This is a genomic window from Micromonospora sp. ABR4_055, assembly GCF_056160425.1.
Genome location: NZ_JBSWXD010000045.1, coordinates 1 through 40,917 on the forward strand (window position 1 = coordinate 1; position 40,917 = coordinate 40,917).

At 70.5% G+C, this 40,917-nt stretch carries 24 protein-coding genes and 2 pseudogenes; 20 read left to right on the plus strand and 6 right to left on the minus strand.

From position 1 onward, the window contains the following. Positions 1–131: 131 nt before the first annotated feature. On the minus strand, positions 132–554 hold the full coding sequence (locus ACXAHD_RS13050; protein ID WP_289212987.1) for a hypothetical protein: 423 nt from the start codon (positions 552–554) through the stop codon (positions 132–134). Between ACXAHD_RS13050 and ACXAHD_RS13055 the strand changes: the two genes are divergently transcribed. From ACXAHD_RS13055 to ACXAHD_RS13080, 6 genes are all read left to right on the plus strand, one after another. Beyond that, on the plus strand, positions 547–669 hold the full coding sequence (locus ACXAHD_RS13055) for a hypothetical protein (RefSeq protein ID WP_289212988.1): 123 nt from the start codon (positions 547–549) through the stop codon (positions 667–669). The genes ACXAHD_RS13050 and ACXAHD_RS13055 overlap by 8 nt on opposite strands. Before the next feature lie 459 nt (positions 670–1,128). Then, on the plus strand, positions 1,129–1,761 hold the full coding sequence (locus ACXAHD_RS13060) for a TetR/AcrR family transcriptional regulator (RefSeq protein WP_475050811.1): 633 nt from the start codon (positions 1,129–1,131) through the stop codon (positions 1,759–1,761). A 194-nt stretch (positions 1,762–1,955) separates the two neighbouring features. Beyond that, positions 1,956–3,764 (plus strand): ABC transporter ATP-binding protein, encoded by a 1,809-nt coding sequence (locus tag ACXAHD_RS13065; protein WP_475050813.1) that lies wholly within the window; start codon positions 1,956–1,958, stop codon positions 3,762–3,764. After that, complete coding sequence (locus tag ACXAHD_RS13070) at positions 3,761–5,503, plus strand: ABC transporter ATP-binding protein (RefSeq protein ID WP_289212991.1); 1,743 nt, start codon at positions 3,761–3,763, stop codon at positions 5,501–5,503. The genes ACXAHD_RS13065 and ACXAHD_RS13070 overlap by 4 nt, the downstream gene beginning before the upstream one ends. Positions 5,504–5,518: 15 nt before the next feature. Next, positions 5,519–5,854: a hypothetical protein gene (locus ACXAHD_RS13075; protein ID WP_289212992.1), complete on the plus strand. Its 336-nt coding sequence runs from the start codon at positions 5,519–5,521 to the stop codon at positions 5,852–5,854. 19 nt (positions 5,855–5,873) lie between these two features. After that, positions 5,874–7,103, plus strand: coding sequence for an MFS transporter (locus ACXAHD_RS13080; RefSeq protein ID WP_289212993.1), 1,230 nt, complete (start codon positions 5,874–5,876; stop codon positions 7,101–7,103). A gap of 141 nt (positions 7,104–7,244) precedes the next feature. Here the strand turns inward: ACXAHD_RS13080 and ACXAHD_RS13085 are convergent, their stop codons facing one another. Continuing rightward, positions 7,245–7,442 carry a hypothetical protein gene (locus ACXAHD_RS13085; RefSeq protein WP_289213723.1) on the minus strand — a complete coding sequence of 66 codons (198 nt, stop codon included), beginning with the start codon at positions 7,440–7,442 and terminating at the stop codon, positions 7,245–7,247. Between the two features lie 427 nt (positions 7,443–7,869). Between ACXAHD_RS13085 and ACXAHD_RS13090 the strand changes: the two are divergent. Continuing rightward, a pseudogene (locus tag ACXAHD_RS13090) lies at positions 7,870–8,847 on the plus strand (AMP-binding protein); the annotation flags it as partial. 54 nt (positions 8,848–8,901) lie between these two features. On the opposite strand, the pseudogene ACXAHD_RS13095 reads toward ACXAHD_RS13090, so the two are convergent. The 4 genes and pseudogenes from ACXAHD_RS13095 to ACXAHD_RS13110 all read right to left on the minus strand — a co-directional run. After that, positions 8,902–9,411, minus strand: a pseudogene (locus ACXAHD_RS13095) (biliverdin-producing heme oxygenase); the annotation flags it as partial. Between the two features lie 563 nt (positions 9,412–9,974). Then, the gene (locus tag ACXAHD_RS13100; protein ID WP_289212995.1) at positions 9,975–10,709 is read right to left on the minus strand and encodes a DUF981 family protein; all 735 of its coding nucleotides are present in this window, start codon (positions 10,707–10,709) and stop codon (positions 9,975–9,977) included. A gap of 497 nt (positions 10,710–11,206) precedes the next feature. Further along, positions 11,207–11,917, minus strand: a complete 711-nt coding sequence (locus ACXAHD_RS13105) for a hypothetical protein (RefSeq protein ID WP_475050817.1) — start codon at positions 11,915–11,917, stop codon at positions 11,207–11,209. Positions 11,918–11,962: 45 nt separating this feature from the next. After that, positions 11,963–12,805, minus strand: coding sequence for a Gfo/Idh/MocA family protein (locus ACXAHD_RS13110; protein ID WP_281555160.1), 843 nt, complete (start codon positions 12,803–12,805; stop codon positions 11,963–11,965). Positions 12,806–13,449: 644 nt separating this feature from the next. Here ACXAHD_RS13110 and ACXAHD_RS13115 point away from each other — a divergent pair. From ACXAHD_RS13115 to ACXAHD_RS13175, 13 genes are all read left to right on the plus strand, one after another. Further along, positions 13,450–15,930: an ATP-binding protein gene (locus ACXAHD_RS13115; RefSeq protein WP_281555161.1), complete on the plus strand. Its 2,481-nt coding sequence runs from the start codon at positions 13,450–13,452 to the stop codon at positions 15,928–15,930. Positions 15,931–16,538: 608 nt separating this feature from the next. Continuing rightward, positions 16,539–18,530 (plus strand): AfsR/SARP family transcriptional regulator, encoded by a 1,992-nt coding sequence (locus ACXAHD_RS13120; protein WP_475050819.1) that lies wholly within the window; start codon positions 16,539–16,541, stop codon positions 18,528–18,530. A gap of 135 nt (positions 18,531–18,665) precedes the next feature. After that, entirely contained in the window at positions 18,666–20,513 is a 1,848-nt protein-coding gene (locus ACXAHD_RS13125; RefSeq protein WP_289213001.1) for a glycosyltransferase, read from the plus strand. 76 nt (positions 20,514–20,589) lie between these two features. Then, positions 20,590–21,900: an aspartate aminotransferase family protein gene (locus tag ACXAHD_RS13130; RefSeq protein WP_281555599.1), complete on the plus strand. Its 1,311-nt coding sequence runs from the start codon at positions 20,590–20,592 to the stop codon at positions 21,898–21,900. After that, on the plus strand, positions 21,894–22,928 hold the full coding sequence (locus tag ACXAHD_RS13135) for an NAD-dependent epimerase/dehydratase family protein (RefSeq protein WP_281555165.1): 1,035 nt from the start codon (positions 21,894–21,896) through the stop codon (positions 22,926–22,928). The genes ACXAHD_RS13130 and ACXAHD_RS13135 overlap by 7 nt, the downstream gene beginning before the upstream one ends. After that, positions 22,897–23,799 carry a UbiA prenyltransferase family protein gene (locus tag ACXAHD_RS13140; RefSeq protein ID WP_475050821.1) on the plus strand — a complete coding sequence of 301 codons (903 nt, stop codon included), beginning with the start codon at positions 22,897–22,899 and terminating at the stop codon, positions 23,797–23,799. The genes ACXAHD_RS13135 and ACXAHD_RS13140 overlap by 32 nt, the downstream gene beginning before the upstream one ends. Then, a complete protein-coding gene (locus ACXAHD_RS13145; protein WP_475050823.1) occupies positions 23,792–24,793 on the plus strand; it encodes a glycosyltransferase family 2 protein in 1,002 nt (333 codons plus the stop codon). Before ACXAHD_RS13140 ends, ACXAHD_RS13145 begins: the two co-directional genes overlap by 8 nt. Beyond that, positions 24,790–25,989 (plus strand): endonuclease/exonuclease/phosphatase family protein, encoded by a 1,200-nt coding sequence (locus tag ACXAHD_RS13150; protein WP_281555168.1) that lies wholly within the window; start codon positions 24,790–24,792, stop codon positions 25,987–25,989. The genes ACXAHD_RS13145 and ACXAHD_RS13150 overlap by 4 nt, the downstream gene beginning before the upstream one ends. A 201-nt stretch (positions 25,990–26,190) precedes the next feature. Then, on the plus strand, positions 26,191–27,498 hold the full coding sequence (locus ACXAHD_RS13155; RefSeq protein WP_475050825.1) for an MFS transporter: 1,308 nt from the start codon (positions 26,191–26,193) through the stop codon (positions 27,496–27,498). After that, positions 27,495–36,677 carry a MupA/Atu3671 family FMN-dependent luciferase-like monooxygenase gene (locus ACXAHD_RS13160; RefSeq protein ID WP_475050827.1) on the plus strand — a complete coding sequence of 3,061 codons (9,183 nt, stop codon included), beginning with the start codon at positions 27,495–27,497 and terminating at the stop codon, positions 36,675–36,677. The genes ACXAHD_RS13155 and ACXAHD_RS13160 overlap by 4 nt, the downstream gene beginning before the upstream one ends. Beyond that, positions 36,674–38,161, plus strand: coding sequence for a condensation domain-containing protein (locus ACXAHD_RS13165; RefSeq protein ID WP_289213004.1), 1,488 nt, complete (start codon positions 36,674–36,676; stop codon positions 38,159–38,161). Before ACXAHD_RS13160 ends, ACXAHD_RS13165 begins: the two co-directional genes overlap by 4 nt. Before the next feature lie 366 nt (positions 38,162–38,527). Beyond that, complete coding sequence (locus ACXAHD_RS13170) at positions 38,528–39,988, plus strand: RICIN domain-containing protein (protein ID WP_289213005.1); 1,461 nt, start codon at positions 38,528–38,530, stop codon at positions 39,986–39,988. 20 nt (positions 39,989–40,008) lie between these two features. Beyond that, entirely contained in the window at positions 40,009–40,794 is a 786-nt protein-coding gene (locus ACXAHD_RS13175) for a spermidine synthase (protein ID WP_289213006.1), read from the plus strand. Positions 40,795–40,917: the final 123 nt, after the last annotated feature.

Genomic DNA, 40,917 nt, shown 5'->3' on the forward strand with positions numbered 1-40,917 from the left:
CCTGTTGGTTGTGGTTTTGGTTTGGTGCGGTTTGGGTTGGGGGGTTTTGGTTTTTTCTTTTTGGGGTGTGTTTTTTTTTCCCTTTTGGGGGGTTTTGTTCGCCCCCCCCCCCCCCCCCCCGGCCAGGATGATCAGGGAACGATCACGAACTTCGCAGCCAGCCAGTTCTGGGTGGACAGCGGTGCCGAGGCGGAGAATCCGAAGTACAGGTTGTAGGTCTGCGGCGTGGTCGCCTTCGACGGCGCGTAGAAACGCCACTCGAAGTGGGCGTGCGTCCCCGAGGCGAGGGGGTACGTCCCCGACCCGGTGCCCAGCACCTGCGAACCCGTCGAGTTGAACAGACGGACGTCACCCGGGTTCGCGCCAGCGGCACTCATCCACGCCGCGCCACTTCCAGGGCAGGAGCCTTCGAAGTTGAACCCGACCCAGGGGGCTGACGACTGTGTGGCCGAGCCGATGTCGACCGTCCAGCAGCCGGCGGTCCCGGTCGTCGGCACCCAGGTCACGGCGGTGCTCACGTCGTCATAGACGAACGCGTAGTTGTGCATGTCCACCGGGTTGATCGGCGTACCCGAACCGATCTTCGTCGTCAGGGCGAGTGTCGGGCTGGATGGGCACTCGATGTTGACGATGTCGATGTGGCCGGCGGCGACGTCGTTCGTCGCGTAGACACCCGCGTACGCGGGCGAACCACCGACCAGGGCCAGCAGGAATCCGCAGACGCTGGTAGCGATGGCGGCGATGGGTGTCGCCTCGTACCGCGCTGGACGCCTGCCCTTCTTGTTGTCCGGACAGCAGTCACGTCAGTCACGTCTCAGTCGCCCTTCACTCGCTCGGCTGGAGATCCCCGCTCGGCCCACGGTGGGCACCGGAATCCCCGCCAGGTGGATTCATGAGACTGACTCCCATCTTCACCTAACCCATCGACTACCGGCCTGTCTAGACGATCTAGTCAGAACCCGAAGCGGGACCAGCGTCCCACCGCAACGCTGCCCGGACGGCCACCACGACCCCTCGCAGCCCAGATGGCCGTCCGGCCCGGTGCACATGGAACGCAGGCTCAGGCGGAACCAGCGATGCGGATCCTCGCGGCGGCGCACGGGTCAGGGCATGGCATCGTCGGCGGCTATGGGCGACAGGGAACTGAATCGGTCGACAATCGTCGCCGCAGGAAGACGGCTCGCGCAGAGCGAGGGCGTCGGTGCGGTGTCGATGCGCAGAGTGGCGGCAGAACTGGGGTGCTCGGCGATGGCGTTGTACCGGCACGTGTCGGACAAGCGCGAGCTGTTGATCCTGGTTCTCGACGATGTGGCGTCCGGATTGCCGCTGCCGGTCGTCGACGGCCCGCCAGGCCGGCGGTTGTTCACGTTGTTCGACTCCTTGCACGGGTATCTCGGTGGGTTCCCATGGGTGGTCGATGTGCTCCGGGAGGGTGAGCTCTTCGCGCCGCAGGCGTTGCGATTCACCGAGGCGGTACTGGAGGCTCTGGTCGCTGCGGGGATTCATGGCCGTGACGCATTAGCTGTGTACGCGGCGTTGTGGCAGTACACGCTGGGGCATCTGGCGTCGGCCCATCCGCCGAAGGACCCGGCCACCCGGGCCCGCCGGGACGAGTTGGTCCGCCGGGCGCCACTGGACGAGCTTCCACGGATGCGGTCGATCATGCCGCTGCTCGTCGAGTTCGACGCGGAAGCGGCCTACGCGGCGGGCCTCACCGCGCTGATCCGGGGCGCACTGCCCGCTGGCCATCCGAACGGATGATTGACCGGTCGGTCGTCCGGTCACTGTTGCGCCAGACATGGGCGCGACCTTGACGTCGGCAGTTCTTTAGGTAAGCCTATCCTCTGTTTACACCGTACGCAGCACGTGGTGATCCGGAGTGAGACCATGGCCTTTCCGAGCTTTCCCACCGACCCGTTTCCGACGCGGGGCGTCGGCATGCCCGAGTTGTCAGCATGAGTGACGGCACGGACACCGCCGAACGGGCAAGGACGTCCGATCCGAAGGCACTCGCGGCGCTGCTGGCCCCAATCCGGGTCCAACTGGTCCTGGCGGTGCTGCTACAGGTCGTCTCGGCGGTGGCGTCGCTGGTGCCGTTCATCGCGGTCGCCGAGATCGGCCGCACTCTGCTGGCGGCCGGGCCCATCGACGAGGGTCGGGTGTGGGCAGTCGTGGTCTGGGCGGCCGGTGGGCTGATGGTGCGGTTCGTGACGCTCACCGCCGCAGGTGGGATCACCCATTTCGCCGATGTGCAGTTGCAGTTGCAGATACGCCGGCGGATGGCCGCCCACCTCGCGACCGTGCCGCTGGGCTGGTTCACCGACCGGTCGGCCGGGCAGGTGAAAAAGGCAGTGCAGGACGACGTGGGCGCGATGCACCACCTGGTCGGGCACGCACTGACAGATCTGGCCGCGGCAGTGGTGACCCCACTGGTGGCCCTCGGCTACCTGCTGTGGGTCGACTGGCGGCTGGCGCTGCTGACACTGGTCACGGTGCCACTGTTCGTGGCGGTGTACGCGGTGATGATGCGCGGCTATCCGGAGAAGATGGCCCAGTACACCGCCGCGCTGGCCCGGATCAACACAGCGGTGGTGGAGTTCGTACAGGGCATCGCGGTGATCAAGACGTTCGGGCAGGCCCGCCGGGCACACCGCAGGTTCCGGCAGGCCACCGACGACTTCGCGGACTTCTTCGGCGCCTGGGCCACCGGGATGGTCCGGGCGGAGGCGGTCGCCAGCGCGTTGGTCGCACCGCCGGTGATGCTGCTGGTGGTGCTCGGCTGGGGCACCTGGTTCACCGCGAACGGCTGGGTGCGGCCCGCCGAGGTGCTGCCGTTCGTACTGCTCGGTCTCGGCCTGACCGCGCCCGTGCTGACCCTGGGTTACGGTGCGAACGAGTTGCGACTGGCCCGGCAGGCCGCCGGCCGGGTGATCGCGCTGCTCGACACGCCGTCTATACCGGAGCCGACGGCGACCCGATCGCCCGATGGCAACCGGGTCGTCTTCGACCGGGTCGTCTTCAGTTACGACGGTCGCACCGAGGTACTCGCCGATGTCGATCTGGTGCTGGAGCCCGGTACCGTGACCGCGCTGGTCGGATCCTCCGGCTCGGGCAAGTCGACGCTGGCGTCGCTGCTGCCGCGGTTCCATGATGTCGACTCCGGGGTGATCACGCTCGGCGGCGTCGACCTGCGGCAGATCGCTGGCGCTGAGCTGTACCGGCGGGTCGGGTTCGTCTTCCAGCAGGTCCAGCTCGTCCGCGCAAGCGTGCGGGACAACATCGCGCTGGCCCGGCCGGACGCCACCGACGAGCAGATTCACGCCGCCGCGCGGGCCGCGCAGATCCACGACCGGATCCTCGCCCTGCCGGCCGGATACGACACGGTCCTCGGCGCCGACGGGCACCTCTCCGGTGGCGAGGCACAGCGCGTGTCGATCGCCCGGGCGCTCCTGGCCGACGCGCCGATCCTGGTGCTCGACGAGGCCACCGCGTTCGCCGACCCGGAATCCGAGGCCGCGATCCAGGACGCGCTGTCCACGCTGATCGCCGGGCGGACGCTGCTGGTCATCGCGCACCGGCTGTCCACTGTCGTCGACGCCGACCAGATCGTCGTGCTCGACACCGGCCGCGTCGTCGAACGCGGCCGGCACGCCGACCTGGTGGCCATCGGCGGCCGGTACAGCCAGCTGTGGCAGGCCCACGAACGCACCGGCCGGTGGGCACCGCACACCGCCACCGTCGAATCGCTGGAGGTCACGCGATGATCGGCCTGCTCAGCCGGGTCCTCGGCCCCGACTATGCCCGTCCACTCCGCCGACACCTGGCCGCGATGATCGTCTACAGCCTGCTGCAGGCAGTGGTGTTCACGCTGCTCGTTCCGGTACTGCGGGCCCTGCTGTCCGGTGACACCACGGCTGCCTGGCGGTGGCTCGGTGTCCTGGCGGTGACGGTGGCCGCCACCGCGGCCGCCTACTACGTGCAGGCGCAACTCGGCTACCGCGTCGGCATGGCGTTGTCCCGGGCCGTGCACCACCGCACCGGCGACCACCTCGCCGCGCTGCCGCTGGGTTGGTTCACCGGGGAGAAGGTGGGCCGGGTCGCCCGGCTGGCCAGCCAGGGCGTCGTCGACATCATGGGGGTTCCGGCGCACCTGCTGCAGCCGGTCGTCTCCGCCGTGGTCACCCCGGCCGCCGTGGTCGCCGTACTCGCCGTGTTCGACTGGCGGTTGGCGGCAGCCACCCTGCTCACCGTCCCCGTTCTGGTTCTCGTCTACCGGTGGACCGGCAACCTGGTCGCCGCCAGCGACCATGCCGTCGACGCGGCCGGGGCAGAGGCCGCCGCCCGGGTCGTCGAGTACGCCCAGACCCAGGCGGTGCTGCGGGCCCACGGCCGCGCCCGCGACGGCTTCGCCCAACTCGACGCGTCCCTGGCGGAACAGGCGCGCGCTGGACGGGCGCAACTCGTCCGTGCCGTTCCGGGGCTGGCGGCGTTCGTACTCACCGTGCAGGTCGCGGTCACCGCCGTCCTCGTCGTCGGTGCCGCGCTCGCCGTCGGCGGTGATGTCGACGCGGCCGAACTGATCGCACTGCTCGTCCTGGTGATCCGGTTCGCTGAGCCACTGGTGACGGCAGCCGACCTGGGCGGAGCGTTGCGGATCGCCCGGAACTCCCTCACCCGCGTCGACGAACTGCTCCGTACCGCGACCCTGCCGGAACCGGCCGGCCCCGCCGCCGGTCATCCTGACGACGGCAGCATCGAACTGGCCGGGGTCAGCTTCGGATACACCGCCGGACGGCAGGTGCTGACGGACGTGAGCCTGCGGGTGCCGCCCCGCAGCATGACCGCGCTGGTCGGTGCGTCCGGCTCCGGCAAGACCACCATCACCCGGCTCGTCGCCCGGTTCTTCGACGTCGATGCCGGCGTCGTACGGGTCGGCGGGACCGACGTACGCGAGCAGACCACCGAGCAGCTCATGGCCCAGTTGTCGCTGGTGTTCCAGGACGTCTACCTGTTCGACGCCACGATCGCCGACAACATCCGCACCGGTCGCCCCGACGCCACCGACGATGATGTCGAACGCGCCGGGCGGCTGGCCCGTGTCAACGAGATCGTCGAACGGCTGCCCGACGGGTACCGGACCCGGGTAGGTGAGGGCGGGGCCCGGCTGTCCGGCGGGGAACGTCAGCGCATCGCCATCGCCCGTGCCATCGTCAAGGACGCCCCGATCGTGCTGCTCGACGAGGCGACGGCCGCGCTCGACCCGGCCAACGAGGCCGCGGTCCAGGAAGCGCTGACCGCACTGACCGCGAACAAGACGCTCCTGGTCATCGCGCACCGCCTGCAGACGGTCCGCAACGCCGACCAGATCCTCGTGCTGGACAGCGGCATCGTCGCCGAGCAGGGCAGTCACGACGAACTGCTGGCCGCCGACGGCCGGTATGCCGCGTTCTGGCGCGAGCGCGAACGCGCCGGTGGCTGGCGGCTCGCCCCCGCCGTCTCCTGAGAGGACGCATCCACGATGCCGACCCTGCCCGTCGCGCTCGCGGTGAAAGCCACCCGCTGGTTCGGCCGTCCAGCGACCGTCACCGCCGTCGACATGCAACCCGACGATCGTGACGCCGTCACACGCCTGGTGCCCGGCCTGGACGTCCTGGACACCGGCGACGGGGCGGGCACCGCCCTCACCGCCTGGACCGACCGCATCGAGGCGGCCGCCTCCGTACGAGTCCGCGTCCTGCCGGCCGGGCACCCGCAGACCGCCCAGCGGGCCAGCGCGCTGCTGCGCACCAAGGGCCCGCGCCGCCGTGACGTCCCGGTCGATGCCTACTGGGCCACCGGGAAGATCGGCCTGTGACCACCGAAGGAGTACGGCGATGACGAGTCACACCTCAACCGGCCAGCCGACCGGCACCGGCAAGGCCGGTACCGGGGTGCTGCTGCTGGCCGTCCTGGTCGCGTTCTGTGCCCAGCAGGTGCTGCTGCCGGCACTGGCACCGTTCGCCCGCGAGACCGGGCTCACCGAGACCCAGCTCGGCCTGACCATCGGCGCCGCCGCCGCGGTGCTGGTGCTGGCCGCACCCTGGTGGGCACGCCGCTGCAGCACGTTCGGGCCACGTGCCGTCCTGGTGACGGGGTTGACCGTCGCCCTGGCCGGTCTGACCGCCTTCGGTGCCGTCGCCACCCTGGCCCTGACTGGTGACCTCGACCCGAGCCTCACCTTCATGCTCATGCTGGTGACCCGCGGGCTGCTGTTCGGGGCAGGGCTGGCCGCGGTGCCGGTCGCCGCGCTCGCCATCGTCGTCGCCGGCTCCACCGCGCAGGAGCGCACCGGCGCGGTCGGCAAGCTGGGTGCCGCCCAGGGGCTGGCGATCGTACTCGGGCCGGCGATCGGGGCTGTGGTCGCGTTCGCCGGACTGCTCGGCCCGGTGTGGGCCGCGCCTGCCGCAGTGCTGACCGCCCTGCTGCTCATGTTCGTGTTGGTGCCGCCATCAGTCACGACCGGGCCGCCGCCCGCCAGCGGCCCGGCCCGGCTGCGGCCATGGGACCCACGGATACGCTGGGTACTGCTCGTCGGGTTCCTGCTCTACACCGGACTGGGCCTGGTCCTGCTGACCATCGGCTTCGCCGTGCAGGACCGTGGTGGCCTCGACACCGACGTGGCCGCCCGGGCAACCGGCGCTGTCATCTTCGCCTGCGGCCTCGTACTCGCCGGCACGCAGGGCGTCCTCGTACCGAGACTCCGGTGGCAGCCGCGCCGGTTGATGCTGGTCGGCGCCCCGATCGCCGCAGCGGGCCTGCTGGCCATCGCGGTCGTGCCCGGCGTCTGGGGCATCGGTGCCGCCATGCTGGTCGTCGCCGCCGGCATGGGAATCGCGACGCCGGGCTACACCGCCGCCCCGTCGATGGTGGTCGAGGAACACGAACAGGCACCCGCCGCAGGACTGCTGACCGCAACCAACGGACTCGCCTTCGTCGCCGGACCGGCACTGGGCGGCGCACTGTACGCGGCCGCGTACCCGCTGCCGTTCGTCACCGCCGCGATCATGGTGCTGTTCGGGCTCGCACTGCTGCTCGTCGACCAGTCCGGCCTGGCGAGGCGCTGACTTCCAGGCTCGGGCAGCGCCCCTCAGACGGCGAAGCCGGACGGTCGGGACCACCCAGCCGAGCAGATCCACGATCAGCAGTCCCACGCCAACGCGGTCGGGCGACCAGCTGGGAACCGCGCCTGCGGCCAAGGGCTGCGCTCAGGCCCGGACCGCGCGTACGACGCCGAGTTGGCCGACTTCGGCGGTGAGACCGGCAGCTGACAGTTCGTCGAGCAGCTGGCCCTGCGACATCACGGCCTCGGCCAGGATCCGAACGCCGCGCCCGATCTCCTTGATCGGAACACCCTCGGCCCGATGCAGCCGACGGATCTCAGCCCAGTCTTCCAATGCGATCACCCCTCCAGCCTCGGAGGGGGTCAGCCCCAGTCCGCCGCTAGAGGGTCAGTCTCAGCGCGTCGTCGACACCGCCGCGTTGGTCGACTCCCAGTCGACGCGGGGCGCGGAGACCACCGACCGCGCCACCTGCGGTTACGACGACGGCAAGCGGGCCAAGGGTCGGATCCGATAGTCAGACCAAGACATGCGCACGGGAGGCCCCGGATCTGTCGACGCAGGATGGCGACCTCGTGCCGCAGTGCGAACGCCTCGGCCAGCGCGATGCTGCCGCCGCAGGACCGCTAGTCCCAGCACGGGCAGGCAGGCACCGCTGGAGACGCCGATCGGCGTCCGCTCGCGGACCCGGACACACGTGCGCAGCACCAGGCACATGCGCATCAACTGCCTACCATCACGACGGTGGTGGTCAGCCGGGATTGCTGCGACCATGGCATCGCCTGCGCAGCTGTCCAGGGGCACCGCGCCTGTGGCCATCGCTCGTCTTCCAACCTATGAGGAGTTTGACGTGACACCGTCCCAACTTCCTGCCGGCGCGCTACTCGACCGGTTCACCGAGCTGGCTGGTGAGCACCCGGAGCACCCCGCGTTCGTGGTGGCAGATCCGGACGGTGGCGAGGTCGTCTTCAGCTTCGCCGAGCTCGTCGCGTCGGCACACCGGTTCTCGGCCCACTTCAAGGATGCCGGTATCGGTCCGGGTGATGTGGTCGTCCTCGCTCCACAGAATCACCCCTGCTACCTGAGCCTGGTCCTCGGCACCTGGTGGGCTGGGGCTGCGGTCCTGCCGATCAGCCCATCATTCACTAGTGACGACAGCGCCCTGTTGCTCGATGTCGTAGCCACGCGGCTCGGCAGACCGGTGCTGGTGGACGTCAAACCGCATCCGCAGTACGGCACGCTGGTGCTCGACGCCGGACCGACTGCTGCCTTCACCCTGCACGGTGAGCTGACACCGTCCCGACGCCCCACGGTAGACGAGGGCGACTCGTACCTCTTCATGACTTCTGGTGGCACTACTGGACTACCGAAGATCATGCCTTACCCGCTCCGCTGGGTCGGAAACGAACGAACGCCTTATGCTAATGCTGGACTCGGCAACCGCACTGGAGCAGCGACGGGTTTCCGGACCCGATTGATCTGCGGCAGCCTCCACCACACCGGCAACTTCACCGTCGCGATACATGTGCTTCTCACCGGCTCCAGTGTCATCATTATGACCAGGTTCGACGCAACCCTCGCCTGTGAACTGCTACGTCGACATGAAGTCTATTCACTCGGCCTCACCCCGTACTACATGATGCTGATTCTCGGTCTTCCGGACCTGGATCGCAGCGTCTTCGACGGAGTAGCCAGGATCACTCATGGCGCCGCGCCCTGTCCGCACTGGATCAAACAGGCGTGGATTGAAAGCATGTGCCGCCTCGGCTGCAATCCGGCGCTGCTCGTCGGCGTCCCACAGCGCGTCATCCAGCATCTCGAAATACCGCTTTCGGAACTCGTCGGCATCCGGAATCGCCGCGAAATCGTACAGCTCGACGCCTGGACCGACGAGACCCTGATGCTCCGCCATCTTGTTCCGGAATACCTGGCCGCCGGCAAGGTCACCGACATACCGCACGTGGTGCTGCGCGATGTACCCCCCGGGCCATTCGGCCGCCAGCCTCCGAATCCAGGCGCAGTGCTCCTCCGTCGCCTCGTACGGCGCGATCCTGTGCATCCAATCCGGACCATGGTAGAAGGCAAGGTCGCGTTGGATCGGCCCAAGCCGCTCGAGCTCAGGAAAGAGGAACGGTGCCGCGATCGGGTCGGCGCGGACCTGCTCGGCAGTCTCCTCGAAGGCGCGGAAGATGAAGTAGCGCTGGGTAACGAACTCCCCGAAGGCCTCCACCGGCAGGTCGCCGGCGAGCAGTGCGCTGAGGAACCGCCAGCGCCCTGACCGCCGATGCACGGCAATCAGGGCGTCATGGATCATCGCTGAGAGCGGAGGGCTCGTCGTCGTCACTGGGGCAGCCGATCCTCTCGTCGACACGATACGGCCACAATCATAGGTCCGTCCACGACGGCCGGACCAGAGTCGACACCCTCACCTCGGTTGACCGAAGGTCATGTTGTCCTGAACGGTCGGCGGAGCCTACCCTGGGCCCATTCTAATCAGGTGCCGGTCCACGGCGTCGGGCCAGTCACCAGCGCCCTGGCGTGTACCACCGTCTGTATATCGTTGTCGACCATCGACTCGCTCAGGTACGGCCAGCCGGCACTACGGGCACGGGCCGCCGATCGGCTGCTACCCAACAGCCCTGCCCCGGACACGCGTAGTAGTGACATTGCCGGACCACGATTCGGCCGAACCGGTACGACAGTACCTGATCGGTCTGGGTCAGCCTCCTCATCGCAGTTGGGGAGGCTTCTCCCTGGCCGGCACGCTGAACGCAGCGGCTGTTGGTTGCCATCTGCTCGTGGTGAGACGCCGGGCTGATGCCGGCGTCTCACGGGTCGCGGCGGATTCGTTTCGTGGTCAGGCCGGATGCAGGCTGATCAGATTCGGTACTCCGTACCGAGACGGAGGTTGATATCCAGGCCGGCGTGGGTGTAGTAGTTCAAAATGCTGAACAGGGCGAAGACCAGTCCGCTGCCAAACCAGAGCCACCGCGCGGCGGTGAGCAGCCAGCCCGGACGCAGGCGGCTCAGCGGCGCCAGGATGGCACCGAGGCCGGCAGCCAGGTAGAGCAGCACGAAGAAGGTGTTCTCCACAAGTGGATAGCCGTTGAGCAGCCCGGTGACGGGTTCGGCGGCCGGCGCGCCGCCCACGATCTCGAACCGTGCGATGGCGGCGGCACAGGCAATCAGGACGCCGCCGAGTCCGATGACGACCACGGCGACCGGGGTGAGGTCCACCTGTTGCAGACCGGCGAGGTCGCCACGCAGGTGCCAGAGGTAGACCGCAGCGGCGAGCAGCAAGACGCCCAGGATCAGGCACGGCTCGCCGAAGATGAAGTTGAGCGGCGGGTTGACGGTCAACGGCCAGGTGGTCGCCATCAGCGCGCCCAGCGGCGCGAGGACCAGGCCGAGCGCGCCGAGCACCACCGCCCACAGCCGCGGGTCGAAGGTGCCACCGGCCGGTGCCACCGCCACCGGCCGGTCCTGCGCTGGATCGGGATCCGGGTTGCGGAAAGCCGGCAGGGCGGCTGCGGCCGCCCGCCGAAGCAGAAGCGACACCAGGATCAATGCCAGCCCGGCGACCACTCCCATGGACGTGTTGTAGAGAATCACGTGCCCTCCCTCATGTGGTGTCGACCCTTGCCTGGGATCGGTGCCTCGTCGGCATCCGCCCGTCACCATGACCGCGGCCGCCGCCGCCTGGGCAGCGGCACTGCACGGTCGGATCCGCCCGGTCTTGCGCAACCGCGACGGCGAGCGATTCCCTGCTGCCCGCGCGGCGGTCGCCGGCTGTCGGCGTGTCGCGGTCCGGGAGTCGCTCATCGAGTTCGGGAATCTGGCCCAGGTGGCACCGGCTGGAGCGGATCCGCGTGGCGATCCATCCGTGACCACAGTGGTCGCGGGTCCGCGTCGCATCCAACCAATGGTCAGCCGGGCTGTAACCACATAGCCACTTTACGTAGCATCACCCTGCTTACGCCAGGGCTTTGGCGAGGCCGACTTGATCATCCACAGTGACACTTGGTGGAACGCCAGGTGACCTGCCGGCGACTCGACTTCGAGACGGGCGACGGCGACGACCTTGGACGCATCGCCGCGCCGTGGTCCACCTACCGACCGACCACCGGTCCGCCCGGGCCGGGGCCGAGGCATGCTGTCCTGTCAGCACAGCCCATACCAGACGGCAAGGAGACCGCCATGCGACATCGAGCGACGGTCACTACCGACTCCGCGCTTCTGGCCGCTACTGCGACGGCCGCGACCGCGACGGCCTGAGTCAGTCCCCGGTTTCCTGGGAACTGATCGGCCACCGTTGGTCCACCCGATGCCAGCCGCCGCTTCCGTGCCTTACCGGTCCCCTCGGAGAGCACCGGGACCGCCGTGACCGCCAGCGAGACAGCCAGCATCAGTGTCAATGCCGTGGGCGACGCCTCGCCCCGCAGGTCGGCGCCGCCCACCGTCAGCACCCACGCCGCGAGCAGTACGCCGGACAGCATGGCCGGCAGGGAGGACCCCGCCGACAACCAGGCCACGGCTCGACCAGAGAGCCGTTCGCCACCCTGCCGAATGCCATGGGCGGCACTCACCAGGAACAGGGCGAGGCCGAAGTGCCCCGGGAACTCGAGCGCCTCCCGCCCTACGGTCTCCGGCGCGCCCCAGCCCACCTGTGACACCAGCACTGCGCCCAGCAGCAGGCAGCAGGTGATCTCAAGGACAATCTCCGGCTGCTTGAGCCTCCCCGCCAGCCAGCGCCCCACCGCAGCCGTAGCCAGCACGCCGGCGAGCACGAGCGCCAGCGTGCCAGCTGTGCGCGCGTCCAACCGCGTCTCCCTGTCGGAGTGTCGACTGAGGTCGACATCTTCGGTTCAGCGCCCGGGTGCGAGAGCTGACAGCCACTTCTCGGCCGGGGTCAACGGGACGGGTGTGGGGCGTTCGACCACCGTCGTCAGCTCAACCCGCCGGCCCTCTGCCGTCGACCGGAGCAGAGCGGTCATGATGTCGAGTACGTGCAGCGCCATCTCACCGCTGGCCCGTGGCGGACGCGTCTCGTCGGACCGGACCAGGTCGATCAGGCCGCCCCCGGGAGGCGGCGACATAGCCGGCCCGCGGATCAAGGGAACGCCAGCCGGGGCCGTCGAGCGCGAAAGGCGAACCTCGCCGTCGAAGGTGTTCGGGTCGGGTACGGCGAGGGTGCCCTTCTCCCCCTGCACCTCGATCGGCGCGGCTGTCGTCGCGACACCGTCGAAGCTGGTCGTGAGAGTCGTCAGGGCACCGCCCGCATGTTCCAGCACACCGGTCACGTGGGTCGGCACCTCGACCGGGATCCGCTGCCCGACGCGGGGGCCCGCACCGATGACCCGGACGTCACGCAGCTGGCTGGCCGACCCGATCACCGCACGGACCGGCCCGAGCAGGTGGACCAGCGCCGCAAGGTAGTACGGCCCCAAGTCCAGCAGCGGGCCGCCACCCGGGGCGTAGCAGAAGTCGGGGTCAGGGTGCCAGCGCCCGTGTCCTGGGGTGACCATGATGGCCGACGCACAGAGCGGGCGCCCGATCAGTCCACCGTCGATCGCCGCTCGGGCGGTCTGCGTACCGGTGCCCAGGACGGTGTCCGGCGCGCAACCGACGCGGACGCCGGCCGACGCCGCCCGCTCGATGATCGACCGTCCCTGCGGGAACGTGACGGTGAGCGGCTTCTCGACGTACATTCCGGCCGGCGTCGATCGCCGCGCCGGAGATCTCGGCGTGCGCCGCCGGGACCGTGAGGTTGAGTACCGTCGTCACGTGGGGGTGATGGAGTAGCCGCTCGACGCTCACCGCCTCGGCACCGGAATCGCGGCGGCGGCAGCGACGGCGCGGGCCGCGTCCAGGTCGGCTGCACGATGAGGTCGGTGCCGGCCAGTTCGGCGGCGTCGGCGTAGATCTGCGTCGACTCCTCGACCCGTACCGCGTATCCGCTGCGTTCGAGGAGCGGGATGAACAATCCCGTCGCCTCGACCGGCCGGTGCCCTTCCCAACCGCCTGGGACGACAAGGGCTCTCCACAGCGCCACGCCCGCTCTCTCCCCCGGTCCGTCGCCTGCGGGCCTCCGCTGCCGCCAGCAGACGCCCACAGCTTCCGATCATCGACAACCGTACCCGGCCACCGTCTGTCAGCCCTCGCCCGCGATGACCTGATCCGCTGGCGGTCGGCGAGCAGGAACCAGTAAAACCGACGATCATCACCAATGATGCTGGAAGATTCACGACACCTGCCCCATGTCGCGACGCCGACCTACGCTGTTTATCCCTGCGACATCAATCTGAATGACTCGCCAGACGCAGATGACTACATCAGTCGATACCATTGGTCAATGAAGTGGCGACTGCTGATCGTCGCAGTTCTGATCCTGGTGGTCGGTGTCGAGGGCGTCCTGGCATGGCTGTTCCTGCGCATCGGTCTCGGGCAGAGTGATCAGGTAGCGTCCGTGCTGAGCCTGCTGTTGGCGGTCATCACCGCCACGGCGACCGTGACCGGGGCACTGCGCCAACGGGACCGGGGCACGAACCTGGCCACCACCCCGGTCCCCGCGCAACTCGAGGCGGCCACGCGGTACTTCACCGGCCGGGCCGCCGAGGTCGCGCGGCTCGCCGGGCAGCTACGTCGATCCACCACGGCGCCCACCGTGGTACTGATCTCCGGGACCGCAGGAGTGGGTAAGACCGCGCTGGCCATGCACTGGGCTCATCGGAGCCGCGTGCATTTCCCCCACGGACAACTGCACGTGAACCTGCAGGGTTACCACCCCGATCAGGCCGTACCGCCACGCGACGCCCTGGCAGTCTTCCTCTCCGGTCTCGGTGTCGCCGGCCCGTCGATTCCGGAGGGTCTCGACGAACGCACCGCGCTGTACCGCAGTCTGGTCGCCGGCCGTCGGATACTCGTCGTGCTCGACAACGCGGCCTCGGCGGACCAGGTCCGTCCGCTGCTTCCCGGCACCGGGCCGTCCATGGTCCTGATCACCAGCCGGGACACTCTCGCCGGCCTGTCGGCCACCACCGACGTCACCCGGATCAGTCTGTCCCGGATGCCGGACACGGACTCACTGGCCCTGCTGAGCAAACTGGTCGGCACGCGAGCCGAGGCCGAGCCGGCTGCTCTTCGCGCGGTGGCCGACGGCTGCTCCGGGCTCCCGCTCGCCCTGCGCATCGCCGCGCAGCGGCTGGCGGAGAATCCAGCCGAGCCCTTGGCACAGCTTGCGCAGGAACTCGTCGAGACTACGGCGATGACCGCACTGAGCCCTACCGGGGACTCGTACGGGGCGATCCGAACGGTCTTCTCCTGGTCGTACCGCAGGCTCCCGGGCGAGGCCGAGCGACGCGCGTTGCGGATGATCGGTGTGCATCCCGGGCCCGACTTCGACGCGTACGCGGTGGCGGCGCTGACGTCCACCACGCTGGGCGAGTCGCGGCGCCTGTTGACCGAGCTCGCACGGGCGAATCTGGTCGAGCCACGGGGCGACGGGCGCTTCGCCCTGCACGACCTGCTCCGCCAGTACGCACTGGACCTCGCCGGCCAGGAGAATTCGGTGGACGAGGCACGCCGCCGGCTGTTCGACCACTACCTCGCGAGCACCTCGGTCGCCATCGGCGTGTCATACCCGTCACTACGCACCGCGCTGCCTGCGGTTGCCTCGTCCGCCGCCGAGATCCCTGAACTGCTCGGACCCGAGACCGCCCGGGCCTGGCTTCAACGAGAGATACCGGTGCTGGTGCGCGTGGTCACCACCGCTGAACGCCACCTACCCCGGCACGCTGTCGACCTGGCCAGGACTCTCAGCCGACACCTGGACACCATCGGCATGCTGCCAACATCGACCGCCGTTCACGAGGCCGCGGTACGGGCCGCGACACGCCTCGACGATCCGGCGGCGTTCGGTGCCGCGTTGCACGACCTGGCGGCCGTCGAGCTTCGACGAAGTCGGTACGGCCCGACGCGTGAGTACGGGCAACGGGCGTTGGCCGCCGCGCGCAGGGCGAACGACAGCCGCGGCCAGGCGAGTGTGCTGCTGCTGCTCGGCCTGGCCGCCTTCTGGCAGGGCGAGCGGGCGCGGGCCATGGCGGGCTACCGTGAGGCACTCGACCTGGCAGTGGCGGCAGGTGACGAGCCGCTGCAGGGAAGGATCTGGTACGGCATCGGCACTGTCCTGCACGATCAGCAGAAGCGCGCTGCGGCAGCCGACGCCTACCGGAAGGCCCTCGATCTGGCCGTTCGACACCGCGACGAGCAGGCCGAGGCGGCAGCACACTCAGGGCTGGGCCGGGTCGCCGCGGTGGAGCGACAGGCCGATGAGGCGACCGGGCACCACACGCGTGCGATCGACATGCTGAGCTGGCTGGGAGACCGGACCATGCTTGTCGGTGCGTTCTGGGAGCATGCGGACTCCTTGCGGGACCTGGACCAGCTCGGGTCGGCTCGGGACCGGTACGAGCAGGCGCTCGATCTCGCTCAGGAGTTGGGGGATCCAGGCAGTTGCGCGTTGATTCTCAACGCCCTGGCGGAGACGCTCCTGCGACAGGGTCGGCGTCTGGCCGCGCGGCGGGCATACGAGCGGGCGGCAGTGGCGGCGGCCGGCTGCCCTGACGACATCGCGCTCGCCGAGGCCTACCACGGCCTGGCGGGAATCTGCGTGACGTGCCACCGTCGGACGGCAGCGTGGCGCTACGCCACCGAGGCTCGGAGACTCTACGCTCTGCACAATCACCCTGCGGCATCGACGCTCGACGACTTCATCCAGCAGCGCCTGCGACGAACTCGCGTCACGGGTCGGGCGTCCAGGGCCGAGTCGTCCTGACCGACTCGCCGCGCTCGGTCGACCCTGCTGAGACTCACCAGCCGGGTGCTGCGGCGGTCACCGCCGCCCCCGGCCCACCCCCGACTACCCCCGGCCCAGGTCGAGGAACGGGCGGCACCACCGGCCGAGCGTGCTGCCGGAGATGAATCAGGATGCACCTGCGGCCCGACGCCATCGGACACACCAGGATGACCGCCGCTGGTAACCGGCACCACACCGTGACGACCGTCAGTCAGAAAAGATCATTTATCGATGATTGGCTGTGGATATCTCCAGAACTAATGCCACAGCACCATTCGGCACAGTACCCGGTGCCGCCTCTTCGAACACAGTCGCGCTATGGAAGCATGCGGTTACTAATGATAGACTTTCGTGAATCTTCGGGATCTTGGATTATTGCTGCAATTTCCGCTCGACGACGGTTTTGACGACCACAAGAAGAGGCGGTAACCACGATTCAGCCTCAGGAAACGACGGGTCGACGACACCGCAGACGAACCGGAGTGACTACCGGAGGTAACAGCGTGCGTGTAGAGATACTGGGGCCCCTTCGCGTCGGCCACCAGGGGCAGCGGTTTCGCGTACCGGGACGCCGCAGTCAGGTGATCATGGCGATACTGGCGCTGGAGGCCAACCGTGTCGTAACGGTGGAACGGCTCATCGACGCGGTGTGGGAGGAGAGCCCACCGTCGACCGCACGCGGCCAGGTGCAGATCTGTCTGTCGACCCTGCGCCGGACCTTCGCCGGCCGCGACCTGGCCAGCCCTTTCGAGACCCACCGCTGCGGATATCTTCTCCGGGTCGGCGACGGTCAACTCGACGTCGACGTGTTCAACCGGCTCATCGCCGAGGCACGCTCCATCATGGCCCTCGGCAATCTGGCCGCAGCCGCCGAACGGCTGCGCGCGGCTCTGGCGCTGTGGAGCGGTCCCGCCCTGGCCGGCCTGCCGGGACGGGTCATCGCAGCAGGCCGTAAACGGCTCGAGGAGTCGCGAACCGCCGCGATCGAGGAGCGGATCCGACTCGATCTGGCCCTGGGCCGCCACGAGGAGGTGATCGGTGAGCTGATCTGGCTCATCGAACGCGGCCGGCTACGCGAGCGGCTGTACGCACTTCTGATGCTGGCGTTGTACCGCTCGGGCCGGCAGGCAGAGGCGCTGGACACTTACCACGCCGCGCGGACCGCGTTCATCGACATGCTCGGCATCGAACCGGGCGACGAGCTACGCCGGCTCGAACAGGGAATTCTCCGCGGCGATACCCAACTGGAGCTGTCCACACACCACGCCACTGGCTGGCGGGGGTACCGGCCGGCCGCACCGCGCCCCACGCCGTGCCAGTTGCCGTCCGACACGGCCGACTTCATCGGCCGCGAAGCCGAGATCGCCGCCGCCTGCAACGCCCTGGCCCCGGGCCGGGCCGACGGAAGGGCAGTGCCGGTGGTCTCCGTCACCGGCCGCGCCGGCATCGGCAAATCCGCCCTGGCCCTGCACGTGGCACACCGGATGCTCCCCGACTACCCGGACGGACAGCTCTACGCGTCGCTCGACGCGACGCAGGGCAGCACGGAGCAGGTGCTGCGCCGCTTCCTTCGGGCGCTCGGCGTCGACCGGGCCGACATACCAGTGGAGATCGACGAGCAGACCCACCTGTACCGGAGCCGACTCGCGGGTCAGCGGATCCTCGTCGTGCTCGACGGCGTCACCGACGAGTCGCAGGTCCAGCCACTGCTGCCCGGGAGCGGCACCTGTGGTGTGCTCGTCACCAGCCGGTCCGCCCTGGTTGGCCTGCCCGGCGCGCACCGTGTCCGGCCCCGGCCGCTCAGTCCCGCCGACGGGCTGCGGCTGCTCGGCAGGATCATCGGTCACCAGCGGGTGGACACCGAGGCGGACGCGGCGGACGCTCTCGTCACCTTCTGTGGCGGGCTGCCTCTCGCCCTGCGGATCGCCGGTGCCCGGCTGACCGCGCGGGAGCACTGGGGCATCGGCCAGCTCGTGGCGCGGATGCGCGACGACACGCGGTGGCTCGACGAGCTGGAGCACGGGCCGCTCAGTGTGCGGGCGAGCCTGGCGGGTAGCTACCGGGCCCTGCCCGACGGCACCCGACGGCTGCTGCGCCGGCTCGCGCTGCTGGACTGCGCCCAGCTCCCGGCCTGGGTCGCGGCGGCTCTGCTGGACGCCGAACCGACCATCGCCGAGGACCTGCTCGAACAGTTGACCGACGCGCAGCTGGTGGACGCGGAGCGCGTGCCGGGTGGTGGCCAACCGCTGTACCGGTTGCCGGCGCTGGTCCGCGTGTTCGCCGCGGAACGCGCCGAGGTCGAGGACACCGCGGTGGTACGGGAGCAGTCGCTGCGCCGGGTCTGGGCCACCTGCCTGTACCTGACCGGTACGGCGAGCCGACCGACGGACGGCGCCGGCGTGGTGCCCTCGCCGATGATGACCGACGCGGCGGTGGACCGGCTGCGTGCCGATCCGGTCAGCTGGCTGACCGCCGAACTGCCCACCCTGATGGCCGCGGTGCACCAGGCGGCCCGGCTCGGCTGGCAGGGTCCGGCCGGTGACGACGCCTCCGGTTCGCCGCGTACCGCCACCAGGTAGCCGCCGGACCCGGTATCCGGCGACTATCGATCGGACATCGACCGCTTTCGCTGAGATATCGGCCAGCCACCGGGTCCGCCGGGCGGGACAGCGAAGCGATATTCCATCGAAGTCGGCGACTGTTTCGCTGATCGCATGGCCCTCACCGTCTCCGTAGTCATCCCCAACTACAACTACGCCAGGACCCTCGACGCCTGCCTGCGCTCGGTGTACGGGCAGACGTACCCGCCGCACGAGGTCATCGTCGTCGACGACCACAGCACGGACGGCTCGCGGGATATCGCCGCGCGGTTCCCGTGCCGGACCGTCGTCCACCCCGACAACCGGGGCGTCTCCGCCGCCCGCAACACCGGAGCCGCCCTCGCCTCCGGCGACGTGCTGTTCTTCCTCGACTCCGACGAGGCGCTGGAGCCCGACGCCATCGCCAACGCGGTGGCGATCCTGCGCGACGATCCGGACGTCGGCTGCGTGCACGGGGTGATCGCACCGGAGCCGCTCGTCGACGACGGACCGGTCGAGTGGTACCGCACGCTGCACGCGTACTGGTGGCTACGGCGGCACGCCGGCCCGGTCCGGACCGCCTTCTTCGCCCAGGCGGCGATCCGCCGCTCGATATTCGACGAGGTCGGGCCGTTCGACGAGCAACTACGTGACTCCGAGGACCTGGAGTACAGCGACCGACTCGCCCCGCGTACCCGGATCGTGCTCAGCGAGCGCGTCGTCGCCCGGCACGACGAGGTCGCCCGGCTCGGTCCGCTGCTGGCCGAGCAGTTCCGCCGGTCCCAACTGCTCGCCCGGACCGTACTGGCCGCCCGCCGCAAGGGCCGCGCCAGCGTGACCGCGAACCGCCCCACCGGAATCCTCGCCGTGGCGGGGGCGCTGGGCATGCTCCCGATGGCCGTGATCCATTCGGCCTTCGCCCTCGGTTCGGCGCTGCTGGTCGCCGTCTTCGCGGTCTGCGACCTCGGGCTGCTGCGGTTCGTCGCCCACCACCGTGGTCGCCGTTTCCTGCCGTTCTTCCTCGGGGTGCACCTGCTGCTGCACGTCGCGCTGGTCGCCGGGGCGGCGCTGGGCTGCGTACGGCTGCTGCTCGGCACCCGGCCGACGCGCTGGCTCACCCCGGTGGTGCTGGTCGCCGCCGTGGTCGCGCTCGGCTTCACGGTACGCGCCGCTGGCACCGCACCACTGGTTGCGCTGAGTCGCCCGGCCGGCCTGCCGCTGCTGCTGGCGGCGACCGCCGCGAACCTGGCCGGGTTGCTGATCGGCATGGTGGCGTGGCGGGTCCTGGTCCCAGTCCGCGGCCTCCCGGCGGCCCGGATCTTCTTCCTCGGCCAACTCGGCAAGTACTTGCCCGGACGGGTCTGGGGCGTGGTCACCCACGTGGACCTGGGCCGGCAGGCCGGGGCACCTGCCGAACGCATGATCACCGCCTACCTGGTCAGTATCGGGCTCACCATCCTCGCCGGGGCCGGGGTGGGACTGCTCGCCGCGCCGGGGCCCTGGATCCTGCTGCCCCTCGTCGGATTCGTCGCCCTGCTGGTCCGCCCGGCGCTGCTCGACCGGCCCGTCGCCCTGGTCGCCCGGCTCGTCCGACGCCCGGTCACCCCGCTTCGGCCGGCGGCGGTCCGCGCCGCGCTGGCGCTGGCACTGCTGTCCTGGCTGGTCTCCGGCCTGCACCTGTGGGCGCTGGCGGTGGCGCTCGGCGCGCCGGCCGACCGTTCGGCAGCGGTCGCTGTCGGCGCGTTCGCACTGGCCACCGTGGCCGGCAGCCTGTCAATCGTCGCACCTGACGGCTGGGGGGTACGCGAGTTCGCGCTCGCCGCCGCTCTGGCCACCGTCCTGCCCTGGGGGGTGGCCGGCACGGTCGCCCTCGCCAGCCGGCTGATCTGCGTCGTCGTCGAGATCGGTACCTCCCTCGCCGTACTCGGCCTGGCCCGTTTCCTGCACCGAGGAGAGTCGCATGTCCACGCTGTTCACCCTTGACGACGCCGAACGGCTCGACGCCGGCGAGGTCCACGACCTGTACCGACGGCACGTGAACAAGTCCCAGGTGTCGCTGATGACCTCGTTCGGGTTCGGCCGAGAACTGGTCGACCGCGCCGAGGGCGCCTACCTCTACCAACGGGACGGCCGCCGAATCCTCGACGTCACCGGCGGGGTCGGCGTGCTCAACCACGGCCACAACCACCCGCGGATCCTGGCCGCCCGACGACGGTACACCGACCGGCACCGGATGGAGGTGCACAAGACCTACTTCTCCCCGTACCTGGCGGCGCTGTCCCACAACCTCGCCCAGGTGCTCCCCGGCGACCTGAACATGTCGTTCCTGCCGAACTCCGGCGCCGAGGCGGTGGAGGGTGCGGTCAAGCTCGCGTACAAGTACCACGACGGGCGCCGCGCGACGGTGCTGCGCGCCGACATCAGCTTCCACGGCAAGCTGCTGGGCTCGGGTGGCCTGACCGGGCAGAGCCAGTACGCCTTCCCCACCATCCCCGGTATCGACACCTTCACCTACGGCGATCTGGAGTCGGTGCGCGCCGCCGTCACCCGCCACCGGGGCGACGTCTACGCCATCCTCATCGAACCGTTCAGCGCGTCGACGATCCGCTGGTGCTCGGCCGAGTTCCTCTACGGCCTACGCGAACTCTGCACCGAGCAGGACATCGTCCTGGTCTTCGACGAGATCTACACCGGCTGGGGCAAGACCGGCAGCCTCTTCTACTTCATGCGCCACGAGGGGCTGATCCCCGACGTGCTGACCACGTCGAAGTCGTTCGGTGGCGGCAAGTCGTCGATCTCCGCGTTCGTGGCCCGGGAACCGCTGTACCGCAGGGCCTACGACAACCTCGGCGACGCGTTGCTGCAGAGCACCAGCACCACCTACTACGGCTTCGGCGAGGAATGCGCCACCGCGTTGGAAGCGGTCAACGTCGCGGTCGCCGACGACTACCCGGCCCTGGCCCGCGACCTGGAACGGGTCCTGCGTCCCGGCCTGGCGCGGATCGCCAAGCAGTACCCGGACATCGTCAGCCAGGTGGCCGGCGCCGGTGCGCTGTGGGGGGTCTTCATCGACGGCGGCCCACGGATCCTCGACCTCGTGGCCAAGCTGGCACCCGGCGGCATGGCCAAGGACCCACGATTCAGGACGAAGCTGGTCACCTGCGCCGTGATCAACGCGCTCTATCACGACCACGACGTGTTCGCCTACTACACCCTCAACGGGCGCAACCCGTTGATCATCGCGCCGAGTCTGGTGACCGTGCCCGCGGACGTCGAACGCGCCGTGGACAGCCTGGACCGCACTCTCGCCCATGGGCTCGGGCGGCTGGTCACCCGGTTCGTCCGGGAGAAGGTGAGCACGCTGTGGTGAGCCGGACGGTCGTCGTCACCGGAGCCGCCGGCATGCTCGGCTCCCACCTCGCCGCCCGGCTGCGCGCCGACGGCCACCACGTCCGCGGCATCGATCTGCGCCCCGGCGTCGACGTCGCGGTGACCGGCGACGTAAGGGATCCGGCCGCGATGTCCCGGGCGGTGGCGGGCGCCGACGCCGTCGTGCACTGCGCGTCGGCGCTGCCCAGCTACCCGGTCGCCGAGATCCGGTCGATCATCGTCGACGGCGCGCGGACCGTGCTGACGGCTGCGGTCCGGGCCGGGGTGGCCCGGGTGGTGCACATCTCGTCCACCGCCGTCTACGGCCTGCCCCGGACCGTACCCACGACGGAGGAACACCCCCGGGAGCCGGTCGACCCGTACAGCGCCGCGAAGTCCGCCGCGGAGGAGTACGCCGAACGGCTGCGCGCCGACGGCGCCTGCCTGCCGATCGTGCGGCCCAAGACGTTCCTCGGCCCCGGCCGGATGGGGCTGTTCTCCATGCTGTTCGAGTGGGCCGAGGAAGGCCGCAACTTCCCGGTGATCGGCCGTGGCGACGTGCGCATCCAGATGCTCGCCCTGTCCGACCTCGTCGACGCGGTGACCACCGTGCTGGACGCACCCGACCCGGTGGCCAACGACACGTACAACCTCGGCGCGGCCTCCTTCGGCACCCTGCGCGAGGACTTCCAGGCCGTGCTGGACGCCGCCGGGCACGGCGGACGGGTGGTGTCGGTGCCGAGCCGCCCGGCGCTCGCGCTGCTCGGCACGCTCGAACGGCTGCGGCTGTCCCCGGTGTACGGGCGCCTGCTGCACAAGCTCACCGCCGACTCGTTCGTCTGCATCGACAAGGCCCGGGACCGGCTCGGATTCACCCCCCGTATGTCCAACCAGGACGCCATCCTCGACACCTACGCCTGGTGGCGTGACCAGCGCAAGGAGCCCCGTGATGCTGCCCAGAACACCGGACGTACCAGCCGCGATCCCTGGAGACAGGGTGCTCTCGCCGCCGCCAAGGTCTTCTTCTGACCGAAGGTCTTCTTCCGACCGTCCGCGCCCCGGCCTCGCCCGCGACCTGATCGTCCTGCTGCGACCCGGACAGTGGCCGAAGAACCTGGTGGTGCTGTTCGCGCTGCTGGACCCCGCGTTGATGGACTGGCGGTCCGCCGGCCGGCTCGCCGTCGCGGTCGGCGCGTTCGTCCTCGCCGCCTCGACCGTCTACGTGCTCAACGACATCGCCGACCGCGAGCAGGACCGGGCCAGCCTGACCAAACGCCACCGCCCGATCGCGGCTGGACGGGTCACCCCCCGGACGGCGGCGCTGCTCGGGGTACTGCTGCTGGCCGCCCTCGCGGTGATCGTCGGCGACGCGCTGACCGCCTGGTGGCCGCTGCTGGTTTACCTGCCACTGAACCTCGCGTACAGCTTCGGCCTCAAGCACGTACCGCTGGTGGACCTGTTCGTCGTCGCCACCGGGTTCGTGCTGCGGCTGGTGCAGGGCTACACGACCGTCGGAGCGCGTCCGCCCGGCTGGCTCGTGCTGTGCGTGCTGTCGGTATGTCTGCTGCTCGTCCTCGGCAAACGCCGCCACGAACTGCTCGCCGACGAATCGGCCCACCGGCCGGCGCTGGCCGGCTACAACCAGCACCTGGTCGACGCGCTGCTGGTGCTGACCGCCGCCGCCACCCTCGTCACCTACCTGGCGTACGCCGCCACGGTCAGCGCCACCGGGCTGCTGACCGTCCCGTGCGCGCTGTTCGCCCTCTTCCGCTACCTGCAGGTCGTGTTCGTCGACTCGGGTGGCGGCAACCCCGTCTCGGTGCTGCTGCGCGACCGGGTGCTGCTGGTCAACGCCGCGCTGTGGCTGCTGCTGCTGGAAGGGAGTCAGTTGCATGGATGAGCCGAAGGTGTCGGTCGTCGTACCGATGTACAACGACAGCCGGACCATCGACCTGTGCCTGGCGTCGGTGTCGACCCAGACCTACCCGGCGCACGAGGTCATCGTGGTCGACGACGCCAGCACCGACGACAGCGCCGTACGTGCCGCCCGGCACGCCTGCACCCTCGTGCGGGCCGAGCGCAACGGTGGACCCGGCGCCACCCGCAACCTCGGTGTCCGGCACGCCAAGGGCGACATCGTCTTCTTCATCGACGCGGACATGGTCATGTGCCCGGACGCGATCGAGAACGCGGTCGCGCTGCTGTGCGGCCCACGAGGGTACGGCGCGGTCTTCGGCGTACCGGACAAGGTGCCGCTGTTCCCCGAGGGACCGGTCGGGCAGTACCGCATCCTCCAGTACCACTACTGGCGGGTCAGCGCGCAGGGCGAGGTCAGCGGCGGCTTCTACGCGCTCGGCGCGGTAACCCGCGCGGCGTTCGACGCCGCCGGCGGGTTCAACCCGGCGCTGCGGCAGACCGAGGAGATCGACCACGCGGAGCGGCTGTCCCAGCGGTACCCGATGCTGCTCACCGCCCGCGTCAGCGGTCGGCTCTCCGACGAGAGCCACCTGATACCCCTGCTGCGCAAGGCGATTCGCCGCGCCCGGCTGCGGGTGCCGTTCTATCTGCATCGCGGCCGGGCGATGCAGGGGATGGAGACCGGTGGCCGGGCCGCCGCCTCGGTGCTGGCACTGCTCACCATGCTCAGCCTGCCGGCGGCGGTGGTCCACCCGCCGGTGCTGGTCGGCACCGCGCTGCTGCTGGCCGCGTTCGTCGCCGTCGACGCCGGCCAGTACGCGTTCGTCCGCCACGAGCGGGGCTGGCCCTTCCTGGTCTTCTTCACCGCGGTGCACCTGCTGGTCAACGCCACCGTCGCCGGTGGACTCGCCGTCGGCGTCCTCACCTGGCTCACCAGCCGACAGTTCCGTCACATGTACGAAAGGACCACGCCGTGACGATCGATGACATCGCCGGGTCCCCCGCACCGGTGCCGCCGCTCACCGACCGGACCGCGCCTCGGTGGCAGCGCGTGGCCCGGGCCCTGCGGTGCTGGTACGGCTGGCTGCTGATCGCGGCGGCGGTGCTGTGGCTGGGCTACAACGTCGTGCGCCGGGCCGCCACCGGCAGATGGCACTGGTCGATCCTGCTCGACGCGGTGCCGCCGGTGTTCCTCATCGCCGTGCCACTGCTGCTGCTCGGACTCAGCGCCGCCGCGTGCGGTCCGCGTCGGCGGTGGGCCGCCGCCCTGGCCCTGGCCGGCCTGCTGCCCGGCATCGACCAGACCGGCGTCAACCTGCACGCGCTGCGGCCCGGCGACCGGCCCGTCCCGGCCAGCGCGGTGCACGTGGTGAGCTGGAACACCAACTACTGGGGCATGAGCAACGAGGATCCGCAGGCGCAGCTCAGATTCCTGAAACGGCTCGACGCCGACGTGTACCTGCTACAGGAGCATGTGATCTGGGTGCCGGGCACCGGCGAGGTCGGCTACCACCCGATCCGGGACGACGCCAGATTGCAGGCGGAGTTCCCCGGCTACCACATCGTGCACCGCAGCGAACTCGTCACCATCTCCCGGTTCCCGGTCGTGGCCACGCCGGTCTTCGGCCCGGCCACGCAGCTGTCTCCGGACGCACCGTTCAACCAGGTGTTCAGCCGGGACAAAGTGCTGCGCACCGACCTGCGCGTGGGGGACAGCACCGTTTCGGTCTACAACGTGCACGTCACCGTGCCCACCGCCATCGACCTGAGCATCCTGCGGCCCCAGGTCGACCCGGACGCGTACTTCCGCCGCAAGTTCGACTGGCGGCAGGCTGAGGTGCAGGGTCTCGTCGACGATCTGCAGGCCAACCCGAACCCGTCGATCATCTCCGGCGACTTCAACGCCACCTCGTCCATGGGGACGCTCGACCCGTTGCGGGCGGTGGCCGAGGACGCGACCACGGCGAGCCGTCACCTGCTGCCGATGAGCTGGCGGTTCAACGCCCCGATGACCTTCCAGTGGGACAGTCCCCTCGCCGGCCTGCCGCTGCCGTTCTGGCGGATCGACTGGACGTTCACCGCAGGTCCGGTCAGGGTGCACCGGTACGAACTGGCGTCTGCGGAGTACCTGTCCGACCATCGGCCGCAGCATCTGTGGTTCTCGGTGGGCTGACGCCTCGTGCCGGCTTCCTAGGGAAAGTAGATGTTGATCAGATCGATGGCGTCCCATACTCTGACGGGCGGTAGTCATCACGTAACCGCGAGCCAATGGCGACCACCGTCCTTGGGGGCACAGCTTGCCGCACCCTTCCCGCTCTGCCGGGCACCCCCCACGACCGAGGCCGACGGCGCCTGACGTACCCGCCGGCCGATCGTGACCGTCACGGATCAGGACCCGGGCCGGACCGGCAGCGGGATGCGACACTTCCGCTTCCTGGTGGTCGGCAACGCGGTTTCGGCGTACGGCACCTATCTGGACATGATCGCGCTGAGCCTGTTCGCGTACTCGCTGACCGGCAGCGCCACCCACACCGGCCTGTTCATGGCGTTACGCCTGGCCACCAGTGTCCTCACCGGATTCGGCGCCGGCAGCCTGGTGTCCCGGCTCGACCGCAAGCGGCTGATGGTGACCTCCGACGTCAGCCAGGCGTTCGCCCTGATCGTGCTGGTCATCGCGCCAGCCACGGCCCAGGCCGGCCTGTTGTACGCCGTCGCGGTCGTCACCGGCGCCGGGGCGACCGTCACCAGTGTCGCGCTGCGCAGCAGCATCCCCGAGATCGTCGGGCAGGACCAACGGGTCCGGGCCAACGCGCTGCTGGCCACCGGCCGTTCGCTGGCGATGGTCGCCGGGTTCGGCTCGGCCGGCGTGCTCATCTCCACGGTCGGCTACACCGGTGCGTTTCTCATCGACGCCGGGGCGTTCCTCTTCTCAGCGGCGGTCCTGGCCCGGCTGCCGATCACCACCCGCAGCCGGCGGCCGGCAGGCGCGACGGACGCGGCCGAGGCGGCGGACTCCGTGCCGGGCGCCGCAGCAGACGCCGGACCGGATGACGCGCTGCGGCGGCCCGGGATTCTCGCCGCGCAGTTGACGGCCCTGCGCTATTTGCGGCTCACCCCGGTCCTGCTCGCGCTGATCAGTCTGCGCGCCGCCGACGCCTTCGGCTCGGCCTCGCACAACGTCGGCCTGCCGGTGCTGTCCACCATGCTGGACCCGCAGCATCCGGCCGCGTTCATGTCCCAGTTCTGGGCCACCTGGGCGGTCGGCAACATCATCGCGCAACGCGGCGTCGCCCGTTGGGCCAGACGCACCGGCCGGACCATCAACGAGCGCGCGTTCGCCGCCGGCGCGGCGCTCATGTCGGTGGCGTTCATCCTCACCTTCACCGCGCCGCCGCTGCCGCTGGCCGTCCTGGTCGCCACCGTCGCCGGCATCGCCGACGGCTTCACCGAGATCGCCTATACCACCCGGCTGCAGGCCACCCCGGATGATCAACGCGGCTACGTCTTCGGGTTCTCCGCGACCGCAGAGAACCTCGGCTTCGGCGTCGGCATGGTGGCCTGCTCCTTTCTGCTGGAACAGTTCAGTCCGTTGACCGTGGTCACCCTGTTCCACGGGCTGGCGGTACTGCTGGCAGTGGCTTTCCTGGCCGCGCTGTGGGCGCGTCGGCGGACGACGACATGAGTGCCCCGACGCGCGGTGGCACCGACGACCGGCGGATCGCCATCATCGGCATGGCGTTGCGGCTACCCGGCGCGGACACCCCGCAGGCGTACTGGCACAACATCCGCGACGGCGTGACCAGCGTACGCAGGTTCAGCCCCACCGAGTTAGCCCGCGCCGGCGTGCCCGAGCAGCTGCGCGAGTCACCGGACTTCGTCGCCGTCAGCGGGGTGCTCGACGACATCGACTCGTTCGACGCCGAGTTCTTCGCGATGAGCCCGCAGGAGGCGCGCACCGTCGACCCGCAGCACCGGCTGTTCCTGCAGACCTGCTACCACGCGCTGGAGAACGGCGGGTACGCGGGCGCGCGATCTGACACCAGGGTGGGCATCTTCGCAGGTGTCGGATACCACCTTTATCCGCTCAACACCTACCTGCGCAACAACCTGGCCACCGCCCGCTGGGACGGTGACTTCGCCCCGGCGTTCCAGGTGGCCGTGGGAAACTACAACGACTTCGCCGCCACCCGGGTCGCGTACCGGCTCGGCCTGACCGGTCCGGCGGCCACCGTGCAGAGTGGTTGCTCGACCGCGCTGGTGGCGGTGCACCTGGCCGGCCAGGCGTTGCTCGCCGGCGACGCCGACCTGGCCCTGGCCGGCGCGTCGGCGGTGCACACCCCGCAGATCCTGGGCTACCGCCACGTCAAGGGCACCATCCTGTCCCGGTCCGGCCGGTGCCGCGCGTTCGACGCGTCGTCCGACGGCACCGTCGGCGGCAACGGGGTCGCGGCGGTGCTGCTCAAGCGGTACGACCGGGCGGTCGCCGACGGGGACACCATCCACGCGGTGATCCTGGGTGGCGGTGTCAACAACGACGGTGCCGCGAAGACCAGCTACGCCGCGCCCAGCGCCGCCGGGCAGCGCGACGCCATCCTGCGGGCGCTCGACGTGGCCGGGGTCTCCCCGGAGACGATCGGCTACCTGGAGACCCACGGCACCGGCACCTACAAGGGCGACCCGATCGAGTTCGAGGCGATGACCTCGGCGTACCGCCGACGCACCGACCGGACCGGCTACTGCGCGATCGGCTCGGCCAAGCCGGCCATCGGACACCTGGACGCCTGCGCCGGCATGGCCAGCCTGATCAAGACGGTGCTGGTGCTGCGGCACGCGACGATTCCGCCGCTGGTCGGGTTCGAGCGCCCCAATCCGGCGTTGGACCTGGCGGCCAGCCCGTTCGTCATTCCCACCGAGGCGCGCGCCTGGCCCGATCTGTCCGGGCCGCGCCGGGCGGGGGTGACCGCGCTCGCGGTCGGTGGCACCAACGCCCACCTGATCCTGGAGGCACCGCCACCGGCACGACCGGGGCTGCCGGCGACGGCACCTCCCGGCCCCGCCCGTCACGGGGCGGAGGAGCCCGCGACGGCACCGCCCGCGACGGCGGACCCGGTGGCGGTGCCGCTGTCGGCGTACCACCCGGAGAGTCTGCGTACGCTCGCCCGCCGGCTGCGCGACCACCTGCGGGCCGACCCCGGGCTCGACCCGGCCGACCTAGCCACCACCACCGCACTCGGCCGGCCGCACCTGCCGCACCGACTCGTCGTGTCCGGCGCGACGACGACGGCGCTCGCGGACGCCCTGGACGACTACCTCGCCGCGCCGGGGCGGCAACGCCCGGGGCGGGTGGCCACCGGCACGGTGCCGGGCGCCGGCATCGCCTCCGGCGGGCCCGGCGGGGTGGCGCCGGTGGTGGTGTACGGCGGGCAGGGCACCTCGTACCCGGGCATGGCCGGGCCGCTGTACCGGTGGTACCCGCAGGTGCGGGCGGTGCTCGACGCCTGCGAGGCGTACCAGCGCCGCTGCGGCGGACCGTCGGTGCTGACGCCGCTGCTCGACGGCCTCTCCGGTGACGACCGGATCTGGCCCGCCGACGTGGCGCAGCCGGCGCTGTTCGCGTTCCAGGTCGCACTGACCGGGCTGTGGAGTTCGCTCGGGGTGGCGCCGCGCCTCGTCGCCGGCCACAGCATCGGCGAGTACGCGGCCCTGGCTGCGGCCGGAGCGCTGACGATCGAGGACGGCCTGCGGCTGACCGGGTTGCGCGGACGGCTGATGCGGGAGCACACCGCACCCGGCGGCATGGTGGCCGTCTTCGCCACCCGGGCCGCGGTCGACGAGGTGCTCGCCACCGACCGGCGGCTCGACCTCGCCGCGACCAACGCGGCCGAGCAACATGTCGTCGCCGGGCCGGTCGAGGCGCTCGACGCCGGCTGTGGCGTGCTCGACCGTCTCGGGGTGCGTTGGCACCGGCTCGCCGTCGACCGCGCCTTCCACTCGGCACTGCTCGACCCGATCCTCCCCCGGCTCGGCGAGGCGTTCGGGTCGGTCCCGTGGGCGCCGTTGGACACACCGCTGGTCAGCAGCGTGGACGGCACCGTGCTACCGGCGGGGCACCGGCCGGACCCGGCGTACCTGGTGCGGCAGACCCGGATGCCGGTCCGGTTCGACCTGGTCGCGGCCGCGATCGCCGAGACGTCGGCCGCCGCCGGGTCGGCCGGTGTGCCGGTGCTGGAGCTCGGTCCACAACCGAGTCTGGTCGGGTTGCTGCGCGCGGCACTGCCCGGGTCGTCGGCGCTCGCCGCTCAGCGCCGGGGCGCGGAACTCGATCAGCACCTCGACACCTGTGCCCGGCTGCACGTCCACGGAGTCGATCTGGACTGGAACGCCCTGCTCGACGCCGGGCAGGCGCACGCGCGCCGGGTGCCGCTGCCCGCGTACCCGTTCCAGCGACGAGTCCACTGGACCGGACCGCCGCTGGCACGAACCGAACCTGGAGGGCTCATGGTCGACGTCGAACCCGTCCGCGACGCTGGTGCCACCGTCGCCGCCGCACCGGCCGCGCCGGACCTCGCGCCGGTAATCGAGCGGGTACGCGAAATCAGCGCCCGACATCTCGGCTGCGCCCCGGACGACATCGTCATCGACCGCCCGTTCGTCGAGATGGGTGCCGACTCACTCGCCATGATCAACGCACTACGGGAGTTCGAGGGCGAGTTCGGCGTCCGGCTCGCCATGCGCGAACTGTTCGAGGAAGCGGACACCCCGAGCAAACTGTCGCGCCTGATCCTGTCCCGTCGGACCCCGGCACCGCCAGCACCGCCAGCGCCGCTGGCACCAGCCACACCGGCACCGGCCGAACCGCCGGTGCCAACTGCGGTACCGGCAGCACCGGGCGTTGACGTGCACGGGCCCAGGGTGGTCGTGGCACCCGACAGCGGTCAGGCCGGCGCGGTCGCTACCGGCCACGGCCGAGCCCATCTGGACGACCTGCGGCGACGGTTCGTGGCGAAGACCCGGCGGTCGAAGGAGATCGCCCAGCGCCACCGTGGCGTGCTCGCCGACAGCCGGGCGGTCGTCGGCTTCCGCAGCGCCACCAAGGAGATGCTGTACCCGATCGCCGGCCAGCGTGCCAAGGGCGCATGGCTGGAGGATGTGGACGGCAACCGGTACGTCGACATCACCATGGGCTTCGGGGTACTGCTGTTCGGCCACGAACCGGACTTCGTCGCCGACGCGGTCCGGGAACACCTGTCCCGGGGCATCCGGCTCGGACCGCGCAGCGTCGACACGGGAGAGGCCGCAGTGCTGTTGAGCGAGCTGACCGGGATGCCCCGGGTGGCGTTCGCCAACTCGGGCACCGAGGCGAACTCGGCCGCGATCCGGCTCGCCCGGGCCGCCACCGGACGCGACAAGATCGTCATGTTCCACGGGTCGTACCACGGACACGCCGACAATGTGCTCGGCCGCTCGGTCGGGACGGGTGCCGACCGGACCACCGTCCCGGTCAGCACCGGCATCCCGGCCAGCGCCGTCGCGGACCTGGTCGTACTCGACTACGGCGTACCGGAGAGCCTGCAGGTGATCGAGTCACTCGGGGAGCGGTTGGCCGCCGTCGTGGTCGAGCCGGTGCAGAGCCGCCACCCGTCCCTGCAGCCGGCGGAGTTCCTGCGCCGGCTCCGGGACATCACCCGGCGGTACGGCATCGTGCTGATGTTCGACGAGATGCTGACCGGGTTCCGGCCCCATCCGCGCGGCGCACAGGGCCTGTTCAACGTGACCCCGGACCTCGTCACGTACGGCAAACTGCTCGGCGGCGGCTTCCCGATCGGGGCGATCGCCGGACGCGCCGACATCATGGACGGCGTCGACGGCGGATTCTGGCGCTACGGCGACGACAGCCGCCCGCAGCGGGAGACGACCTTCTTCGGCGGCACCTACATCCAGCATCCGGTCTCCATGGCCGCCGCGCGCGCGGTGCTGACCCGGTTGACCGAGTACAGCCCACGACTGCAGCTGGAGCTCAACGCCCGGACCGACCGGCTCGTCGGCACGCTGAACGACTTTATCGCCGAGGAGGAGTACCCGGTCCGGCTCGGCCACGTCGGCTCGCAGTTCCGCTTCGAGCACCGCGCCGACCTCGAGTTGCTCTACCACCACCTGCTGCTCAAGGGGGTGTACGTCTGGGAGTGGCGCAACTTCTTCCTCTCCACCGCACACACCGACGACGACGTCGACCTGGTGATCGACGCGGTGCGCGCCTCGCTACGCGACATGCGTGCCGGCGGGCTGCTCCCCCGTCCGGCCGGGCCCGCCGTGCCCACGGCGAAACCGGAAGACACCGCCCCGACCGGACCGGCGGTGCGCACCCTGCCTACGGCAGGAACCGGACCGGCGGTACGCACCGAACCGGCAGCGAGTACCGCAGCAGCAGGCAGCCTCGAACCGGCGGGCGGACCGGGACGACCGGCACCGGACTTCAGCGTGTACTTCTTCGGGGACTATCCGCCCGGCTCGGGGGCTGCCGACCCGTACGAGCTGATCGTCGACACGGCCCGCTTCGCCGACCAGCACGGATTCCACGCGCTGTGGATCCCCGAGCGCCACTTCCACTCCTTCGGCGGGGTGTTCCCCAACCCGGTGGTGCTGGCCGCCGCGCTGGCCCGCGAGACGAGCCGGATCCGGTTGCACGCCGGATCGGTGGTCCTGCCGCTGCACGACCCGATCCGGGTCGCCGAGGACTGGTCCATGGTCGACCGGCTGTCCGGCGGCCGAGTCGGCATCGGTTGTGCGCCCGGCTGGCACGCGGGCGACTTCGTCCTCGCCCCGGAGCACTTCGGTGCCCACCGCGACGTGATGTACCGCCACCTCGACCAGGTACGTCGGCTGTGGCGTGGCGAGGCCGTCGAACGGCGCAGCGGCACCGGCGAACCGGTTGAGATCCGCACCCTGCCCCGCCCGGTGCAGGCGATGCCGCCGATGTTCGTCGCCGTGGTCGGTAACCCGGAGTCGTACCAGCGGGCCGCCGAGCACGACCTCGGCATCGTCACGAACCTGATGAGCCAGTCGGTGGAACAGTTGGCCGACAACATCCGGCGTTACCGAAAGACCCGGGCCGCGCACGGGCTCGACCCGGACGGCGGCCGGGTGGTCGTGCTCGTGCACACCTACCTCGGTGCGGACTCGGCACGGGCGCGGGCCGAGGCGTTCGCGCCGCTGAAGGCGTACCTGCACTCCTCGCTGTCGCTGTTCGGGCAGATGACCAACAGTCTCGGATTCCAGGTGGACCTCGACACCGCCGACGCCGACGATCTGGACTACGTGTTCCAGCGCGCCTACCAACGGTACTGCGAGGCACGGGCGCTGATCGGGTCGCCGGACGACGGCATCCGGCTGATCGACGCGCTCACCGCCGCCGGCGTCGACGAGGTGGCCACGCTGGTCGACTTCGGCGCATCCCCCGACCAGGTGCGGGCCGGGTTGCCGCAGCTGGACCAGCTACGGGCCAGCTACCAGGCGGCGACCGAGACGTCACCGACCGACGCACCGCCCACCGACACGTCCCCGGTCAGGCTGACGGCGGCGACCGGCAACCCGGTGGCCTTCCGCGACGTCGTCCCGGACCTTTCCGGGCCGGCGTCGCGTGGGCAGGCGCGGATGTGGTTTCTCGAACGGCTGCACCCGGGCCAGGGCACCTACAACGAGGCGGTCAGCGTACGGCTCGACGGTCCGCTGGACGTGCCGGCGCTGCGGGCCGCACTGGAGCAGCTGGTGGCCCGGCATGGGGCGCTGCGTACCGTGTTCCGGGAACGCGACGGCGAACCGGTCCAGGTCGTCCTCGGCCGGGGCACAGTGGACCTCACCGTCGAGGAGCACGCCGGGCGGGACGAGAACGACACCGTACGGCAGGTGCTGGCCGAGGAGAGCCGGCGCGAGTTCGACCTCGCGCAGGGTCCGCTGCTGGCGACCCGGCTGCTGCGGTGGTCGGCCGAGCGGCACGTGCTGGTGCTGTCCGTGCACCACATCGTGGTCGACGCCGAGTCCGTGCGGGTGCTGGCCGGGGATCTCTCCGCGTTGTACCGGGCCGCACTCGGCAGCCGCTCCGCCGACCTGCCGGAGCTTCCGGTGGACTGCCTGGACCTGGCCCGGCGGGAGGCGGACGCCGGCAGCGATTCGCCCGCCGCGCCGGCCGGTCTGGCCTACTGGCGGGAGCGACTCGCCGGTAAACTGCCGGTGCTGGACCTGCCGACCGACCGACCACGCCCGACGGTGCGCGGTGGCACCGGCGCGTCGGTCCTGCGCGGGCTCGACCCGGAGCTGTCCGGGCTGCTGAGCCGGCTCAGTAGCGCGCACCGGGTCACGCTGTTCATGACGGTACTCGCCGGGTACGCGGCCACGCTGCGCCGGTTCACCCGCAGCGATCAGCTGGTCGTCGGCACACCGGTGTCGGTCCGGCCCACCGGCGCCGAGGCGGTGGTGGGGTTCTTCCTCAACACGGTCGCCCTGCGGCTGGACCTGTCCGGCGACCCGACCTTCGCCAACCTGCTCAAGCAGGTCCGCGACACCGCCCTGGACGCGTACGACCATGCCGACATGCCGTTCGACGCCGTCGTCGGCGCGGTGAGCCCGGACCGGGACACCAGCCGGACCCCGGTCTTCCAGACCATCGTGGAGTTCGACAACGGCGGCGACCAGCTCCCGCTCGACCTGCCCGGGGTGACCGCCCGCACCCTGGCGCACCGGGCCGAACGGGCGGTGACCGACCTGGCCCTGTACGTGACCAACCACGCCGACGGGATCGACTGCCGGTTGGAGTACGGCACCGACCTGTTCGTGGCGGACAGCGCCGAGCGGTTGCTGTCGTATCTGGTCGCGACGCTGGCCGCCGCCGTCGACCAGCCCGATACGCCGATCTCGAAGCTGGTCGGCATCCTCGACACCGACCGGGACGCGCTGGAGGGTTGGGGCGTTGGACGACAGCGCGTGCTGCCGCCCGGTGGTGTGCACGACGCGGTGCGGCAGTGGGCGCGACGCACGCCGCAGGCGGTCGCGGTGATCGGTGGCGGCACGGTGCTGACCTACCGGCAACTCGACGAGCAGGCCACCGCTCTGGCGCAGCGGCTGGTCCGGCACGGGATCGCCGCAGGCGACATCGTGGCGCTGTGGCTGCCCCGGTCACCGGAGTTCGTCGTCGCCGCCCTGGCGGTGCTGCGCGCCGGAGCCGCGTACCTGCCGTTGGATCCGTCCCTCGGCGGCCGGCAGGTGAGTTTCATGGTCTCGGACAGCGCGGCCCGGGTGGTGCTGGCCACCGGGGGTGACACCGCACCGGACCTGCCCGACGGGGTCCGTCTGCTGCACGTCGACGGGTACGGCGACACCGATCCCGTCGGCGGGTCCGACGACCCCGGCCGCGTGGCGGACGATCCGGATGCGGCGTGCTACGTCATGTACACCTCCGGTTCCACCGGCAGGCCGAAGGGTGTGGTCATCACCCACCGCAGCGTGCTGAACCTGTGCCGGTGGTACCGCGACGAGCTGGAGCTGACCGCCGACGACCGGAGTGCCGTGGTGTGCGGGCAGAGCTTCGACGCCTCGGTGCTGGAGATCTGGCCGCCGCTGCAGGTCGGTGCGAGCCTGACGATCGCCGACGACGACGTACGGCTGGACTCGATGGCGCTGGCGCGCTGGATGCGTACCGCCGGGGTGAGCGTCGCGATGCTGCCCACACCGATCGGGGAAGGGTTGCTCTCGCTGCCTGTCGCGGCCCAGCCCCGGCTGCGTCACCTCACCGTCGGCGGCCAGCAACTGCGGGTACGCCCACAGTCCGGGGTGCCGTACGTCGTACGCAACGTGTACGGACCGACCGAGACGACGGTCATCGCCACCTTTGACGTGGTGGCGCCGGCGGTGGCCGGAGCCGATGGTCCGATTCCGATCGGCCGGCCGCTGGACAACGTCCGGGTCGAGATCCGCGACGAGTGGGGCAACCTGGCTCCGGTCGGCGCCGTCGGGGAGCTGTTCATCGGCGGCGCCGGAGTGGGTCGCGGCTACCTGAACCGGCCCGAGCTGACCGCGCAGCGGTTCGTCGACGACCCGCCCGGCGGCCCCGGTTCGCGCCGCTACCGCACCGGGGACCTGGTGCGGTGGACCGCTGACGGGGTGCTGGTGTTCCTCGGCCGTACCGACGACCAGGTCAAGATCCGGGGGAACCGGGTCGAGCCAGGTGAGGCGTCGGCCGTCCTGCGCAGGCTGGATCTGGTCACCGACGGCATCGTGGTGGCCCGCCGGGACCGGCGCGACGAGGCGTACCTCGCCGGGTACGCCGTACCCGCGCCGGGCGTGGCACCCGACGGGCTGGCCGACCGGCTCGTCGCCGCGATGGCCCGCGAACTGCCCGACGTGCTGATCCCCCGGGTGTGGGCGATGCTGCCGGCGCTGCCGCAGACCGGCAACAACAAGGTCGACCGTGCCGGGCTGCCGGAGCCGACCATCCGTACCGGTGAGCCCGCGCCACCGCTGGCCCCGCCGACGACACCACAGGCAGTGGCCCTACCGGCGGCCCGGCGGGAGACCCGGAACAACGACCCGACCGGTGACTCGCTGACCCGGACGGTGCGGGCGTTGTGGGCCGCCGAACTCGACCAGGATCCGGAGCGCATCGACCACGACGCGTCCTTCTTCGCCCTCGGCGGGCATTCGATCAACGCGATGCGCCTGCTGAACCGGGTACGCGAGGCCACCGGAGCGGACTATCCGGCGTTGGAGTTCTTCCGCGCCCCGACCATCGCGGCGATGGTGGGCCGGCTGCGCGGACACGCCGCGTCCGCCGACGGCGGGCCCGTCAGCCGGGTGCGGGGCACGCTGTGACCTTCGCCGAGCTGCTGGAGTACGTCGCCGTGCACGATGTGCGGCTCACCGGCACCGGCGACACCCTGCACTACGACGCCCCGGCCGCCGCGATGGGTCCGGAGCTGGTCACGGCGCTGCGATCGCACAAGGGCGAACTGCTGCGCTGGCTGGCCGCACCGGCGCACGAGCGGGAGGTGACCCGGGCGCCGCTGTCGGCCCAGCAGGAGAGGGTGGTGGAGGTCGCCGGCCGCAGCACGCACCCCGCCAGCTGGAACGTCGGGTTGCGGCTGGAACTGGTCGGCGAACTCGATGTCGCCGCGCTAGACGCCGCGCTCGATGGTCTGGTCGCCCGGCACCATGCGCTGCGTGCCCGGCTGATCCGCGACGGTGGCACCTGGACCCAGCGGATCCTCGCCCACCGGTCGGTCCCGCTGCCCGTCGTCGAGTTGACCGCGCTGGCGCCGGACGCGGCGCGGCGGCGGGCCGAGGCCTTCTGCCGGGAGGTGGTGGCGCCGGTGTTCGCGCTGGCGGACGAGGCACCGGTGCGGTACGCGCTGATCCGGCTGGCGCCCGAGGAGTCCTGGCTGGTGCTGGTGCTGCATCACGTCGCCTGCGACGGCCGGGCGGTCACCGTACTGCTGCGCGAGCTGGCGGACGGGTACCGCACCGCCCGCGATTCAGGTACGCCGGACTTCGGCCCGCCCACCGCCCAGTGCACCGACTACGCACGCTGGCAGCAGGGCCAGTGGGATGAGCCGACCCGCCGCCGACGGCTCGCCTACTGGGCGGAGCACCTGGGCGACGGGCCGCTGGCGCTGGATCTGCCGTTCGACCGCCCCGCACCGCAGCAGCCGAGCGGGCGGGCCGCCACCTGTCGGTTCGAGATCCCGGGGCAGATTCGGCTCGCCGTCGAGGTGCTCGCCCGGGAGCTGGGTGCCACGGTGACCGCGGTCGCCGCTGCGGCGTTGGCGCTGCTGCTCGCCCGGCTCAGCGGGCAGCCCGACGTCACCCTGTCTATGCCGTACGCCAACCGGTCACCCACGGCGTACGAGGACACCGTCACCGTGCTGGCGACGGCGTTGCCGGTACGGATCCGCACGGCCGCCGCCGCGACGTTCGCCCACCTGGTCGGCCAGGCCGCCGACAGCCTGTTCGCCGGCATCGACAATCTGCTGCCCACGGCCTGGATCTACCAGCAGCTACCCGCGCCGGACAAGGGCGCGGCGTCGTCCGGAGTGACGGTGAGCTTCGCCTTTCAGAGTACGTTCGACACCCGGATCGAGCTGCCGGAGTTGGCTGTACGGGTGCACGAGGTGCCGACCGGGGTCGGGCGGGCGGCGCTGCTCATCGTCCTGATGCCCGGCCCGGACGGGATCGACGGCTATCTGGAGTACCCGGTGGACCGGCTCGACGACGACACCGTTCGCCGCTGGATGACGAGGTATGTCGACCTGCTCGCCACGGCGGCTGTCGGCCCGAACCGTCTGCTTGCCGACCTCTGACCGCCGGAGTCGTCCGCCGAGGGCCACGACGACAGACCCGGATTGAACGATCGTGTTCGATTCCTTGACACTCTAGATGCGATCGCTAACACTTGTCCGAAACACGAACGTAATGTGTCGAAGACATGGCTCCCATACTGGCAGGACAGGCATGACCTGCCCGTGTGGTCACGTCGAGCACCCGCCAGGAACGGCGCATACCTGCCGGAAGCTGCGAATCCCTCGTCCCAACGCAGGTAGCTGACGTTAACGCACACATAGCCCGTGTGACCGGAGAGACAGCGGTGCCGGCGGTAGCCGTCCGGCCCGGTGTCCGTTTCCCAGGGAGGCCAGATCTTGTCAGAGTCATCGTCCAGAACCCGGTCGTTGCGTCGATTGTCGATCACCCTGGTGGCCGTGTTGACGGCGATGGTCGGCACCGCAGTTGTCGCGTCGTCGCCGGCCACCGCCGCCACCAGCCAGTTCCGCGGCATGAACTGGGCCGTGCTGGGTGACAACTTCAGCACCGGTCCGCTCGTCGTGCACGGACTCAACTCGTCCGACAGCAACGCGACGGTGCGGGCCAAGGCCAACGCCATCTACGACGACATGGCTGCCACCATGGGCGTCGACACCGTCCGGCTGCCGATCAACACCCACACGGTCGGGACGGCATGGTGGGAGGCCTACCGAGGGGCCATCGACGCCGCCACTGAACGCGGGTTCAAGGTAATCCTGGCCTACTGGGAGGACGGTGCCGCCTCCGGCGGCCGGATCACGAACCTCGCCGCGTGGAACGCGATGTGGTCCACGGTCACCAACACCTACGGATCGAACCCCAACGTCTACTTCGAGCCGATGAACGAGCCGCACGGCTACAGCTCGGCGCAGTGGCGCGACGTCGCGGCCAACTGGCTCAGCTACCACTACTCGGCGGTGCCCGGCCGGGTGCTCATCGGCGGCACCGGCTACAGCCAGGACCTGCGGGACGTCTGCAACGACAGCCGCTTCAACTCGACGCTGTTCTCCTTCCACCACTACGCATTCTTCTACGGCGAGATGAGCTACGACGCCTTCCGCAGCCACATCCAGACCCGGCTCGGCAACTGCGCCTCCCGCGCGGTCGCCACCGAGTTCGGCGCGCCCATGGACGACGGTCGCAACTACGCCAACCCGGGCAGCACCGACAACTTCGTCCGCCACATCCGCGCCATGGCCCAGGTCATGCGCGACAACCAGATGGGCGGCACCTACTGGCCGGCCATCGGCGGCAAGACCGGCAACATCGGGTACGACTGGTACTCGATGTTCGCGCTCAGCGGCAGCGGCACCAGCCTGAACCTGACCGTCCGCAACCCGTCCGGCGCCGACCGGATCCGCTACGGCTGGGGCGACGCCGTCAGCGACGACCCCTCGACGCCGCCGACGGGGACGTTCTACCGGGTCAACGCGCGGCACAGCGGCAAGGCCATGGACGTCCAGCAGCCGAACACCGACAACGGTGCGCGGGTCGGCCAGTACGCGTACAACGGCAACGCGTGGCAGCAGTGGCAGTTCCAGGACGCCGGCAGCGGCTACTGGCGCCTGATCAGCCGGCACAGCGGAAAGTGCCTCGACGTGGTGAGCGCCTCCACCGCCGACGGGGCCGAGCTCATCCAGTACACCTGCGGCACCGGCGACAACCAGCAGTTCCAGATGGTCACCAACGGCAGCTACTTCCAGCTCCGGGCGCGGCACAGCGGAAAGTGTGTGGACGTGCCGGCCGCCTCGACCGCCGACGGCGTCGTCCTCAAACAGTGGTCGTGCCACACCGGCACCAACCAGCAGTGGTCGCGTACGCCCGTCTGAGGATCGCTAGTCTGCTGGTCATGCAGGCACCCGGCGCCCGGCTCGACCTGGCCGTCGACCCGACCAGGTCAACCGGGCGCATACTGCTCGCCGACGGGGTCGAGCAGTCGTACGTGGATGTCGCCGATCCCGCGTACCTGCGCTTCGAATACGTCCGCCGGATGGCCGCCGTAGCCGATCTCGCCGCGCCGGCCGGTGCCCCGCTGGACGTGCTGCACCTCGGCGGCGGTGCGCTGACGCTGCCACGCTACGTCGCCGCCACCCGACCCGGCTCGGCGCAGACCGTCGTCGAGCGGGATCCCGAGGTGGTCGCGCTGGTGGCGCGGGACCTGCCGCCCCGGCCGGCCGGCGTCGGGGTCATGGTCGCCGACGCGCGGGAGGCGGTCGCCGGCGCGCCAGCCGCCGCGTACGATCTGGTGCTCGCCGACATCTACCAGGCAGCCCGGATGCCGCCGCACGTCGCCACCGTCGGGTTCGCCGCCGAGGTGGCCCGGGTACTGCGACCCGACGGCATCTACCTGGTCAACGTCACCGACCTGCCGCCACTGGTCGGCACCCGGGTACAGGCTGCCACCCTGCGGGAAGTCTTCGCCGAGGTCTGTGCCGTCGCCGACCGGCGGATGCTGCGCGGCCGGCGGTACGGCAACGTGGTACTCGCTGCGACACGGGCGCCGGGCCGACTGCCGGTGGCGCAACTGGTGGTACGGGCGCTGCGCGACCCGGTACCCGGCGGTGTGCTGCACGGACCGGCGCTGGACAGGTTCGTCGCCGGAGCCCGGCCCCGCACCGATGAACCGCAACGGTGAACTCCGGCTCGGCGGGGGGGGGGCCGTGGGGGTGGTCTCCTTTTTTCTTTCCACCCTTCCTCTCCTCCCGCCTCTCCTCTTTGTTGTTTTTCTTTGTTTTTTTCTCTTTTCCAAAAAGGGGGG

Bases quoted from the DNA above. Each gene is read 5' to 3' on its own strand.
- ACXAHD_RS13145 (WP_475050823.1), top strand. From the start codon at position 23,792: ATGGATGAGCCGAAGGTGTCGGTCGTCGTACCGATGTACAACGACAGC.
- ACXAHD_RS13080 (WP_289212993.1), top strand. From the start codon at position 5,874: ATGACGAGTCACACCTCAACCGGCCAGCCGACCGGCACCGGCAAGGCC.
- ACXAHD_RS13110 (WP_281555160.1), bottom strand. From the start codon at position 12,805: ATGTACGTCGAGAAGCCGCTCACCGTCACGTTCCCGCAGGGACGGTCG.
- ACXAHD_RS13065 (WP_475050813.1), top strand. From the start codon at position 1,956: ATGAGTGACGGCACGGACACCGCCGAACGGGCAAGGACGTCCGATCCG.
- ACXAHD_RS13125 (WP_289213001.1), top strand. From the start codon at position 18,666: ATGGCCCTCACCGTCTCCGTAGTCATCCCCAACTACAACTACGCCAGG.
- ACXAHD_RS13075 (WP_289212992.1), top strand. From the start codon at position 5,519: ATGCCGACCCTGCCCGTCGCGCTCGCGGTGAAAGCCACCCGCTGGTTC.
- ACXAHD_RS13115 (WP_281555161.1), top strand. From the start codon at position 13,450: ATGAAGTGGCGACTGCTGATCGTCGCAGTTCTGATCCTGGTGGTCGGT.
- ACXAHD_RS13120 (WP_475050819.1), top strand. From the start codon at position 16,539: ATGGCGATACTGGCGCTGGAGGCCAACCGTGTCGTAACGGTGGAACGG.
- ACXAHD_RS13175 (WP_289213006.1), top strand. From the start codon at position 40,009: ATGCAGGCACCCGGCGCCCGGCTCGACCTGGCCGTCGACCCGACCAGG.
- ACXAHD_RS13070 (WP_289212991.1), top strand. From the start codon at position 3,761: ATGATCGGCCTGCTCAGCCGGGTCCTCGGCCCCGACTATGCCCGTCCA.
- ACXAHD_RS13060 (WP_475050811.1), top strand. From the start codon at position 1,129: ATGGGCGACAGGGAACTGAATCGGTCGACAATCGTCGCCGCAGGAAGA.
- ACXAHD_RS13055 (WP_289212988.1), top strand. From the start codon at position 547: ATGTCCACCGGGTTGATCGGCGTACCCGAACCGATCTTCGTCGTCAGG.
- ACXAHD_RS13130 (WP_281555599.1), top strand. From the start codon at position 20,590: ATGACCTCGTTCGGGTTCGGCCGAGAACTGGTCGACCGCGCCGAGGGC.
- ACXAHD_RS13160 (WP_475050827.1), top strand. From the start codon at position 27,495: ATGAGTGCCCCGACGCGCGGTGGCACCGACGACCGGCGGATCGCCATC.